The sequence below is a fragment of the Pseudomonas syringae KCTC 12500 genome, from assembly GCF_000507185.2.
GTDB lineage: Bacteria > Pseudomonadota > Gammaproteobacteria > Pseudomonadales > Pseudomonadaceae > Aquipseudomonas > Aquipseudomonas syringae.
Genome location: NZ_AYTM02000002.1, coordinates 3,428,187 through 3,485,857, shown reverse-complemented (window position 1 = coordinate 3,485,857; position 57,671 = coordinate 3,428,187). Strand labels below are relative to the sequence as shown.

At 59.7% G+C, this 57,671-nt stretch carries 50 protein-coding genes and 2 pseudogenes (2 of these 52 cut by a window edge); 30 read left to right on the top strand and 22 right to left on the bottom strand.

Going from position 1 to position 57,671, the window contains the following annotated elements:
- The 9 genes and pseudogenes from V476_RS15855 to V476_RS15815 all read left to right on the top strand — a co-directional run.
- On the top strand, positions 1–2,426 hold the 3' portion of the coding sequence (locus tag V476_RS15855; RefSeq protein WP_024961449.1) for a sensor histidine kinase. Its footprint begins 529 nt before the window's first position; only the last 2,426 of its 2,955 coding nucleotides appear in the window; the start codon falls outside the window, past its left edge; it ends in the stop codon at positions 2,424–2,426.
- A gap of 22 nt (positions 2,427–2,448) precedes the next feature.
- A complete protein-coding gene (locus V476_RS15850; protein ID WP_024961450.1) occupies positions 2,449–3,882 on the top strand; it encodes a sigma-54-dependent transcriptional regulator in 1,434 nt (477 codons plus the stop codon).
- 698 nt (positions 3,883–4,580) lie between these two features.
- Positions 4,581–5,984 (top strand): polynucleotide adenylyltransferase PcnB, encoded by a 1,404-nt coding sequence (locus V476_RS15845; protein WP_003345072.1) that lies wholly within the window; start codon positions 4,581–4,583, stop codon positions 5,982–5,984.
- A complete protein-coding gene (gene folK / locus V476_RS15840) occupies positions 5,977–6,483 on the top strand; it encodes a 2-amino-4-hydroxy-6-hydroxymethyldihydropteridine diphosphokinase (protein WP_024961451.1) in 507 nt (168 codons plus the stop codon). The genes V476_RS15845 and folK overlap by 8 nt, the downstream gene beginning before the upstream one ends.
- 228 nt (positions 6,484–6,711) lie before the next feature.
- Positions 6,712–7,512, top strand: coding sequence for a 3-methyl-2-oxobutanoate hydroxymethyltransferase (gene panB, locus V476_RS15835; protein WP_003423024.1), 801 nt, complete (start codon positions 6,712–6,714; stop codon positions 7,510–7,512).
- On the top strand, positions 7,509–8,360 hold the full coding sequence (gene panC, locus V476_RS15830) for a pantoate--beta-alanine ligase (RefSeq protein ID WP_024961452.1): 852 nt from the start codon (positions 7,509–7,511) through the stop codon (positions 8,358–8,360). The genes panB and panC overlap by 4 nt, the downstream gene beginning before the upstream one ends.
- A gap of 253 nt (positions 8,361–8,613) precedes the next feature.
- Positions 8,614–10,278 (top strand): glucose-6-phosphate isomerase, encoded by a 1,665-nt coding sequence (gene pgi, locus V476_RS15825; protein ID WP_024961453.1) that lies wholly within the window; start codon positions 8,614–8,616, stop codon positions 10,276–10,278.
- A 1,505-nt stretch (positions 10,279–11,783) separates the two neighbouring features.
- Positions 11,784–12,650, top strand: a pseudogene (locus V476_RS15820) (oxygenase MpaB family protein).
- A 107-nt stretch (positions 12,651–12,757) separates the two neighbouring features.
- Positions 12,758–13,936, top strand: coding sequence for an acetyl-CoA C-acetyltransferase (locus V476_RS15815; protein ID WP_024960634.1), 1,179 nt, complete (start codon positions 12,758–12,760; stop codon positions 13,934–13,936).
- A 39-nt stretch (positions 13,937–13,975) separates the two neighbouring features.
- Here V476_RS15815 and V476_RS15810 read toward each other — a convergent pair whose 3' ends face one another.
- The 3 genes from V476_RS15810 to ptsP are packed head-to-tail and all read right to left on the bottom strand — an operon-like array spanning position 13,976 to position 19,542.
- Positions 13,976–15,718 carry a PTS fructose-like transporter subunit IIB gene (locus V476_RS15810; protein ID WP_024960633.1) on the bottom strand — a complete coding sequence of 581 codons (1,743 nt, stop codon included), beginning with the start codon at positions 15,716–15,718 and terminating at the stop codon, positions 13,976–13,978.
- Positions 15,719–15,730: 12 nt separating this feature from the next.
- A complete protein-coding gene (gene pfkB / locus V476_RS15805) occupies positions 15,731–16,672 on the bottom strand; it encodes a 1-phosphofructokinase (RefSeq protein ID WP_003392655.1) in 942 nt (313 codons plus the stop codon).
- The gene (gene ptsP / locus V476_RS15800) at positions 16,672–19,542 is read right to left on the bottom strand and encodes a phosphoenolpyruvate--protein phosphotransferase (protein ID WP_024960632.1); all 2,871 of its coding nucleotides are present in this window, start codon (positions 19,540–19,542) and stop codon (positions 16,672–16,674) included. Before ptsP ends, pfkB begins: the two co-directional genes overlap by 1 nt.
- A 354-nt stretch (positions 19,543–19,896) precedes the next feature.
- Here ptsP and cra point away from each other — a divergent pair, with 354 nt between their 5' ends.
- Both cra and V476_RS15790 read left to right on the top strand, forming a co-directional pair.
- Positions 19,897–20,892, top strand: coding sequence for a catabolite repressor/activator (cra, locus tag V476_RS15795; protein ID WP_004415136.1), 996 nt, complete (start codon positions 19,897–19,899; stop codon positions 20,890–20,892).
- Positions 20,889–21,689 (top strand): TatD family hydrolase, encoded by an 801-nt coding sequence (locus V476_RS15790; RefSeq protein ID WP_024960631.1) that lies wholly within the window; start codon positions 20,889–20,891, stop codon positions 21,687–21,689. Before cra ends, V476_RS15790 begins: the two co-directional genes overlap by 4 nt.
- A 35-nt stretch (positions 21,690–21,724) precedes the next feature.
- On the opposite strand, the gene ampE is transcribed toward V476_RS15790, so the two are convergent.
- The 3 genes from ampE to V476_RS15775 form a co-directional block, all read right to left on the bottom strand.
- Positions 21,725–22,561 carry a regulatory signaling modulator protein AmpE gene (ampE, locus tag V476_RS15785; RefSeq protein WP_003345100.1) on the bottom strand — a complete coding sequence of 279 codons (837 nt, stop codon included), beginning with the start codon at positions 22,559–22,561 and terminating at the stop codon, positions 21,725–21,727.
- 15 nt (positions 22,562–22,576) lie between these two features.
- A complete protein-coding gene (ampD, locus tag V476_RS15780) occupies positions 22,577–23,125 on the bottom strand; it encodes a 1,6-anhydro-N-acetylmuramyl-L-alanine amidase AmpD (protein WP_003317752.1) in 549 nt (182 codons plus the stop codon).
- A gap of 206 nt (positions 23,126–23,331) precedes the next feature.
- On the bottom strand, positions 23,332–25,587 hold the full coding sequence (locus V476_RS15775) for a DUF1631 domain-containing protein (RefSeq protein WP_024960630.1): 2,256 nt from the start codon (positions 25,585–25,587) through the stop codon (positions 23,332–23,334).
- Positions 25,588–25,941: 354 nt separating this feature from the next.
- Here V476_RS15775 and nadC point away from each other — a divergent pair, with 354 nt between their 5' ends.
- Together nadC and V476_RS15765 are read left to right on the top strand one after the other, a co-directional pair.
- A complete protein-coding gene (nadC, locus tag V476_RS15770; RefSeq protein WP_016567171.1) occupies positions 25,942–26,790 on the top strand; it encodes a carboxylating nicotinate-nucleotide diphosphorylase in 849 nt (282 codons plus the stop codon).
- 47 nt (positions 26,791–26,837) lie between these two features.
- Positions 26,838–27,914 (top strand): TIGR00266 family protein, encoded by a 1,077-nt coding sequence (locus V476_RS15765; protein WP_024960629.1) that lies wholly within the window; start codon positions 26,838–26,840, stop codon positions 27,912–27,914.
- 225 nt (positions 27,915–28,139) lie between these two features.
- On the opposite strand, the gene V476_RS15760 is transcribed toward V476_RS15765, so the two are convergent.
- From V476_RS15760 to V476_RS15700, 13 genes are all read right to left on the bottom strand, one after another.
- On the bottom strand, positions 28,140–28,718 hold the full coding sequence (locus V476_RS15760) for a TerD family protein (RefSeq protein ID WP_003317757.1): 579 nt from the start codon (positions 28,716–28,718) through the stop codon (positions 28,140–28,142).
- A gap of 37 nt (positions 28,719–28,755) precedes the next feature.
- Complete coding sequence (locus V476_RS15755; RefSeq protein ID WP_024960628.1) at positions 28,756–29,331, bottom strand: TerD family protein; 576 nt, start codon at positions 29,329–29,331, stop codon at positions 28,756–28,758.
- Between the two features lie 27 nt (positions 29,332–29,358).
- Entirely contained in the window at positions 29,359–30,393 is a 1,035-nt protein-coding gene (locus V476_RS15750; RefSeq protein WP_003345106.1) for a TerC/Alx family metal homeostasis membrane protein, read from the bottom strand.
- A 26-nt stretch (positions 30,394–30,419) separates the two neighbouring features.
- Positions 30,420–30,869 carry a tellurite resistance TerB family protein gene (locus V476_RS15745; RefSeq protein ID WP_003317761.1) on the bottom strand — a complete coding sequence of 150 codons (450 nt, stop codon included), beginning with the start codon at positions 30,867–30,869 and terminating at the stop codon, positions 30,420–30,422.
- A 51-nt stretch (positions 30,870–30,920) separates the two neighbouring features.
- Positions 30,921–32,114 (bottom strand): TerD family protein, encoded by a 1,194-nt coding sequence (locus V476_RS15740; RefSeq protein WP_024960627.1) that lies wholly within the window; start codon positions 32,112–32,114, stop codon positions 30,921–30,923.
- Positions 32,111–32,704, bottom strand: coding sequence for a TerD family protein (locus V476_RS15735; RefSeq protein ID WP_003317764.1), 594 nt, complete (start codon positions 32,702–32,704; stop codon positions 32,111–32,113). Before V476_RS15735 ends, V476_RS15740 begins: the two co-directional genes overlap by 4 nt.
- A gap of 46 nt (positions 32,705–32,750) precedes the next feature.
- Entirely contained in the window at positions 32,751–33,497 is a 747-nt protein-coding gene (locus tag V476_RS15730; RefSeq protein ID WP_003317765.1) for an HAD family hydrolase, read from the bottom strand.
- Positions 33,498–34,448 (bottom strand): HpcH/HpaI aldolase/citrate lyase family protein, encoded by a 951-nt coding sequence (locus tag V476_RS15725; protein ID WP_024960626.1) that lies wholly within the window; start codon positions 34,446–34,448, stop codon positions 33,498–33,500. It lies immediately after the preceding gene.
- Positions 34,448–35,542 (bottom strand): cysteine protease StiP family protein, encoded by a 1,095-nt coding sequence (locus V476_RS15720; protein ID WP_024960625.1) that lies wholly within the window; start codon positions 35,540–35,542, stop codon positions 34,448–34,450. Before V476_RS15720 ends, V476_RS15725 begins: the two co-directional genes overlap by 1 nt.
- Positions 35,535–36,293, bottom strand: a complete 759-nt coding sequence (locus V476_RS15715) for an HAD family hydrolase (RefSeq protein WP_016567164.1) — start codon at positions 36,291–36,293, stop codon at positions 35,535–35,537. The genes V476_RS15720 and V476_RS15715 overlap by 8 nt, the downstream gene beginning before the upstream one ends.
- Positions 36,286–37,419: a phosphoribosyltransferase domain-containing protein gene (locus tag V476_RS15710; protein ID WP_024960624.1), complete on the bottom strand. Its 1,134-nt coding sequence runs from the start codon at positions 37,417–37,419 to the stop codon at positions 36,286–36,288. The genes V476_RS15715 and V476_RS15710 overlap by 8 nt, the downstream gene beginning before the upstream one ends.
- A gap of 66 nt (positions 37,420–37,485) precedes the next feature.
- Positions 37,486–38,625 (bottom strand): trypsin-like peptidase domain-containing protein, encoded by a 1,140-nt coding sequence (locus tag V476_RS15705; protein WP_004409944.1) that lies wholly within the window; start codon positions 38,623–38,625, stop codon positions 37,486–37,488.
- Positions 38,626–38,679: 54 nt separating this feature from the next.
- Positions 38,680–39,678, bottom strand: coding sequence for an ATP-grasp domain-containing protein (locus tag V476_RS15700; RefSeq protein ID WP_024960623.1), 999 nt, complete (start codon positions 39,676–39,678; stop codon positions 38,680–38,682).
- A gap of 119 nt (positions 39,679–39,797) precedes the next feature.
- Here V476_RS15700 and V476_RS15695 point away from each other — a divergent pair, with 119 nt between their 5' ends.
- Positions 39,798–40,343 carry a DUF1523 family protein gene (locus V476_RS15695; protein ID WP_004415097.1) on the top strand — a complete coding sequence of 182 codons (546 nt, stop codon included), beginning with the start codon at positions 39,798–39,800 and terminating at the stop codon, positions 40,341–40,343.
- A 47-nt stretch (positions 40,344–40,390) separates the two neighbouring features.
- On the opposite strand, the gene V476_RS15690 is transcribed toward V476_RS15695, so the two are convergent.
- On the bottom strand, positions 40,391–40,978 hold the full coding sequence (locus tag V476_RS15690; protein WP_024960622.1) for a hypothetical protein: 588 nt from the start codon (positions 40,976–40,978) through the stop codon (positions 40,391–40,393).
- A gap of 331 nt (positions 40,979–41,309) precedes the next feature.
- Between V476_RS15690 and V476_RS29350 the strand changes: the two are divergent.
- Positions 41,310–41,444 (top strand): annotated as a pseudogene (locus V476_RS29350) (winged helix-turn-helix transcriptional regulator); the annotation flags it as partial.
- A 300-nt stretch (positions 41,445–41,744) separates the two neighbouring features.
- Here V476_RS29350 and V476_RS27360 read toward each other — a convergent pair.
- Positions 41,745–42,179 carry a pilin gene (locus V476_RS27360; RefSeq protein WP_024960621.1) on the bottom strand — a complete coding sequence of 145 codons (435 nt, stop codon included), beginning with the start codon at positions 42,177–42,179 and terminating at the stop codon, positions 41,745–41,747.
- Positions 42,180–42,404: 225 nt separating this feature from the next.
- Here V476_RS27360 and pilB point away from each other — a divergent pair, with 225 nt between their 5' ends.
- Genes pilB through yacG form a run of 5 tightly spaced genes read left to right on the top strand, consistent with a single transcriptional unit; the run spans position 42,405 to position 47,019 of the window.
- A complete protein-coding gene (pilB, locus tag V476_RS15685) occupies positions 42,405–44,099 on the top strand; it encodes a type IV-A pilus assembly ATPase PilB (protein WP_017278649.1) in 1,695 nt (564 codons plus the stop codon).
- Positions 44,100–44,101: 2 nt separating this feature from the next.
- Complete coding sequence (locus tag V476_RS15680) at positions 44,102–45,319, top strand: type II secretion system F family protein (RefSeq protein WP_024960620.1); 1,218 nt, start codon at positions 44,102–44,104, stop codon at positions 45,317–45,319.
- A 1-nt stretch (position 45,320) separates the two neighbouring features.
- Complete coding sequence (locus V476_RS15675; RefSeq protein WP_024960619.1) at positions 45,321–46,193, top strand: prepilin peptidase; 873 nt, start codon at positions 45,321–45,323, stop codon at positions 46,191–46,193.
- Positions 46,190–46,813: a dephospho-CoA kinase gene (coaE, locus tag V476_RS15670; protein WP_004415092.1), complete on the top strand. Its 624-nt coding sequence runs from the start codon at positions 46,190–46,192 to the stop codon at positions 46,811–46,813. The genes V476_RS15675 and coaE overlap by 4 nt, the downstream gene beginning before the upstream one ends.
- On the top strand, positions 46,810–47,019 hold the full coding sequence (gene yacG, locus V476_RS15665; protein WP_024960618.1) for a DNA gyrase inhibitor YacG: 210 nt from the start codon (positions 46,810–46,812) through the stop codon (positions 47,017–47,019). The genes coaE and yacG overlap by 4 nt, the downstream gene beginning before the upstream one ends.
- Positions 47,020–47,145: 126 nt before the next feature.
- Here the strand turns inward: yacG and V476_RS15660 are convergent, their stop codons facing one another.
- On the bottom strand, positions 47,146–47,607 hold the full coding sequence (locus V476_RS15660; protein WP_024960617.1) for a hypothetical protein: 462 nt from the start codon (positions 47,605–47,607) through the stop codon (positions 47,146–47,148).
- A 125-nt stretch (positions 47,608–47,732) separates the two neighbouring features.
- Here V476_RS15660 and V476_RS15655 point away from each other — a divergent pair, with 125 nt between their 5' ends.
- The 10 genes from V476_RS15655 to V476_RS15610 form a co-directional block, all read left to right on the top strand.
- Positions 47,733–48,362 carry a DUF1780 domain-containing protein gene (locus V476_RS15655; RefSeq protein ID WP_003406555.1) on the top strand — a complete coding sequence of 210 codons (630 nt, stop codon included), beginning with the start codon at positions 47,733–47,735 and terminating at the stop codon, positions 48,360–48,362.
- Positions 48,359–48,892: an MOSC domain-containing protein gene (locus V476_RS15650; protein WP_003317783.1), complete on the top strand. Its 534-nt coding sequence runs from the start codon at positions 48,359–48,361 to the stop codon at positions 48,890–48,892. Before V476_RS15655 ends, V476_RS15650 begins: the two co-directional genes overlap by 4 nt.
- 216 nt (positions 48,893–49,108) lie before the next feature.
- Complete coding sequence (locus V476_RS15645; RefSeq protein ID WP_003392712.1) at positions 49,109–50,407, top strand: NAD(P)/FAD-dependent oxidoreductase; 1,299 nt, start codon at positions 49,109–49,111, stop codon at positions 50,405–50,407.
- Between the two features lie 407 nt (positions 50,408–50,814).
- A complete protein-coding gene (locus tag V476_RS15640) occupies positions 50,815–52,032 on the top strand; it encodes a methyl-accepting chemotaxis protein (RefSeq protein WP_004415087.1) in 1,218 nt (405 codons plus the stop codon).
- 9 nt (positions 52,033–52,041) lie between these two features.
- The gene (locus V476_RS15635; protein ID WP_002553206.1) at positions 52,042–52,410 is read left to right on the top strand and encodes a response regulator; all 369 of its coding nucleotides are present in this window, start codon (positions 52,042–52,044) and stop codon (positions 52,408–52,410) included.
- 23 nt (positions 52,411–52,433) lie between these two features.
- Positions 52,434–52,724, top strand: a complete 291-nt coding sequence (locus V476_RS15630; RefSeq protein WP_003347075.1) for an STAS domain-containing protein — start codon at positions 52,434–52,436, stop codon at positions 52,722–52,724.
- A 46-nt stretch (positions 52,725–52,770) separates the two neighbouring features.
- Positions 52,771–54,888: a chemotaxis protein CheA gene (locus V476_RS15625; protein WP_024960615.1), complete on the top strand. Its 2,118-nt coding sequence runs from the start codon at positions 52,771–52,773 to the stop codon at positions 54,886–54,888.
- A gap of 30 nt (positions 54,889–54,918) precedes the next feature.
- Positions 54,919–56,574, top strand: coding sequence for a methyl-accepting chemotaxis protein (locus tag V476_RS15620; protein WP_024960614.1), 1,656 nt, complete (start codon positions 54,919–54,921; stop codon positions 56,572–56,574).
- A 36-nt stretch (positions 56,575–56,610) separates the two neighbouring features.
- Positions 56,611–57,150, top strand: a complete 540-nt coding sequence (locus tag V476_RS15615; RefSeq protein WP_024960613.1) for a chemotaxis protein CheW — start codon at positions 56,611–56,613, stop codon at positions 57,148–57,150.
- Positions 57,151–57,159: 9 nt separating this feature from the next.
- Positions 57,160–57,671, top strand: partial view of a CheR family methyltransferase gene (locus tag V476_RS15610; RefSeq protein WP_024960612.1) — the 5' portion only. The gene runs 298 nt beyond the window's last position; the window shows 512 of its 810 coding nt (coding positions 1–512); its start codon is at positions 57,160–57,162; its stop codon lies off the right edge, out of view.

The window sequence follows — 57,671 nt, the reverse complement described above, 5'->3', positions numbered from 1 at the left end:
CGACCCGTGAGAAACACGAGGGCCTGGTGTTCGCCATCGCCTTTGAATCGCTGATCAAGCTGATCGCCCTGGGCGGCGTCGGGCTGTACGCCTTGTATGGCGTGTTCGACGGCCCGCAACAACTGGAACTGTGGCTGCTGCAGAACCAGACCGCCCTCGCCTCGCTGCATACGCCTTTGCAGGAAGGCCCGTGGCGCACGTTGCTGCTGGTGTTCTTCGCCTCGGCCATCGTCATGCCGCACATGTATCACATGACCTTCACGGAAAACCTCAACCCGCGCTCGCTGGTCAGCGCCAGCTGGGGTCTGCCGCTGTTTCTGCTGTTGATCAGCCTGGCAGTACCTTTGATCCTCTGGGCCGGGCTCAAGCTCGGCGCCACCACCAGCCCGGAATATTTCACGCTCGGCATCGGCATCGCCGCCAACAGCAAGTCTCTGGCCCTGCTCGCCTATATCGGCGGGCTGTCGGCGGCCAGCGGGCTGATCATCGTCACCACACTGGCGTTGTCCGGCATGGCACTCAATCACCTGGTGCTGCCGCTGTATCAGCCACCCGCCGAGGGCAATATCTATCGCTGGCTGAAGTGGACACGACGCGGACTGATCGTGGCGATCATCGCGCTGGGTTACGGCTTCTACCTGATGCTCGGCGCTCAGCAGGACCTGGCCAATCTGGGCATCGTCGCCTTCGTTGCGACCCTGCAATTCCTGCCGGGCGTGCTGTCGGTACTGTACTGGCCGACCGCGAACCGACGCGGCTTCATCGCCGGGCTGCTGGCCGGCATTTCGGTCTGGGCAGTCAGCATGCTGTTGCCGCTGATCGGCAACCTGCAGGGCTTCTATATTCCCTGGCTGAACATGATTTATGTGCTGGACGACACCAGTTGGCACATGGCAGCCATCGCCTCGCTGGCCGCAAACGTCTTGCTGTTCACCCTGATCTCGCTGTTCACCAATGCCAGCCCTGAAGAAGCCGGGGCCGCCGAGGCCTGCGCAGTCGACAACGTGCGCCGCCCGCAACGCCGGGAACTGCACGCGGTGTCGCCGCAGGAGTTCGCCACCCAACTGGCCAAGCCGCTGGGCGCGAAAGCCGCGCAGAAGGAGGTCGAGCAAGCGCTGCGCGATCTTTATCTGCCGTTCGACGAGCGCCGCCCTTATGCCCTGCGCCGCCTGCGCGACCGCATCGAGGCCAACCTGTCCGGGCTGATGGGGCCGAGCGTTGCGCAGGACATGGTGGAAACCTTTCTGCCGTACAAATCAGGCAGCGAAAAATACGTCACCGAAGACATACATTTTATTGAAAGCCGGCTTGAGGACTACCACTCGCGCCTTACCGGCCTTGCCGCCGAACTCGATGCCTTGCGCCGCTACCACCGCCAGACCCTTCAGGAACTGCCGATGGGCGTCTGCTCGCTGGCCGAAGATCAGGAGATCCTGATGTGGAACAGGGCCATGGAAGAATTGACCGGAATCGTCGCCCAGCGCGTAGTGGGTTCACGACTGGAAACCATTGCCGAGCCGTGGAAGGGCCTGCTGACCGGTTTTACCAGCCTGCCCGATGAGCGTTTACATAAGCAGAAGCTCGGTCTGGACGGCCAGACACGCTGGCTCAATCTGCACAAGGCGGCCATCAACGAGCCTCTGGCGCCGGGCAACAGCGGCCTGGTGGTGCTGGTCGAAGACCTGACCGACACGCAGATGCTCGAAGACAAACTGGTGCATTCAGAACGTCTGGCAAGTATCGGCCGACTGGCCGCCGGCGTGGCGCACGAGATCGGCAATCCGATTACCGGTATTGCCTGTCTCGCCCAGAACCTGCGCGAGGAACGCGAAGAAGACGGCGAACTCAAGGAAATCAGCAGCCAGATCCTCGAACAGACCAAACGCGTCTCGCGCATCGTCCAGTCATTGATGAGTTTTGCCCACGCGGGCGCTCATCAGCATAGCGACGAAGCCGTTTGTCTGGCCGTGGTGGCCCAGGATGCTATTGGTCTGCTGGCGCTGAACCGGCGCAATTTCGAAGTACACTTCTACAACCTGTGCAACCCCGAGCATTGGGCTGTCGGCGACTCGCAGCGGCTGGCGCAGGTGTTGATCAATCTGCTCTCCAACGCCCGTGATGCCTCCCCGGCAGGCAGCGCAGTCAGGGTCAGAAGCGAAGTATCCGAGCACACTGTGAACTTGATCGTCGAAGACGAAGGCAGTGGGATTTCAAAGGCAATCATGGACCGATTGTTCGAGCCGTTCTTCACCACCAAGGATCCTGGCGAGGGAACCGGACTTGGCCTGGCGCTGGTCTATTCCATCGTTGAAGAGCATTATGGACAGATCACCATCGACAGCCCGGCCGATCCCGAGCAGCAGCGTGGAACCCGTATTCGGGTGACCTTGCCACGCCATGTCGACGCGACGTCCACCGCGAACTGAGACCGTCGAGAGAACTGAATCAATGCCGCATATTTTGATCGTCGAAGACGAAACGATTATCCGCTCAGCCCTGCGTCGCCTGCTTGAACGCAACCAGTATGAAGTCAGTGAAGCCGGCTCCGTTCAAGAGGCTCAGGAACGCTTCAGCATCCCGTCGTTCGATCTGATCGTCAGCGACCTGCGCCTGCCCGGCGCGCCCGGCACCGAACTGATCAAGCTCGGCGAAGGCAAACCGGTGCTGATCATGACCAGCTACGCGAGCCTGCGCTCGGCAGTCGATTCGATGAAGTTGGGCGCGGTGGACTACATCGCCAAACCCTTCGATCACGATGAAATGCTGCAGGCGGTCTCGCGGATCCTGCGTGATCGGCAGACGGTCAAGCACCTTCAGGACGAACGCAGCGCCACCGCCCGGACCAGCAGTGCTGAAAAAGGCCCGGCTCAGAACCATAACGGCGAGATCGGCATCATCGGCTCATGCCCGCCCATGCTGGATCTCTACAGCAAGATCCGCAAAGTCGCCCCGACTGATTCCAACGTACTGATTCAAGGAGAGTCAGGCACCGGTAAAGAACTGGTCGCCCGCGCCCTGCACAACCTCTCACGCCGCGCCAAGGCACCGATGATTTCCGTCAACTGTGCGGCCATTCCCGAATCGCTGATCGAGTCCGAACTGTTCGGTCACGAGAAAGGCGCGTTTACCGGGGCCAGCGCAGGCCGCGCGGGTCTGGTCGAGGCCGCTGACGGTGGCACGCTGTTTCTCGATGAAATCGGCGAACTGCCCCTGGAAGCCCAGGCTCGCCTGCTGCGCGTATTGCAGGAAGGCGAGATTCGTCGCGTCGGTTCGGTGCAATCACAAAAGGTCGACGTACGCCTGATTGCCGCGACCCACCGGGACCTGAAAACACTGGCCAAAAATGGCGAGTTTCGTGAAGACCTGTTCTATCGCCTGCACGTTATCGCCCTGAAACTGCCGGCGCTGCGCGAACGTGGCAACGACATCCTGGAAATCGCTCGTGCGTTCCTGGTCCGCCAGAGCAGCAAGGTCGGACGCGACGACCTCAAATTTGCACACGACGCCGAACAGGCGATCCGCCATTACAGCTGGCCGGGTAACGTGCGCGAGCTGGAAAACGCGGTGGAGCGCGCGGTGATTCTCTGCGAGAACCCGGAAATCACCGCTGACCTGCTGGGCATCGACATTGAGCTCGACGGGCTGGATGACGACGAGTACATGGGCATGGCACCGTTACCGGGCTCTTCCGGTTCGTCGGGCAACGAGCCCGCCGAAGACCTGTCGCTCGAAGACTATTTTCAGCACTTCGTTCTGGAGCATCAGGACCACATGACTGAAACCGAGCTGGCACGCAAACTGGGCGTCAGTCGCAAATGTCTGTGGGAACGCCGTCAACGTCTGGGTATCCCACGGCGCAAGGGCGTGGCCAGCGAGACATAAAACCAGCCCAAGGCTCTGGCACGCGGTGCGCAGGGCGGGTACAAACTGTTACCTCAAGCGTTTCACGTAACAAAAGCCGGGTCTTACGGTAACGCAGGCCCGGCTTTTTTGTGTGCGCAAAACCGGCCTGTTGCCCGAAAAGCCCCGGTTTACGGGGCTTGGCAAAAGTTGGCACAGCTTCTGCTATATGCTTAGTACAAGAAGAACAACAAGCAGTACGACACCCACAATAAAAACAATACGAATCGACTCACGCATAACAAGAACAACACGGCGGAGGCGCAGCTAACTGATTCTTTTGGAGAGGAGTTGTATTTGGGGCTTGCCCCGCAACCAGGCCGAGAACAACAAAAACTACCCTTAGGTAGCGCCTGAACTGGTTGGATCGAATGATCATTGCAACGCAGCGACCAAAACAATCCGTTTGCTCTTGACTCCCGACTGGGAGGTTTCACAGACGAAAGTCTCGTGAATGGGCACTCAACAAAAACAAGAAGCCCAGGCAGAAAACAATAATAAAGAGCACACACTTTGGGGGAGCTTCGGCTCCCCCAGTAGCTTCCCCGCCTTGATCCGCGCCATCGTTTACCCTTGCGCGACAGCTTCCTACACCATCACTCGACTAAATGCTAGAATCCCCGCCCATCATGCGGTCATTCCACGTTTTTGGCCGAATATTCCTTCAAACAGTGCATCCCATGCTGAAGAAGTTGTTCCAGTCATTTCGTTCCCCACTGCGCAAACCGCAGCAACATACGCGCACCACGCCTGAAGTGCTCAACAGCAGCCAACATTCGCTGCAACGCAGTCAGTTCAGCCGCTATGCCGTGAATATCGTCGAGCGCCTGCAGAATGCCGGCTACCAGGCCTATCTGGTCGGTGGTTGCGTACGCGACATGATGCTCAACATAACGCCCAAGGATTTCGACGTCGCCACCAGTGCCACGCCCGAACAGGTGCGTGCCGAATTCCGCAACGCGCGGATCATCGGCCGCCGGTTCAAGCTGGTGCACATCCATTTCGGTCGCGAAATCATCGAAGTGGCGACGTTCCGCGCCAATCATCCTCAGGATGACGAAGAAGAGGACAGCAACCAGTCCTCGCGCAATGAAAGCGGACGCATCCTGCGTGACAACGTATACGGCACGCTTGAAGAAGACGCCCAGCGTCGTGACTTCACGATCAACGCGCTTTACTACGACCCGGTCAGCGAGCGCGTTCTGGATTACGCCAACGGCGTCCATGACATCCGTAACCGCCTGATCCGCCTGATCGGCGATCCGGAACAGCGTTATAAAGAAGACCCGGTGCGCATGCTGCGTGCCGTGCGTTTCGCGGCCAAGCTGGACTTCGGCATCGAGAAGCACAGCGCTCAACCGATCCGCGCACTGGCGCCGATGCTGCGTGACATTCCATCGGCACGCTTGTTCGAGGAAGTGCTCAAACTGTTCCTCTCCGGGCACGCCGCCCCCACCTTTGAAATGCTGGTGGACCTGGAACTGTTCGAACCGTTGTTCCCAGCCAGCTCCAAGGCCCTGGAATACAACCCGACCTACACCCATACGCTGATCAGCAATGCGTTGATCAATACCGACCTGCGCATCAAGCAGAACAAACCGGTCACACCGGCGTTCCTATTCGCTGCCCTGCTCTGGCCTGCGCTGCCGGCCAAGGTGCTGCGTGCTCAGGAACGCGGCATGCCGCCGATCGCAGCCATGCAGGAAGCCGCTCACGAACTGATCATCGAGCAGTGCCAGCGCATCGCCATTCCCAAGCGCTTCACGCTGCCGATCCGCGAGATCTGGGACATGCAGGAGCGCCTGCCGCGCCGTTCGGGCAAGCGCGCCGACCTGCTGCTCGACAACTCGCGGTTCCGCGCCGGCTACGACTTCCTGCTGTTGCGTGAAACTGCGGGCGAGCAGACCGATGGTCTGGGCCAGTGGTGGACCGATTATCAGGACTGCAACGACAGCGAACGCCGCGACATGATTCGCGACCTGAGCAACAAGCCTGAAGCGGCGGGCACAGCCCCGCGCAAGCGTCGTCGTAACAGCGGTGCCAAACGCAAGCGCACCACGGGCGAGGCGCAAAGCGGTGAATGAACCGCTGTTGGCCACTGAACGCGTGTACATCGGTCTGGGCAGCAACCTGGCTGACCCGGCCGAGCAATTGCGCAGCGCCCTCAAGGCCATTGCGCAATTGCCCGATTGTCAGTTGAGCGGCGTATCGTCGTTCTATATCAGCGACTCGCTACTGCCCGGTCAACCGCGCTTCACCAATGCCGTCGCGGCAGTCGACACCTGCATGGCGCCGCTGACACTGCTTGATGCGCTACAGGTCATCGAGCTGGATCAAGGCCGCGAACGGCACGAACGCTGGGGGCCGCGCACGCTGGACCTCGATATCCTGCTGTTCGGCGACCGCCTGATCGACGAGCCACGCCTCAAAGTGCCGCATTACCACATGCAGGCCAGGGCCTTCGTGCTGTACCCGCTGGCAGAGCTGGCTCCAGGGCTGACACTGGCCGACGGCCGCCTACTGAATCGTCTGCTCGATGATTGCCCGTTCACAGGCCTTGAACGTCTGCCCGCCGAGGCATGAAGCCTGTCTGTTACCGCGCCGTTGTAACCGGTCGGACGCACAGGTAACACCTTCAATTGACTTCACGCCCCCTCCTCACGAAGATAGGCCTCCCGCCGCCACACCACAGGCGAACGGGTGCGAAACAGGCCTTTGCAAAACACCGCGACACGACGGTGTGCCTGCTTTTCCAGGATGACTCTCACGCGCTGAGCACCCGTCTTCACAGCGCCTGATGGAGGACTTTACATGCCGAACATAACCGTTACGTCGCTGCTGGCCATGAAGCAGAAAGGTGAAAAAATCACCATGCTGACCTGCTACGACGCAACCTTCGCCCACACGGCCTCTCAAGCGGGTGTCGAAGTGCTGCTGATAGGCGACTCGCTGGGCATGGTCCTGCAGGGGCACGACAGCACCCTGCCTGTTACCACGGCTGAAACGGCGTACCACGTTGCGTGTGTGAAACGCGGCAACCAGGGCGCGATGATTCTCGCCGACCTGCCGTTCATGGCCAACGCGACGCTGGAGCAGACCCTGATCAACAGCGCGACGCTGATGCAGGCAGGCGCACACATGATCAAGGTCGAAGGCGCTGCCTGGCTGGCCGAGTCGATCCGTTTGCTTGCCGAGCGCGGCATTCCGGTGTGCGCGCACATGGGTCTGACCCCACAGGCAGTCAACGTGTTGGGTGGCTACAAGGTGCAGGGCCGGCTGGAGGCGCAGGCGCGGCAGATGCGCGCCGATGCAATCGCACTGGAACAGGCGGGCGCAGCGATGATTCTGCTGGAGTGCGTGCCCAGCGAACTGGCCGAGGAAATCACCCAGGCGGTGAAGGTCCCGGTCATCGGTATTGGCGCGGGCAGCGCCACCGACGGGCAGGTCCTGGTGCTGCACGACATGCTCGGCCTGTCCATCACCGGACGCGTGCCCAAGTTCGTGAAAAATTTCATGACCGGTCAGCCCGATATCCAGTCGGCTATACGGGCCTACGTAGCCGCAGTCAAAGACGTCAGCTTTCCGGCCACTGAACACGGATTCTCGGCATGAACACAGTAAAAACCGTACAGGACCTGCGCGCCGCTGTTGCGCGGGCACGCAGCGAAGGCAAGCGGATCGCGCTGACCCCGACGATGGGCAACCTGCACAGCGGCCACGCCGCGCTGGTCACCAAGGCGGCGCAGCGTGCCGATTTCGTGGTCGCCACTATTTTCGTCAATCCGCTGCAGTTCGGCCCCAACGAAGACCTGGCCACCTACCCTCGCACGCTGGCTGCCGATCAGGAAAAACTCCTGCAGGCCGGTTGCAACCTGCTGTTCACCCCAAGCGTCGAAGAAATCTACCCGCACGGCATGGCCGACCAGACACTGGTCAGCGTGCCGCACCTGTCGCAAGGCCTGTGTGGCGCCAGCCGTCCCGGCCATTTCGAAGGTGTCGCGACCGTGGTCAGCAAGCTGTTCAACATGGTGCAGCCTGACCTGGCGATCTTTGGTGAAAAAGACTTCCAGCAACTGGCCGTGATTCGGGCCATGGTCCGTGATCTGAACATGCCGATCCAGATTATCGGCGAACCGACGGTGCGCGCCGACGACGGCCTGGCGCTGTCCTCGCGCAACGGTTATCTGAGCGACGATCAGCGCGCCGCTGCACCCGCGCTGTATCAGGCGATCCGCCAGATCGCCGACGCGATCAAGGTCGGCGAGCAGGATTTCGACGCGCTGCTGGCGAGCAAGAAACAGCAACTGGAGGCTGCCGGTTTTCGCATCGACTACCTGGAGATACGCGATGCCACCAACCTGCGGGCGACGACTGCCGACAATCGCGACCTGGTCATCCTCGCAGCGGCGTTCATGGGCAAAACCCGCTTGATCGACAACCTGCACCTGACCAGAAGCTGACAGGATGTGCGCTGGCAATGAACTAAGACACACCGGTAATGCCATACCGGTACAGGTTGCCTGAACCACAACCGACAGTATTCGAGACCAAACCCCGGTTGCCTGTGTGCGAAAAAGTACCGGGGTCATGTAAGGCGAGGCGCAGACAAACAGGTACGCGAAGGGTAGTCTGCGATGTGTAGCCCGTGAGAAAGCTTGCGACCTCGCTCCAAGAATATCCAAAGACAGAACCAGTTAAAGGAAACCCGCAGCGATGGCGTACTACCGCACTCCTTCCGATGTGACCGCTCTGCCCGCCTGGCAAGCGTTGAACAAACACCGCCAGGCCATGCAGAACTTCAGCATGCGCGAAGCGTTCAACACCGACCCGCAGCGCTTCAGCCAATTCACTCTCAGCAGCGCTGGCCTGTTTCTCGATTACTCCAAAAACCTGATCACCACCGAGACCCGCGACCTGTTGGTCAGCCTGGCGGGCGAAGTGGGCCTCAAGGATGCGATCAATGCTCAGTATGATGGCGAGCTGGTCAACTCATCCGAAGGCCGCCCTGCCCTGCATACCGCTCTGCGCCGCCCGGTCGGCGACAAGTTGAAAGTCAACGGCGTCGATGTGATGCCGGACGTACACCGCGTACTCAATCAGATGACCGAACTGGTCGGCCGCATCCATGACGGCCTGTGGCGCGGTTACACCGAAAAACCGATCACCGACGTGGTGAACATCGGCATCGGCGGCTCGTTCCTCGGCCCGGAGCTGGTCTCCGAAGCGCTGGTGGCCTACGCGCACAAAGGTGTCCGCTGCCATTACCTGGCAAACATCGACGGCAGCGAATTCCATGAGCTGTCGATGAAGATTCGTGCCGAGACCACGCTGTTCATCGTCTCGTCGAAATCCTTCAACACGCTGGAAACCCTGAAAAACGCACAGGCGGCACGTGCCTGGTACTTGGCGCAAGGCGGCTCGGAAGTCGAACTGCATCGCCACTTCATCGCGGTGTCCAGCAACAACGCTGCGGCCGTGGCCTTCGGCATCCGTGAAGAAAACATCTTCCCGATGTGGGACTGGGTCGGCGGGCGCTATTCGCTGTGGTCGGCCATCGGTCTGCCTATCGCGCTGGCCATCGGCATGTCCAACTTCAAGGAACTGCTGTCCGGTGCCTACACCATGGACCAGCATTTCCAGAGCGCGCCGTTCGAGCAGAACATGCCGGTATTGCTGGGCTTGCTGGGCGTCTGGTACGGCAATTTCTGGGGCGCACAAAGCCACGCGATCCTGCCGTACGATCACTACCTGCGTAACATCACCAAGCACCTGCAACAACTGGACATGGAATCCAACGGCAAGAGCGTCCGTCAGGACGGTACGCCGACGTCGACCGACACCGGACCGGTGATCTGGGGCGGCGTGGGTGCCAACGGTCAGCACGCTTACCACCAGTTGCTGCACCAGGGCACGCAAATGATTCCGGCCGATTTCATTGTGCCGATCGTCAGCTTCAACCCGGTTGCCGACCACCACCAGTGGCTGTACGCCAACTGTCTGTCGCAGAGCCAGGCACTGATGATGGGCAAGACCCACGCAGAAGCCGAAGCAGAACTGCGCGAGAAGGGTATGGACGAACAAGAGGTGCAGAAGCTGGCACCGCACAAGGTCATCCCTGGCAACCGTCCGAGCAACACGCTGGTGGTCGAGCGCATCAGCCCGCGTCGTCTTGGCGCGCTGGTGGCCATGTATGAACACAAGGTGTTCGTGCAGAGCGTGATCTGGGGCACCAACGCCTTCGACCAATGGGGTGTGGAGCTGGGCAAGGAAATGGGCAAAGCGGTGTACCAGCGCCTGACCGGCGGCACCGAAGAGCCGGCTGACGATGCATCGACCCAAGGCCTGATCAACTACTTCCGCGGCCGTCACCGCGGCTGATTTGTCCCTCTCGTTCCCACGCTCTGCGCTCAGCGTTACGCAGAAGTCTTGATGAGTAGGGGAAACGGGGCTTTTGTAGGAGCGACCGGGGCGGCGATCCGCCTTGTTCGCGAAGGCGTTATGTCAGACGCAGAAACTTCTGCGGCTGCACAGGGCCCTTTCGCGAACAAGTTCGCTCCCACGCCCTGCGGGCAGAAGCCCTGTACATCTTCAGCGGATGTACACTCTCCTTGTGGGAGTCTAGATGAGTAGAGGAAACCGGGCTTTTGTAGGAGCGACCGGGGCGGCGATCCGCCTTGTTCGCGAAGGCGTTATGTCATACGCAGAAACTTCTGCGGCTGCACAGGGCCCTTTCGCGAACAAGTTCGCTCCCACGCCCTGCGGGCAGAAGCCCTGTACATCATCAGCGGATGTACGCTCTCCTTGTAGGAGTCTTGATGAGTAGAGGAAACCGGGCTTTTGTAGGAGCGAACCTGTTCGCGAAGGCGTTATGTCAGACGCAGAAACTTCTGCGACTGCACAGGCACTTTCGCGAACAAGTTCGCTCCCACGCCCTGCGGGCAGAAGCCCTGTACATCTTCAGCGGATGTACGCTCTCCTTGTGGGAGTCTTGATGAGTAGGGGAAACGGGGCTTTTGTAGGAGCGACCGGGGCGGCGATCCGCCTTGTTCGCGAAGGCGTTATGTCAGACGCAGAAACTTCTGCGGCTGCACAGGGCCCTTTCGCGAACAAGTTCGCTCCCACGCCCTGCGGGCAGAAGCCCTGTACATCTTCAGCGGATGTACACTCTCCTTGTGGGAGTCTAGATGAGTAGAGGAAACCGGGCTTTTGTAGGAGCGACCGGGGCGGCGATCCGCCTTGTTCGCGAAGGCGTTATGTCATACGCAGAAACTTCTGCGGCTGCACAGGGCCCTTTCGCGAACAAGTTCGCTCCCACGCCCTGCGGGCAGAAGCCCTGTACATCATCAGCGGATGTACGCTCTCCTTGTAGGAGTCTTGATGAGTAGAGGAAACCGGGCTTTTGTAGGAGCGAACCTGTTCGCGAAGGCGTTATGTCAGACGCAGAAACTTCTGCGACTGCACAGGCACTTTCGCGAACAAGTTCGCTCCCACGCCCTGCGGGCAGAAGCCCTGTACATCTTCAGCGGATGTACGCTCTCCTTGTGGGAGTCTTGATGAGTAGGGGAAACGGGGCTTTTGTAGGAGCGACCGGGGCGGCGATCCGCCTTGTTCGCGAAGGCGTTATGTCAGACGCAGAAACTTCTGCGGCTGCACAGGGCCCTTTCGCGAACAAGTTCGCTCCCACGCCCTGCGGGCAGAAGCCCTGTACATCTTCAGCGGATGTACGCTCTCCTTGTAGGAGCGAACTTGTTCGCGAAAGCTTTATTTCGAGTGATACATCTTTAGCGGATGTACCGGCCCTTTCGCAAGCAAGCGAAGGGTCGCACGGTCCGTTACCACAAAGTCTCTTTGCCGTACTTCCCTCCCCGATGCCCGAGCACGACATGGAATTCATCCGCACCCGCATCGAAAACCAGGTCATCAGCCTTACCGGCCTGGCGCTGGGTCAACTGGATCTGGAAAACCCCAAGGGCGACCCGGGTCTGTTTGGCCCTCAGGCGGTGTGCTGGGAAGTGCATGGCGATTTCACCAGCATGCTGGTCGGCGGCATCAGCGCATTGATGCTGCAGACTCTGCACCCGCTGGCACTGGCGGGCATCTGGGACCACTCCAACTTTCGTCAGGACATGCTTGGCCGCCTGCGGCGTACCGGGCAGTTTCTGTCCGGCACCACCTAAGGCTCCACGCGAGATGCCAACTGGCTGATCGACAAGGTCCGCAACATTCACCTGAACATCGTCGGCACCGCGCCCGATGGCCGGCCATATGCCGCCAGCGATCCGGATTTGCTGACCTGGGTGCATGTGGCCGAAGTCAGCAGCTTTCTCGCAGCGCATGTGCGCTATCTGAACCCGGACATGTCGCTCGCCGAACAGGACGCTTACTGCGCTGAAACGGCGCTGGTTGCCGAGCGACTCGGCGCACGCAATGTTCCGCGCTCGCGTCAGGCCATTGCTGACTATCTGGCAGACATTCGTGGCCAACTGGTCTGTGACCAGCGCAGCCGCGAAGTAATGCGCCTGCTGCTCGATGCGCCTGCACCCAACTGGCTGGCCAAGCCGTTTGGCGTATTGATGATGCGCGCCGGTATCGATCTGCTGCCGGACTGGGCCAGCGACATGCTCGACGTCACGCAAAGCCCCTGCAAACGCCGAATGATCCGCCTGGGCGTCAACAGTACTGCGCCCATTCTGCGCTGGGCTGTGCGCGACGGATCGGCGCAACGTGCCAGACGCCGCATGGACATTTGAACGAGGCATGACGGTTTTCGGCAAACCGTGACCGGGCGGTTCACGGTTGGAACCTGCCTGCCTATCTGTGCCACCATGAGCGCTCAATAACAATGAGGATCAGCACCATGCACGACGTCGTTATCGTCGCCGCCACCCGTACCGCCGTGGGCAGTTTTCAGGGCTCACTGGCCTCTGTCGCCGCAGTCGATCTCGGCGCAGCGGTCATTCGTCAACTGCTTGCCCGCACCGGCGTGGACGGCGCGCAGGTCGATGAAGTCATCATGGGTCAGGTGCTGACCGCGGGCGCTGGTCAGAACCCCGCGCGGCAGGCAGCCATCAAGGCCGGCCTGCCCTTCTCGGTACCAGCCATGACCCTGAACAAGGTCTGCGGCTCTGGCCTCAAGGCCCTGCACCTGGCGACCCAGGCGATTCGTTGCGGCGACGCCGAGATCATCATCGCCGGCGGTCAGGAAAACATGAGCCTGTCCAACTACGTGCTGCCGGGCGCACGCACCGGATTGCGCATGGGCCACGCCAGCGTGGTCGATACGATGATCACTGACGGCCTGTGGGATGCATTCAATGATTACCACATGGGCATCACTGCCGAGAACCTCGCGCAGCAGTACGACATCAGCCGTGAAGCCCAGGATGAGTTCGCCGCCTTGTCTCAGCAGAAGGCGCTGGCTGCGATTGAAGCCGGACGCTTCGTCGATGAGATCACCCCGATCCTGATCCCGCAGCGCAAGGGTGATCCGCTGTCCTTTGCAACAGACGAGCAGCCCCGCGCCGGCACCACCGCCGAGACCCTGGCCAAGCTCAAGCCTGCCTTCAAAAAGGACGGCACGGTCACTGCCGGCAATGCTTCATCGCTGAACGATGGAGCTGCCGCCGTGATGCTGATGAGTGCTGCCAGGGCCGAGCAACTGGGCCTGCCGGTGCTGGCGCGCATCGCCGCCTATGCCAACGCCGGTGTCGACCCGGCCATCATGGGCATCGGACCGGTCAGTGCCACGCGTCGCTGCCTGGACAAGGCTGGCTGGTCGCTGGCCGAACTGGACCTGATCGAAGCCAACGAAGCCTTCGCCGCACAGTCCCTGTCGGTGGGCAAGGAGTTGGGGCTGGATCCGCAAAAGCTCAACGTGAATGGTGGCGCTATCGCCCTTGGTCACCCGATTGGCGCGTCGGGCTGCCGCGTGCTGGTGACACTGCTGCACGAAATGATCAGGCGCGATGTGAAGAAGGGTCTGGCCACGCTGTGCATCGGTGGTGGTCAGGGGGTTGCTCTGGCGCTCGAACGCTAGAGCAGGAAGAAGGCGCGGGACAGCCCGCGCCTTGCGTCATCAGGCGGCTGCGGGCGCCACTTCCATGTCAGCGGGCTCCGGACGCTTGATCAGCGCGTAGATCACACCGGTCAGCACGCTGCCGGCGATGATCGCCAGCAGATAAAGCAGCGCATGGTTGATGGCGTTGGGGATGAGCATCACGAACAGGCCGCCATGCGGTGCCATCAGCTTGCAGCCGAAGTACATCGACAACGCACCGGTCAGCGCGCCACCCACAACACTGGCCGGAATCACCCGCAACGGGTCCTTGGCAGCGAAGGGAATGGCACCTTCCGAGATGAAGCACAGCCCCAGCACGAACGCCGCCTTGCCTGCCTCACGCTCGCTCTGGGCGAACTTGCGGCGAGCCAGGATCGTGGCGATGCCCATACCGATGGGCGGCACCATACCGGCAGCCATGGCAGTGGCCATCGGCGCGTAGCTCTGGGATGCTAGCAAACCGACCGAGAACGCATAGGACGCCTTGTTGATCGGCCCACCGAGGTCGACGCACATCATTGCGCCCAGCACCACGCCCAACAGGATCGCGTTGGTGGTGCCCATGCTGTCGAGGAAGTGCGTCAACGCTTCGAGCATCCCGGCAACCGGCTTGCCGACCACGTAGATCATCACCAGACCGGTGAACAGGCTCGACAGCAACGGGATGATCAGAATCGGCTTGAGCGCTTCGACGCTGGCCGGCAGACGTGCGTAGCGGTTAATCGCGGCAGCACTGTAACCGGCCAGGAAGCCTGCAACGATACCGCCAATGAACCCGGCACCCAGCGTACTCGCCAACAGGCCACCGATCATGCCGGGTGCCAGCCCCGGACGGTCAGCAATCGAATAGGCGATGTAACCGGCCAGCAACGGCACCATCAGTTTGAACGCCGCTTCCCCACCGATCTGCATCAGTGCCGCAGCCAGCGTGCCCGGCTCTTTGAACGCAGTGATACCGAACACGAAGGAAAGAGCGATCAACAGCCCGCCCGCCACGACCATCGGCAGCATGAACGACACGCCGGTCAGCAGGTGCTTGTAGACGCCCGCCTTCTCTTGTCTGGCCGGCGACTTGGCGGCGGCCTCATCGGACTCCACCTGCCCTTCCGCCAGGGCTTTTTTCAGGGTCGCTTCGGACTGCTTGAGCGCGATCCCGGTGCCGCAACGGTAGATCTTCTTGCCGGCAAAGCGGTCGGTGTTGACCTCGATATCCGCCGCCAGCAGCACCACGTCGGCATCGGCGATGGCCTTGGCGCTGAGCGGGTTGCGCGCGCCTACCGAGCCCTGGGTTTCGACTTGCAGGTCGTAATTCAGACGCTTGGCAGCCTGCTGGATCGCTTCGGCCGCCATGAACGTGTGCGCTACGCCGGTCGGACAGGCCGTGATCGCAACGATGCGCGGTTGCGCGCCGGTGCCGCCGCTTGCCTGGGGCGCCGCTGCTTCGGACGCCACATGCACCTGGGCTTCTCGCTCGGCGCGCTGCAGAAAGCTGTCCACATCCTGCAAGGCATGCGCAGGCGAATCCTGAAACAGGCGCTTGCCGACAAAGCGGCTCAAGTCCACAGGACCGGTATTGACCACCAGAACGAGATCGGCGGCTTCGATGTCCTGGGCGGACAACTGTTGATCGGCCTTGTTGTGATCGATGATTTCGACGCTGGTTTCCCAGCCTTGGCGCAGGGCCGCCGCTTCGAGCAATCGTGCGCTGAGTACGCTGCTGACCTTACCGCTCGGGCAGGCCGTAACTATGGCTAACTTCATGACGATCCTCTCTTATTGTTCTGAAAGGCTGCGTACAGTGACGCCGCCTTCAAGCCGTTTGAGTTGCGCGGCATCGGTGATGCCGAAACCGATCTGGGTCACCGCCATGGCGGCAATCGCTGTGGCAGTGCGCAGGGTCTTGTGCGGCTCTTGACCGGTGATCAAGCCGTGCACCATGCCTGCCAGCAGCGAGTCACCCGCACCGACCGTACTGGCCACGGTCACCTTGGGCGGCAGCGAATGCAGCGCCACGCTCGGGCTGAACCAGTGCACGCCTTCGGAGCCTTGAGAGATCACCACATGCTCGATGCCCTGCGCCTGCAAACGCGCAGCCGCCTCGGCTTGCGCAGCGATGGAGATGATCGGTGCGTCGAGCGCATCAGCCAGCTCTTCGGTGTTGGGTTTGATCAGCCAGGGCCCGGCCTTAAGACCGGCGCGCAAGGCCAGACCACTGCTGTCCAGCGCCACTTTCAGACCGAGGTCCTTGAGCATCACCAGCAGTTTTTGCAGCCACTCCGGGGTGACACCGCGCGGCAGGCTGCCCGCCACGACCACCACGTCGAAACCCTGTGCGATCTGTTCGACGCGGGTGAACAGCGCGTGCTGCGCCTCTTCACTGACCTGCGGCCCGGGGCCGTTCAGGTCGGTGATACGGCCACTGCCTTCGGCCAGCTTGATATTGCTGCGCGTTTCGCCCGGCACCCGGACAAATTCGTCGACGAACTGACGACGCTCGAACAACGCTTCGAACGCTTGCTGATTGTCGACGCCGAGAAAGCCGGCAACGGTCAGGTCATGGCCCAGATCAGCCAGCACCTGCGCCACATTCAGGCCTTTGCCGGCAGCGTGAGTGAGCATCGCCGTGCTGCGGTTGACCTGGCCCAGCTCCAACTGCCCCAACTGCACAGTCAGATCCAGCGCCGGGTTCATAGTCAGGGTAAGAATCTTCGCCATTACACAGCCTCCACAAGCGCGCGGACTTCGGCGGCGCTGCCCGCCGTCAGCGCATTTTGCGCCAGTTGCTGAGCGCTGCTCAGGGTCAGTTCACGTACGCAGGCCTTGACCTCGCCAATGCTGCGCGCCGAGACACTCAATTCATCCACGCCCAGGCCGACCAAGATCGGCACGGCCAGCGGGTCTGCAGCCAGTTCGCCGCACACGCCCACCCATTTGCCGTTGGCATGCGCAGCACGCACGGTCATGTCGATCAGTTGCAGCACCGACGGGTGCAGGCCGTCAGCCTGGGCCGACAGCGTCGGGTGGCCGCGGTCGATGGCCATGGTGTATTGCGTCAGGTCATTGGTGCCGATGCTGAAGAAGTCCACTTCCTTCGCCAGCACCGGAGCGATCAGCGCCGCCGATGGCACTTCGATCATGATCCCCAGTTGCAGGTCGCTGACCGGAATTTCCTCGCGCAGACGCTGGGTCATGTCCCGCGCCTGACGCCACTCTTCAAGCGTGCCGATCATCGGGAACATGATGCGCAGCGGGCCGCTGTCTGCCGAACGCAACAGGGCGCGAAGCTGGCTTTCCATGACATCCGGGCGCTGCAGGGTAAGACGGATACCGCGGACACCGAGGAACGGGTTTTCCTCTTTGGCGATCGGCCAGTAAGGCAGCGGCTTGTCGCCACCGACGTCCAGTGTACGTACCACCAGCGGACGCCCGCCCAGATCGGTCAGCACGCGGCGGTATTCCGCTTCCTGCGTGGCCTCATCCGGCGCCTGGGAATGCGCCATGAACAGCAATTCGGTGCGCAGCAGGCCGACGCCTTCCGCGCCCTGCTCCACGGCAGCCGGTGTGCCCGTACTGTCACCGATATTGGCGAAGACTTCGACGGCATGACCGTCACGCGTCACAGCAGGCTCCATGCGCGCTTCGGCGGCTGCCTTGAGACGCTGCTCACGCGCGTCACGGTCCTGAACTGCGCGCTGCAGGGTTGCCTCGTCAGGTGCGACGGTCAGCCGTCCGCGCTGGCTGTCGATCAACAGTACGGTGCCCGGCTTGAGCAGCAGCACTTCATCTCCGGCCCCCACCAGTGCGGGAATGCCCAGCGCACGCGCCACGATGGCACTGTGCGCGGTGGCACCGCCGCGTGCGGTAAGAATACCAGCGACCTGCGCCGGGTCGAGGCGGGCAACGTCGGATGGGCCGACTTCATCCATCACCAGAATGTAGGGTTCGTCCGGGGCCGCAACGGTTTCGACGCCACAGATCTGCGCCAGCACGCGGCGACCGACGTCACGCAGGTCTGCGGCGCGCTCGGCCAGCAGTGCGTCCTGCAGTTGTTCCTGTTGAACGGCAGCGGTCTCGATAACCGTGGCCCAGGCAGCAGCCGCGCTTTCATCGTTGTTGAGGCGCGCTTCGACTTCGCTGGTCAGTTCCGGGTCTTCGAGCATCTCCTGGTGAGTGATGAAGATTTCCCGGATGGCCTTGGACTTGCTGCGCTGAATGAGGTTTTCGATATCGCTGCGCACTTCGCCAATCGCCTTGTGCAAGCGCTCGCGCTCGGCAGCCACCGACTCGCCCCGCTGGGGATAATCGAAGCTTTGCAGCACTTGAATATGCGCCGGCCCCATGGCAATGCCCGGTGAAGCAGACACAGCCTGCAACACGCTACCGGCTGGCGGAGCACTGAGCGGTTTAGCAGCAGCCGGGGTCGGCGCTGGCGCAGCCTCGGCCTGCGAGACGGCGGGCAAGGGTTCGACCTCCTCGCCCAGACCTTGCTCCACGGCTGCGATCAGGGCGGGTAGCGCGTCGTTGGCGATGGTCGGTTCGGCAATGAATTCCAGCGTCTGACCACGACGGGCACCCAGGCTGAGCAGCTTGCTCAGGCTCTTGGCCGACACGGCGGCTTCGCCGGTTTCCAGCACGCGCATGCGGATCTCGCCGTCAAACTCCTTGGCCAACTGCGCCAGTATCTTCGCCGGGCGGGCATGCAAGCCATGGGCATTGGCCAGCTGAATCTGCCGGGTCGGCCACTCGGCTGGCAGTTCGCCGCCCAGCGCTTCGAGCACGGCGCGACTATTGGTGGCGTGCCCCAACTCGTGGCCACGGCCTTCGATCAGTAACAGGCACAGACGCTCGAGCAGCGCCTGATGCGCCTCACCGAGGCTGGCCAGGCAGAACAGACCGGTCAGCGGCTGGCCCAGATAGCGCATGGGTTTGTCGGGGGTGACGAACGCCAAGCCAGGACGATTGACGGTTTGCTCGCTGTGCAGCCACCAGAGGCCATCACCCAGCGACAACGCTTCCACTTGCTGGAGCACGGCGGCAAAGCCGTTACTCACGCAGTCGGCCTTGCGCAACAGGCGTGCGCCGCGCCAGACCAGTTCTTCGAAATCGTCGGCCGACACGCCGAGGCTGATCATCTGTGCGTCGAGCGCCAGTTCCTGCGGAGCGCCCTGCAATAGCTTGAGCAGGTCTTCCGGGGTCTTCGCTTCGCGCAGCGCCTGACCAAGATCCTCTTCACCCAATGCGCGAGTCAGCAGTTGCAGCAGGCGCAAGTGCTCGTCGGATTTGGCAGCGATACCAATCGCCAGGTAAACCATTTGTCCGTCGCCCCAGTCCACCCCTTCGGGGAACTGCATCAGACGCACACCGGTGGTAAACACCAGGTCGCGGGTTTCGGGTGTACCGTGTGGGATGGCGATGCCCTGACCGAGGAAGGTCGAGCCTTGCTGCTCACGGTTCATCAGCCCGGTGAGGTAGCCCTCGGCAACCAGACCATCAGCGACCAGGTGGTCGGCAATCAGCTTAAGTGCGGCAGTTTTATCCACAGCCGACTGGGCCATGGATATTTGCTCCAGAGTGAGTTCGAGCATTGCCTTGACTCCTGTGCAGCGCCGAGGCGCCACCTGATTCTTGTTTTAATGGCGATCGTGTGATCGACAGCTTGGGGGGATGAAGGTGATATTCGTCCGAGTATCGTATCGGACATCACTTTCATCTCGATTGCAGCAGACAACAGGCGTGCTGAATCGTTTAATCTAGAATTGTCCGGCACGTTACTCGATTCTGGGGATTCATTGAAGCCCGGACGGTGCGATCACTGTGGGACAATTCCCAAAATACGTGAAGTACTTGGGAGTTTCCTACGGTCTGGTGTAAAGATCAGCGCCATGAAAAAAATAATTCGATTGTCCTGAGCCGCGTACCTAATAAAAGGAAACTCCGGGGTGAAACTGAGCGATATCGCACGTCTGGCAGGTGTTTCTGTCACTACAGCCAGTTACGTCATCAATGGCAAGGCCGAAAAACAGCGTATCAGCCCGGCAACGGTCGAGCGTGTCAAAGCCGTGGTCGAGCAGCACGACTTCCGACCCAACCCGCAAGCGGCGGGCCTGCGCAGCCGCCATAGCAAGACACTGGGCTTCATCCTGCCCGACCTGGAAAACCCCAGCTATGCGCGCATCGCCAAATTGCTCGAGCAAGGCGCGCGCAGCCTCGGCTATCAACTGCTGATTGCCAGCTCCGACGACGACCCCGCCAGCGAGCTGCAGCTTTTGCAGCTGTTCCGCGCACGCCGTTGCGATGCATTGCTGGTCGCCAGCTGCCTGCCACCCGGTGACGACAGCTACCGCGAATTGCAGCTCAAGGGCATGCCGATCATCGCCATCGACCGGGAAATGAATCCCGAGTTTTTCTGCTCAGTGGTCAGCGACGACCATGACGCCTGCCTGCAACTGACCCACAGCCTCCTGCAAACCCGACCGCGCCACATCGCCCTGATCGGTGCACGCCCTGAACTGAGCATCAGTCGCGCGCGTGCCGCCGGCTTCGAACACGCACTCGACGGATTTACCGGAGCCACCATCGTCGAGCACGGCGAAGCGTTCAGTCGCCAGTGTGGTCAGCGTTTGATGACCGAGATGCTACAGCGCCAGGGACATTTTCCGGACGCGTTGATCACCACGTCCTACGTACTGCTGCAAGGCGTGTTCGATGTGCTGCAAAGTCAGGCACTGCAATCGACCCCACTGCATCTGGGTACCTTCGGCGATACGCAATTGCTGGATTTCCTGCCGCTGCCTGTCAACGCCATGGCCCAGCAACACCAGCTGATCGCCGACAAGGCCCTGCAACTGGCGCTGGCCGCTATCGAGAAGGATGATTACCAGCCGGGCGTGCACGCTATTGCCAGGGCCTTCAAGCAACGTATTCACGAGGCGTGAAGGTGACGCTGATCGATACCCATACCCACCTGGACTTTGCGGACTTCGATGCCGACCGCGCTCAAGTGCTGGACAACTGTCTGGCGCTCGGCGTGCAGCGCATGGTGGTGCTCGGGGTGTATCAGCGTAACTGGCAGCGGCTATGGGAGCTGACCGAAGCCAACCCATCCCTGTACGCGGCGTTCGGCATGCATCCGGTGTACATCGATGAGCACCGCACTGCACACCTGAACGAGTTGGGCGACTGGCTGACTCGCCTGAAAGGCCATCCGCAGCTGTGTGCGGTGGGTGAGATCGGTCTGGATTATTACGTCGAGCAGCCGGACAGGGCGCGTCAGCAGGCGCTCTTTGACGCGCAATTGCAGTTGGCTAACGACTTCAACCTGCCCGCCTTGCTGCACGTGCGCCGCAGCCATGCCGATGTGATCGCTACGCTCAAGCGCCACAGGCCAAAGCGCAGCGGCATCATTCACGCCTTTGCCGGCAGCCGCGAAGAAGCGCGCGAGTACATCAGGCTGGGGTTCAAACTGGGTCTGGGCGGAGCCGCAACCTGGCCGCAGGCGCTGCGCATGCATCGGGTCATCGCCGAACTGCCGCTGGACAGTGTGGTGCTTGAAACCGACTCACCGGACATGGCGCCGGCCATGCATCCCTATCAGCGCAACAGCCCGCAGCACTTGCCCGACATTTGCGAGGCCCTTGCGGGGCTGATGAAGATCAGCCCCGAGCGCCTGGCCGAGGTGAGCACGGACAATGCCTGCGAACTGTTCGACTGGCCTCGCCTGTCACACAGCTGATGGCACATGCTTGAGCCTGCGCAGCCAGGATCGGATCAGAGCAGAAGGGTCCACAGGGCGAACCCTGCGTACCAGACTACCGCGGCACGTACCAGCAGCTCCCAGAGCATGTCGAGGCCGGTAACGCCTTGCGCCCCCATCATCGGAGGCGGAACCTCGCTGGCGGCGCAGCCAACGCGCGTAATCAGTTGTGCAGCACTGATGTTCCAGTTCAGCAGTTCATGCAGCATCACCCGGGTGACCGCCACAAAATTGCCGACCAATGCGAAGCTGGCGGCGAGCAACCTGACCGGTACCCAGTCGAAGGCATGGCGCAACTGCCCTGCGCGCTCCACCAGTGCGGGTGTCTTGCCGTGCTCGGCGGCAAGTGCCAATAGCCTGTAGGCCAGCGCAGCCACCGGGCCGAGTACGAAGTACCAGAAAATCACGGCGAAGAAACTCTGAAACGCCTGCCAGAGCAGGTAGCCCTGCACACCCTGCAGCAATTGCTCGCTGTTGTCCGCCTGCACGCCCATGTCGCGCTCGGCCACGTGCACCGCAGCCTGCGCATCGCCACGTCGGCAGGCATCGCGAAACGGCCCGAGCACCGCAATCAGGTCAACCCGGCCAAGGCTGTAGATCAACACCAGCAGGTGAATGGGCAGAACCAGCCAGCCATAGGCCACCGAGCCGATGATGGTCAGCGCCAGTTGCAGGATCAGCACGGGCACAAGCACCAGCAGCGCCAGCATTACCCAGGGACGTGTCGAGGTCCGCGGGCTGGCCTCGAGTTTTGCCAGTTCTTTCAGCCACGGCCCGTCACGCTGAACGCGCTGACGCAGGGCAGAAAACTTTTCGATAAGAACGGCCAGCAGTAACACCAGAAAACTCATTGTTCGTCCCTCACATCAATCCAGCAAAGCCGCTCGAAACCTGGCCCAGTCAAAACAGGGCCCAGGATCAGTCTTGCGTCCCGGCGCCACGTCACTGTGGCCACAGATACGCTCGGGGGTGATCGCCTCGAACGCCTGACGCAACTGTCGCGCCAGGTCGATCAGCGTGTCGTATTGCGCATCGGTGAAAGGCTGGTCATCCGTCCCCTCCAGTTCGATGCCGACGGAAAAGTCATTGCACCCTTCCCGGCCCTGAAAACTGGAAACACCGGCGTGCCACGCACGATCAAGACAAGAGACGAACTGAACGACCTCGCCATCACGTTCAATCAGAAAATGCGCTGAAACGCGCAGATCGGCAATCCCCACAAAGTAGGGATGCTCGTCGATGTCGAGCTGGTTCTGAAAGAAAGCCTGCACCTTGCCGGTCTTGAACTGTGCTGGGGGCAGGCTGATGTTGTGAATCACCAGCAGCGAGATTTCGCCTTCGGGTCGCGCATTGAAGTTGGGCGAGGGGCAATGCTGCACGCCGTCGCACCAGCCGCTTGCGGAGTCCAGTTGCATGAATGCTCCTTGAACGGGGGAAAATAAGTAGCGCTGATTATGCCCGTGACAGAAGCTAATGTGGGGGCTTGGGTACGGATTCGCGATGTAGGAAACGCGCTGTAGACACCAAGGATCCGTGGCGGCGCGGCGTGGACTGCAGGCCGACGCGGGGCGTCGGCACCGCAGTCAAATGTGCGTCTGGCGACAGACAACATCGCCGCCAGTCAGGCGCCCTTGAGCTTGCGCAGGTTGCTGATGACGGACTCCAGGGCCCGATCGAAGAGCAGCGCATCATCGAGAATACGCACCGCGCCGCGGCGAAACTCTATGGCAAGACCGGTGCGGGTCTTTTCCAGAACCTTCATGCCGGTCCGATTGACGAACACATAACGCCCGGTCGGCTCGACAATCGCGGTCAACTTGCAACGCAGTTTGTGCTCTTCATCTTCCTGAATCTCGACCCAGCAACCGACCCGCAGCTTGTCGACCATCTGCAGGCCTGCGTCGTCATCAGGTAGCTGGACCACCGGCTCATTGAGCATCTGCTCTTCAGCGGTAATCAGAACGATTTCCTCGATCACCTCCATCATCGGCGGGCCCTCTACGGCCTGGCCGTCTGCCTGCGTGGCATCGCTTTGCGCAGTGTCGCCCTCACTTTCCTGCAAGCGCGAGAAGTGCTGGAACGCTTTCACGTGCAGCGACTCCAGCTGACTGAAAAATTCGCTGGTGGCAAACGGGTCGAAAGCGGCACTGGTCAAGCCGTCACGCAGCGACTTGAGCAGTCCCGGAACCAGCTCCAGCAGGCGCTGCAAGGCCTGCGGGTCGTCGTGCAGCTCGACGCTCCAGATCAACTCGTCCATGGTCTCCAGCCCGGCCTGCCACTCGCTGGACTCTTCGCCATGCTTGAGGCAAGTCAGCAGCAGTACCTTGCTCCAGGCCTCCTGCAGCAGCCGCACAACAACCTCGGGCAAGGTTTTGCCCAGCAGGCGCTGATTCAGCTCGTGCTGCACCTGCTGCCGAGCCAGTTCGGCACGGGCGCGCCCCTCTTCGGCATCGCGGGTACGCTGCTCAAGCAGCTCGCTGCGGCGACGCTCGTCACTGGTGAAGGCCAGAAAATCCGCCAGTAATTCGGAAAAGATTGCCGGGTCATCGACAAAATCATTGAGCAGGCGCTGCACGATCTGCTCGACGCGCTGATACAGCGAGTCGCGCTGATAGTCGTCACGGCCACCCCAGCCCAGCGCGGCAGTGGCAATTTCGTTGAGCAGGCGACGGGCAGGATGACTGCCGCGGCTAAAGAAACTTTTGTCGATGACCGCCACTTTGAGCATAGGAATCTGCAGGCGCCCGATCAGAGCACGCAATGAAGGCGTCAGGTTGCGGTCATCGAGGATGAACTCGAAGAGCATGGCGATCAGGTTGATGACATCTTCGTCACCGACACCGACGATTCTGGATTTTCCGGTCTTGACGTTGACGCGCGTCAGCAGTTGTTCCAGCTGATTGCGCAGGTCGAAATCGTCTGAAGTGTCCTGCGACGGCACATATTGCTGCAGGTGAGACAGCAGGCGCAGCAGGTCCCGGCTGGAAATCGGACGCACTTCGGCATTGGGCTCATGACGCGGCGCGAGGTGGCCGCGCACGTGCAGCAGCAGTTCCTGCAAAGCCGAGAACACCTCCTGCACACCCTTGTCGAGCTTGTCGGCGGCTTCGTTCAGGGCAGGGTCGGACATCTCGGCGGAGCGACTTCTGGGTGCCGCCCGGTCGGATGAGCGACGGGCCGGCAACGCTTTCATGTCCGGCAATACACCTGTGGCAATCAGCAACTGATTGGCTTCGCTGTACAGATCGTCCGTATTGGCCAGGACGTACTTCTCGAACAGTTTGAGAATGATCAGCTTGACCTTGATCTCGACGCCAAGGCTGCGCCCTGCCTCCAGAAAGAATCTGCAGAGCATCGCCGGCCCCAGAGGGTTGGAGTCTTCGGCAATGGCTTGAGGAATGAGGACGTTCAGGCGGGCAGTGAGCTGGCCCAGAGCGAGGGCGTCACGGCTCATGACTTTGCTGACCATGGCGTCCACGGCCACGGTCTTCTCGAGATCATCGTTGTGCACCAACGACAGCTTGTCGAAAGACACAGCGGCCGGAAGCACGGGTTCCTGAATCTGATACTGGCCCAGGACCAGGAAAGACTCGTAAAACTTGTCGAGAAAACCACGTTCTATGCTTTTGCGCTTGAGGCGCAGGTCACGCATGGCTTCAAAAAAGATGTTCTGCTCAGTGTTGCTGCGGGCGCGGTCAGCCATTTCGAACAGCGTATCGTCAGCGTTATCGAACAACGCCTGCAGTGCATCCTTGAGCTGCTGGGCCGCCTTGTCGCGAACCTGCAACAACACCACAGGTAATCGGGCCAAAGGAGTACCCGCCCCCTGCAAAGGGAACGATTTGCTCAACGGCACTACTTTTTCGTCGTTCGGCATTACACCCCCTGACAGGAAACAACCTGAACCCCATCACAAACGTGGCTTGCTACCCCCGCACTGTGAAGCGACCCTCTTGACCTTGCACAACGTCAAACCCATGGCGTCAATTACAAGTCGGATTATCTTTCAAAACTTGTCATCGACGCCAGTGAGACTTTTCTTTCACTCTCGCGAAAGAACCGGCAAGGCATTCGTGTGCAGCGATAGACCGCGATATTCGCGTTCCATCGCAAACGAATCTGCCAAACCGACCAACTGCACGTCTCCTGGGGTAACACCTTGGCAATGGCGCAGGTGGGTAAGCGGAATGCGGTGCCTTATACTCGAACGACTTTGCTACTGGAGCCCGCCATGCCGAATTTACGAATTGCCGACCTGACCGCCGAGATCGAGGCCAATGTGCGTCGCGCATTGCTGGAGGATGTCGGCAGCGGCGATATCACCGCCCAATTGATTCCGGCAGAGCGACTGGCCAAGGCCACCATCATTTCCCGCGATGCAGCGGTGATCGCGGGTACTGCCTGGGTCGATGCAGTCTTCCGGCAACTGGACCCGCGCGTCGCCGTGCACTGGCAAGTGACCGATGGCGACCGCGTCAGCCCCAATCAGGCGCTGTTTCACCTTGAGGGCCCGGCCCGCTCCCTATTGACCGGCGAACGCAGCGCGCTCAATTTTCTGCAGATGCTCTCGGGAGTGGCCACGCGTGCGCAGTACTTCGCGGACATGGTCGCGGGCACTCAGGTCAAACTGCTGGATACCCGCAAGACCCTGCCGGGCCTGCGCATGGCGCAGAAATATGCGGTCACCTGCGGCGGCTGTCATAACCACCGCATCGGGCTTTACGATGCGTTTCTGATCAAGGAAAACCACATCGCAGCCTGTGGTGGCATCGCCCAGGCAGTAGAAGCGGCGCACCGGATTGCACCCGGCAAGCCTGTGGAAGTCGAGGTGGAGAGTCTGGGTGAACTCCAGCAGGCGCTGGACGCAGGCACCGACATCATCATGCTCGATGAATTAAGCCTTGATGACATGCGCGAGGCCGTGCGCCTCACCGCAGGCCGTGCCAGTCTGGAAGCCAGCGGCGGCATCAACGACGATACCCTTCGAGTGATTGCCGAAACGGGTGTCGATTACATTTCCATCGGTGCGATGACCAAGGATGTGAAAGCCGTGGACCTGTCCATGCGCCTTAGCCTCTGACGCATCGCGCATAGCCAACTGTCACTATTCGCTCGGGAGTAGACGCCTTGGAACAATGGTTTGTGATGAACGCAGGCAAGCAACTCGGCCCGATGGACGCGGATGCTGCGCGGCTGATTGCCCGTGAGTCGCCCGGTGCCTGGTGCTGGAAGCAAGGCATGCCGGACTGGCAGCCGATCTATCAGGTTCCGCAGGTGCGCGCCATGAAGAAGGACGGTGTGACGCCTTTTCCTGATCCGACGCCGGACATGGTTCAGCCCAAGCCGTCCGCGCTGCCAGCGCAGGCAGCCCCGACACCCGCGCCGGCCTCGGTGCCCGCCAGACGCCCTTCGTTTACGCACGACCCGAACGCCTCGGGCGGCTATGGCCTGGCGCAGACCACCGACGGTGTGGACTTCAAGCTGTACGGCACGGAAACCCAGTTCATCGAACTGGAGCTTGACCCTGGCGAAAGCGCCGTCGCCGAAGCCGGGGCGATGATGTACAAGACGTGCGACGTGCAGATGGAAACCATCTTCGGCGACGGCAGCAATCAATCGTCAGGGCTGCTGGGTTCGCTGTTCGGTGCAGGCAAGCGCATGCTGACCGGCGAGAGCCTGTTCACCACGGTGTTTTCGCAACAGGGTTCGGGCAAGGGCCGCGTGGCGTTTGCAGCGCCCTACCCGGGCACGATACTGCCGCTCAACCTGCGTGATTTCGGCGGCAAGCTGATCTGTCAGAAAGACAGTTTCCTGGCCGGCGCCAAAGGCGTCTCCATCGGTATCCAGTTCCAGAAGAAAATCCTCACCGGCCTGTTCGGGGGCGAAGGTTTCATCCTGCAAAAGCTGGAAGGCGACGGCTGGGTATTCGTACACATGGGCGGCACGGTGCGCAAGATCGAACTGGCGGCGGGCGAAGCGCTGGATGTGGACACCGGCTGCCTGGCAGCCATGACCCAGACAGTCGATTACGATATCCGAATGGTCGGTGGCGGCATCAAGTCGATGCTGTTCGGCGGCGAAGGGGTGTTCTTCGCCAGACTGACCGGCCCTGGCACGGTATGGCTGCAAAGCCTGCCCTTCTCTCGACTGGCCGGGCGCATGCTGGCCGCAGGGCCATCGGGTGTGGGCAGAAGCGAACGCTGACTTCAGCACTACGTTATTAGACCGGAGACTGTGCTGCGCACTGGCGACTATCGTGCGGCGCTCTGCGTCGCATGCCTTTCTGGACGCTCAGCGTCCTCTGGCGACGCAGAGCGTCGTGAACTGCATTCCCACGCTGGAGAGCGTGAGGAACGATAGCTGTAATCAGCACCCAATAAAAAAACCCCGCCATCGCTGGCGGGGGTTTTTATTGGGCGCTGCTCGGGTTTAGCCGATTGCCACGCCGTGAGCTTCTGCCAACGGCTTCAGACCGCCGGCAAAGCCCTGGCCAATGGCCTTGAACTTGAACTCTTCGCCATTGCGATACAGCTCGCCGAAGATCATCGCGGTTTCGGTCGATGCATCTTCCGACAGGTCGTAACGAGCGATTTCCTTGCCGTCAGCCTTGTTCACAACGCGGATGTAAGCGTTGGAAACCTGGCCAAAGCTTTGCTTGCGCTCTTCGGCAGAATGGATGGTGACCGCGAAAACCAGCTTCTTCACTGCCGCTGCCAGGCCAGTGAGCTTAACCGTTACCGACTCGTCATCGCCTTCGCCAGCGCCTGAACGGTTATCGCCCAGGTGCTCGACCGAGCCATCAGCCGACTTCTTGTTGTTGTAGAAAATGAAGCTGTTATCGTCCAGCACTTTGCCATTTTCGCCAACGATGAAGATCGACGCATCCAGGTCGAACTCGGTGCCATCGGTCACACGCGGATCCCAGCCCAGGCCCACGGTGATTTCTGTCAGGCCAGGAGCCTCTTTGGACAGGGAAACGTTGCCGCCTTTACTCAGACTTACTGCCATGTTCTTGATCCTTTCCAGAAAAGTGGTTGGGCGTGAATCAGAAATTCATGCCGAAAGAGTTGGCCAATGCTTTTAGTCCCCCCTTGAAACCGCTACCAACGGCGCGGAATTTCCACTCGCCGTTATTGCGGTACAACTCAGCGAAGATCATTGCGGTTTCGGTAGAGGCGTCTTCAGCAAGATCGTAACGGACGACTTCCGCGCCCGACTCTTCATTCACTACGCGAATGAAAGAGCGGCTCACCTGGCCAAAGTTCTGGCCACGACTTTCTGCGTCATGAATGGTCACCACGAATGCGATCTTGTCGACATCAGCAGGCACACGGGTCAGATCGACCTTGACCACTTCGTCATCGCCGTCGCCAGCACCGGTACGGTTGTCACCGGTGTGCTCGACAGAACCGTCGGCGCTCTTGAGCTGGTTGTAGAAAATGAAGTCAGCTTCACTGCGGACCTTGCCATTGGCGGCCAACAGGAATGCGCTGGCGTCCAGGTCGAAACCCTGTCCGTCAGTGGCTCGCGGATCCCAGCCCAGACCGATCAATACTTTGGTCAGGGTAGGGTCGGTTTTCGACAGCGAAAGGTTGCCACCTTTTTGCAGAGTCAAAGCCATGATTCGTTTATCTCCTTTATCCAGTGTTTACGCTTTTTCTTCCGCGGATTCGTCTTTGCCCGGGAAGAGCAGGCTTGCAACGATACCGATGATCAATACGACGACTACCACCAGCAGGCTGGCATTGGCGCTGATCTCGTAACCGTGATGGAACAGGTGGTTGGTAGCATTCAGGCCCAATTTCAAGGCAATGAAGAACAGCAAGGCGATAACCGCTTTCTCCAGGTGCACCAGATAGCGCTTGAGGGCTTCCAGAACGAAGTACAGGGTACGCAGACCAAGAATCGCGAACAGCATCGCCGAGAACACAATCAGCGGCTCGCGGCTCACGGCAATGATTGCAGGCACGGAGTCGAATGCGAACAGAACGTCGGAGATTTCCGCCACAACCAGACACAGGAACAACGGGGTCGCGAACAAAGCGCCTTTTGCCGCCAGCGTGATACCGGCGTTTTCAGGCTTTTTGACTTCCTGCTCCAGAACCGAGCGGCTGACGAAGAAGTTGCTGCCGTGCAGTTTTGGCCACACCGGGAACAGCTTCTTGGCGAAGCGATAAGCCATGTGTTGCGAGTAGTCGACTTCTTCGTCGTCGTCATCGCCCGCCCTGAGCATCATGATGGCTGTCCAGGCAACGATGACCGCAAACACCACTTCGACCCATGGACCCAGCGCCAGGAGGCCGGTACCGATGGCGACGAAGATGCCGCGGAAGACGATGGCGCCGATGATGCCCCAGTACAGAACGCGGTGGCGCAGGCCATCCGGAATCTTGAACCAGGAGAACAACGCCATGAACACGAACAGGTTGTCGACGCTCAGCACTTTTTCCAGCGCGTAACCGGTCACGAACAGCGTGGCGACTTCAGAGCCGTGCTGGACATACAGAAAACCCGCGAAGGCCAGCGAAATGGCGACCCAGAAAATCGACCACGCCGAGGCTTGCGCGAGGGTGATTGGCTTGTTTCCCCGGTGGGAGAACATGTCGATAGCCATGGCCGTAACGGCCAGACCGACGAAAACCGCCATCGTGAGTGGAGGGAAGCCTAGAGAGGTGCTTTCCATTTAACTGCGTTCCTTAGGGTAAAAAATTACAGGTCGAAATCGGACGGGTTGAGGCCAAGCTCTCGACAGATCGTGCGGCAGACTTCCCGCTCTTTCTCATCGAAGCTGCCATCGGCGCCACCGATAGCACAGCAGACGCGCACCAGCAAACGGGCTGCATCTTCTTTCTTTTTGATCTTGCCGATGGTTTTCAAGGCCTCGGCGCGACCAATTTCAAAATCGAACTCGAACTTGGAGCAGGCTTCCTGGAAGCCCTGGATGACGTCCTTCATGTCGAAAACTTTCAGTTCCTGAGAGTTCTGAATGAAGCCGGCCATTTTCTGCTTTTCACTGGAGCTGATATCACCGTCAGCGGCCGATACCAGAGCACAGCCGGAAACCACAGCCTCCATGAATTCGCGATTCTTGAACTTCGAGACTTCCGAAGCCAGCTTTTCGCGAGCAGCTGTTGCGTTTGTTTTCAACCAGTCCAGCATGTCTATCTCCCATGAGGCGGCACAGCCAGCCCAGAAATACCACGGTATTGTTTACTTGGAACCGGCAGCCCAGCGCATGCCCCAGCCGTAGGCTTTGTCCATGTTGCTGTGGCCGTTGTGGAAATCCACACGACGCGTCACCTTGACCGCACCGTTGTCATTTTCCAGCAGGGCAATGGCACACATGCCCTGACGACCGCCCTCTTCATTGAGGCGAACCTCGATGGGCGGCTGGCCAGGCGCGTGAATGGTGACGACCCCGTCGGTTTCCTTCCAGTTCGGCGCACCTTCATAGATGAACGCGTAGACCAGAATGCGACGGATCTTGCTCCAGTGTGCGCCATTGATATGCAGCCACTCACCGTCGCTGATCGAGCCGGTACGGTCATCGCCCATCAACTTGATGAACGGCTCGGTGTTGAGTGAACCGAACGAGTTGCCCAGCGCCTGAACAGCGCCTTTGAGACCGTCCTGCATTTCGAAGAGGCAGCCTACATCAAGGTCAATGGCATTGCTCTTCTTCATAGAGAAGAAGCCGCCGCCCTTGCTGTCGTTACGACGGTTCCAGTTCAGGTTGACCCGAATCTCACCGAAACCGGCACTGGATTTTTCCAGGCTGATCGAAGCACGGGTCTTGTCGAGCGTAATCTTGCTCAGACTGACGGTCGACTTCGGTGCAGGCGCTGGAACAGGTGCAGGTGCAGGTGCAGGTGCAGGTGCAGGTGCAGGCTCATCCTGAGGCGCGGCGACTTCAACGCCGAAGTTTTTCGCCAATGGCTCAAGGCCGCCGGCAAAACCCTGGGCCACGCAACGGAATTTCCATGCACCCTGACGCAGGTAGAACTCGCCCAGAATCAGCGCGGTTTCTTTCATGCCACTGGTCGGGATATCGGCTTCGATACCGCCGGTGATGTTCAAGGCCAAGCGTGACACGCTGCCAAAACTGGCCTTGTTCTCATAGATGGTCGCCGTCAGGGCAACCTTCTCGATGACCGAGTCCAGGCGGCTCGGGTCAAGACTGAACACCGCGCGTCCGGCCGACGCTTCCGTCTGCTGCAGCGCACCGCCGTTCACGCTTTTCTGGCCGTAGAAACACATGTCCTGATCGCCACGGACCTTGCCGGACGCGGTCAGCAGAAAAGCGGAGACGTCGATATCCGCATCCGCGATCGGAGAGTAGATGATTTCCACCGTCAGCGGGCCGGCAGCGACCGGCGCGTTGGCGCCCGGGACGAGTTGGGTCATACCCGTACAGCCCCGATCGCCAGCTCGACCAGATCATCAGCAGTGCGACCGTTGGTGACCTGGCCTACTGCAGTGAAGTCCCAGCCCGACGGCGTGCGCGCCAGATAAGACATCACCACGCCGGTGTGCTGACCTTTTTCGGACAGATCAAAGCGACCCAGTTCGTTACGGCTGCCCAAGTCGACAATACGGCAGTAGGCGTTGGCGACTTTTTCGAAATTCTGACCGGTGAACGAATTGACGGTGAACACCAGGTATTTGACGGCGGCAGGCAGTTTTTCCAGATCGACGCTGATGGTTTCATCGTCGCCCGCGCCTTCGCCGGTACGGTTGTCACCCGAATGCTGAATGGCACCGTCACGCGATTGCAACTGGCGGAACCAGACCAGGTCGAGGGGCTTTTTATCGGCGTCGAGCATGATGCACGAGGCATCCAGGTCGATATCGCCGCCGCCACCACCGAGCAATTTACCGAAGAAACCACTGGCTTTTTCAGGGTCCCATCCAAGTCCCATGCTGACTTTCTTGAGGCCTGTACCAGCAGTTTTCTCGAGTGAGATCGTCTGGTTCTTTGCCAAAGTGAGTGCCATTTTTCGCTCCATGTGACGTTGGATTTCGGATAAAAGTGTTACAGCCTTACCGTGTTGGCCCGTCTTTGCCATCAGGATTGTGTAACTTGGCGTTAACGGGGCCTTTATAACGGCCTCGACGCCACGTCGGATGGAACAAACGCCAGTGCGCATCCTGAGCAGCGGCGAGCAATTCGTGGTCGCCTCGGGTGTCGCCCCATGCGCGAACCCGGAACTGGGTCAGCGGCCCATAGACGCTCTCCAGCCGTGCAACTTTCGAGTCGCAGCGGCAGTTGCTGCCTTCGATCAAGCCGGTCAACTTGCCGTCGATCACTTCCAGATTCGTACCGATCAGCTCTACTTTCAGGCGATCAGCGAAAGGTTGCAGGACCATAGCAGGCGATGCTGAACAAAGCGTGACAATGGCGCCCTTCTCGATTTCAGCGGCGATGGACTCCAGCGCAGCAGGACGCATCAGGCGTTTCCAGTGCGACTGGCAGAACGCTTCAGCCTTCTGCTGCAGCCATTGCACTTCGACGCCACTGAGGAAGGCCTTGATCAGGCGGCCCTTGAGTTCGTCGCGGGTCAGGCGCTTGGCCAGGTAGCCGATGCTGGGCAGCACCAGCCGCGCCATGCGCACCGAAAAGGCACGTTGCCCGAAGGCGAATTTGAGAAACGGGACAAAACTGTCGTGGCGGGTAATGGTGCCGTCGAAATCGAAAACCGCCAGCAGGCGCTGTTCCACTTCGATTTCAAGGTCGGGCCCTACAGGCTCAAGATCAGGTCCTGCGGTTTCAAGGTCAGGTTCTATCATCTAGCTAACTGCCTCAGCGAGTCGAATGCTGGCATCCATGATCGAAGCGGGTGCGGATAACACTCCATGCCATTTGGCGCGCTCCATGATGTGGGCTGCCCATTTGTAGTGGGTAGCCGGTTCACACATCGCGTCGTTGTACTTGAACACTGCGGGGGCCACAGAGTTCAAAATCATCCGGGCGGAGTTCATGTCCTCCAGACTGACGCGTAGCGCATTCTGAATGATATTGACCTGCGAGGGGTGAATTGCCGTTTTACCGACCAATCCATTGGTAATATCCAGCGCCAGTTCATGCTGCAGAATGTCCGGAGTGGCCAGTTGCTCGAACACCGGTGCGGTGAGCGAAAAGCCCTGCGCACCCATGACCCCCGCCAGCATGGGGATGACATACCCCATCGGCGTCGAATACAGGGTCATGGCCGGATTGCGGCGCAGCCCCAGGCAGCCCATCAGGTCATTACCCCCGATGCGCAGCGCAATGATCCGCTCGTACAGACTGGCCTTCAAGGCTTCCCCCAACTCGACCATCGCGGTCGGATTGAACACCTCGGGGGTTTCCAGTGTAGGCATCAACGCCAGCGAAGGATTGGTGACGGCCTGCTCCCAACTCGTCAGACTTTTCAGCGAGAGCTTGGGCACAACGAAACCGTCGACGTGCGCCATCAGCGGCCAGTCGTTGAGAATGCGCGCCATCGCTGCGTCCCTCGGACGCACGAACAGCAGCGGACCGTTGGCCGGACGACCGCCACGATCGCGGATTCGGGTGAGTACCTGACGAAGATTGAGCAACGCCGTGTCGACATCGGTCAGCGCCACGGCGTCTTCCAGACAGACAACCAGCGAACGCAGCTCGGGAATCTTTTCACCGAACACCACATCGACGATGTCGTCCCGGGTCGCGGGCATATACAGCGTTGCCCCCAGCGCATAAGGCGAGAATAAGGCCATTAGCTCAGACTCCGAATGATGGTCACGGCCCGATAGGGCCCCAGGAGATCGCCCACTTCTTCGACGGGAATCCCCGCTTTTTCGGTCAGGTGCAACAGCAATTGCACGTCGCTGTCAGCCAGGTTGCGCACCAGTACGTGATCCGGCACGCGGCGCATGACCGCTCTGGTGGCTTCGGCAATGCCCGGCTTGATGCGATTGAAGTTATTGATCCTGAAGCGCTCGGCCAGACGGTCGACCACCTGTGATGCGGCGGCCTTGAGTTCGGTTCGCTGAGCCAGCGTCCAGGGTGTCAGTGTGAGCGTAGAACTGTTTTGACGACGCTGGCTGTCGATCTGTTCAATAAAAGACTGCGTGACGTCGTGGTCCCGCAACTGCTCGTACACCACGCAACCGTGCAGCCCGCCGTCCGCCGGCCAGATAGAGCGCGACACCAGACCGGACACCGTGGCACCGAGAATGCCGGACGGAATCACCCAGTCTTCTGCCGACGCTGCCAGCCAGGCACTGCCGCACGGATCGGCCAGCACCACCAGCCGTGGCTGATCCGGAAAGCGCGTATCGCCCGCCAGGCTGCGACGGATCTCCCCCGAAATCGCGCCCTTGCCGGTCCAGCCGTCGACGAACACGATGCTCTGCGCGCCGTGGGCCTGAATGATGGCTTCAAGCGCCACCGTATCAATGCCGCGATCACGGACGATACTGATGCCGTAGTGGTGCGCTTCGCGGCCCAGATCGATCAGCGCCCGCCGCAACAACACGCCCAGCGGCAGACCGGCGCGCACGAACGACACCAGAATGATTTCAGCACCTGCGCACTCGCGGGCGAGCGCCTGGGCCAGGGCCTGTACATCGTCGGCCATGCGCGCGCCGTTCTGCTCGAGCGCCCGCTCATACAGCGCCTTGTGAGCGGCGCTAGGCGCTGACTCCTCGCTGATCATTTCCGAATAGTGCTTCTGTCGCGTCTGAATCAGGCGCTCCTTCTCCTCGACGCTGGTGGTCTGTAGCGCCACGCCGCGCAACAGAAAATGCACATCATCGTGCAGGTAACTGCCGCTGCCGACCGTATCGAGCCCGTGAACGGGATCACTCATGCGCTGCTCCGACAAACATTTTCGCCAACTGACTGCGGGCAGGTGTCGCCCACCAGTGGCACTCGTCCATGAAACCCAGATCGGTAATGCTGTCGCCAAAACCGAGCACCGGGCGTTCGCCATTGATCGCCTTGTCGCGCCGCAGCCACTCCTGGACCGCGTAACGCTTGGCCAGCCCTTCGGGCAGGAAAGCCAGATTGTTGCCGTTGCCGTGGATGTGCATGCCATCGAGCAAGCCCCGCGCCTGCACTTCGGCCAGCACTTTGCCGAGGATGCTGTCATCGCTCTCGTTATGCTTGGTCACCACGTAATGGAACAGCTGCGCCTCTTCGACCACCCAGCCGCGCAGTGAAAACCCCAGCTCCTGACCGATCGCCAGTGTCGTCGCCGACAGCTCATGCAGGCGCGACTGGTAGCTGGCCAGGGTCTGTTTCATCTGCTCGTTCCAGTCATGATCCAGTCGCCCCATGACATCGAGCATCACCCCACCATGGGAGCAGATCGCGCCTGCGGTGAACGGCAGTTTGACCCGGCTGTAGGCCTCGACACTGCGCGCCGTCACCGGCACCACATCGGAATGCGCCAGCAGCCAGTGCGCGAACGACTTCTGCACGTTGGTCATGTAACCGTTGGCATTACCCGTGATGTCCAGGGTTGCGACATGCTTTTCAATGCCAGCCGGGGTTTTGCGCGCGGTCTGGAACAGCGTGTCGTCCAGATCGACGAAGATCAACGGGCGGTCGTTACTCATCGCAGATGACCTCGGCATTCAGTGCTTCGATCAACTCGGCAGGCACGGCCTGCCTTGGGGTTTCGGTACAGATCAGCACCCGGTCGAACTGACCCGGCCGCACGTTGTAGAGGAAGTTGGGGATGCCCAGGCCATAGTTGTCGGAGAACGACAGCGCATGGTCGATGGCATGACCGAGTGCAATCGGTGAACGGCTGGTGGAACTGAAATGCACGTCGGCTCCGGCCTTCTCCAGACGCTCAGCGAGCAGGAACGGGCGCCAGACGAACTCACTGGTGCCAACCACCAGAATGCGTTCGCCCTTTTTGACGGTAATGCCGGGTGCCAGCGTATCGGCCACCGACAGCACACCCATGCGCCCCCAGTCGTTGGCAGTGACCAGCGGCCAGTCACCCATGGCAACGGTGCCGACTTCCGGCATCTCCGGCAGCGGCGCGCTTACGTCTTCATCAAAGGAGTACGAGCCTTGCAGCAGCGAGACCTGTTCTGCCACTGCGCCCATCGAGGTACTGACCGCGCCCGCCGACCAGTCGGTGAGCACGCAGGTCACCACCCGCTCGAGCTTGCTCAAGCCAGCGTCGACCAGCGCCTGATGCAGGTTGATGAAGGTCTTGCCCGTCGACGCCTCGTCATCGACCAGCACCAGCGAACGGGCACCGAGCATCATCTCGCGTAACGCCGGATCAACGGGCAGGTGGATCAGATGAGCGCTGGCGTGGCTGTGCTCTTCTTCAAAGCGGGCGAACAGCGCGCTGCCGGTCGGATGGCGCGTACTGACCATGTACAGGGCATCCGGGCGCGTTGCGCTGTAGGCACGGTGTACCCCGGCGCCGAGGCCCACGGCGGTTTCGGCCATGCCGATGACCAGCACCGGACCGGGCAGGTCTGCGGGGATCTTGTGCGCCAGGTCCTGAAAGCTTTTCAGCATCACGCTCGGGCGCGCAGGGATGTGGCGTCCCAACACTCGGGACACGAAGAGAAACGCGCGCTTGGGATTACGCCGCTCGGCGAAGCCGAACAGTGAATCCGGAGCGATGGTCGACGAATCGACGCTGACATCGAGGCGACCACGAAGCAGATCAGCACGAAGCTTTGTAGGGTTGGAAAAAGCTGCGCTGCTGTCCATCGATATATTCCTGATTAGCGGGGCCGCAGCCCCTGACGCCTGCAGACCAGCCAGGCAACACCGACTTCATTGGCGAGAGGCTTCAACGAGCCATAACGACGACTGAGCGGTGCGTGAGATTTCTGTGGTGGTGTACGACCTTTCCGGGCGGGCATGCGCAGCGTCGATGCGGCACGCCTGCAGAAAGGCCAGCAACAGTGCGGACTTCACGGCGAAGTTCATGTTTTGCCCGTCCGGTACGGTTGAGGTCACCATGCCAATCACCGCGCCCCCGTTGTCGAATAACGGGCTGCCACTGGACCCCGGCTGTATCGGTGCCGTGAACTGAAACAGGCTGGCATCGTTGTGCAGGCCGAACAGACCGGAGATCCCGCCCTGAGTCACCTGCAACCCGCCACCTGAAATGGACGCCAGTGGATAGCCCAAAACCGCTACGGTATCACCCGGCTCACAGCCCTGCCCGTCCCGGAATGTAACCGGAGACAACAGCGGTGCGCCCTGCACGCGCAGCAGCGCGATGTCGTTGCGACGGTCGATGACCACTGGCTCGGCCTTGTAACGGCCCTCCAGTGAAGTGATGTAGAACACGCCCATGTCTTCGATGACATGCGCACAGGTCATGACGTGCGCCGGGCCGACCACGAACGCCGTGCCGGTCGCCGACTCATGCCGTGGCCCGCCACCCGACCCCGCAGACGGGCGGCGCGGATGACGGTCGTCCACGTCCAGACCGATCTTGCGCCCGAACGCCGACAGTCCATACGCCGAGCCTTCGCTCAGCGCGCGGAATTTCCATTGCTCATTGCGTTTGTAGAACTCGCCGATGATGATCGCCGCTTCGCCGTTATCGCGCAGGTCCAGGCGGTGCTCGATATCACCATCCACTTTGAGGTGCAGGCTGGCAATATCGCGGATCGGCCCCATGGCTGCGTAGACGTAGACCATCAGCAGCACGCGATCACTGCCCGTCGGGAGCCTGTCCAGCCTTAACGTGCAGCCAACATCCTGAGGGCCGCCGCTCCACTCCATCCAGCCTTGTTCCTGTTGCAGCAGCGCTGGATCGCCCATCGGCTGGCGCTTGTCGTTGACCGCCAGCAAGGCGACCGCTGCGTACTCACCAAAAACCGAAGACTTACCGCTCTCCAGGTTCCAGGTGCAGTGGGCGTTAGCTAAAGCAGTGTTTGCACCTGGCGCAAGAAGCTTCATGCCCGATCCTCCCTGATAAGAGCGATTAGTGATAGCAAAAATCTATTATCACGATCAAACCGAGGCCCGTACAGCGACCGTGATGGCCTTGACGCGGATATCTTCGAGCCAATGTGTTTCCGGTTCTTTCAAGCCGAGACGCCTTGCCGCGAAAATACCCGGCAGGTTGATGCCGGTTTCACGGGTGTAGCCAATGCCGCCTGAATAACGCGGGTTGATCTCCAGCAAGCGCGGCTTGCCATCCGCGTCGTCGCGGGTCTGCACATTGATCAGCCCGTCGCAGGCAAAATGCTCCGCCGCACGTACCGCGAGCTGTACAGCTTCGCTGTCACGCTCGAAGGTCTGATTGAGCCCCACCTTGCGCCGCCCGACGACGGCAACCGCCTTGCCGTGCTCGCAGACCATGTCCACCGAACACTCACTGCCCGGCATATACGGCATGAGCAGCATGGCCGGCACGTCATCAGCCTGACGATAAGCATTAAGGTACGCCTGAAAGGTCGTTTCACGCGCATCGGGGTTGGCGAAACAACGAAAATCGTCAACGTCGGTCTTGAAGCGCCAAAAGCCGCGCCCGTAAATCCCGACCACCGGCTTGATGCACACCTCGCCAGACACCGCCAACGCATCGTAAGCCGCCTGCAACTCCTCGGCATTGCTGACGGCAATCCCCGGAATACATGCCAGCCCCGCCGCCTCGGCCGCTGCCGTGAAACGACTCTTGTCATCGACATCCATGAAGGTCTGCAGGGACGTTCCGCCGGTGACGAGGTCCAACCCTTCAGCGACAAAACGCGCACGCTGCGCTTCGTAAAAGCTGCCTATCCGGCCGGCGACAATAATCTTGACGCCCAGCGAGCGAGCGGTGTGCAGCACCCAGTCGATACGCTCGTCGTTATCGACCGGCTCTTGCAGCGCCACATCGGCCTGCCCGGTGATTTCGGAGCGCTGCTGGCGATGCGAAGCGATGATCTGCACCGACGCAGGTAGCGCATCGCGCGCCCCCATGATCACTTCACGCTGGCTGGATTGCCCTTCAAGGAACCAAATCATGTCAATCTCCGGGAGACAACGCCGTCAGCAACGGCCTTGTCGAATTTTGTAATAACTGTTTTGCTTCGAAATGTTCGGATTAGGGCAAAGTCACGCAATTTTAAACAGAGGACGCTGGTATGAAGTGGCTGAGAAGGTCGATTTGGCTTGTGGTATTCGTTGCACTGGGGATCGGCGCATTAAGCCTCTACTACGTCCTGCCGCGCCATGATGTCGTGATGATCACCGGCGTGGAAGTCAAAAGAATGGACGCCGACGGCGTCATCAACGCCGAAAACCCGGCAGACGGCCCGACCCGCGACGTGTACTTCATCAACACCGAAGACCCGGACAGCAAGAAAGTCGTGGTCTACCGCAACGAAGACACCGGCTGGAGCTTCCCGTGGTACTTCAAATTCGACTCCGCCGACATCCAGGCCAAAGCCCAAGGCTACTCGCGTGATTCCCAGCAACTGGCTTTGATCCGTTACTACGGTTGGCGGATAACCATCCTGTCGATGTTTCCCAACGTGACCGAAGTTGAAGCGGTGACGAGTCGTGATCAGCCGTTTCCGGTTTTTAACACGATCTTTTTTGTGGTGGTGGGGTTGTTGGTGGTGATGGTTGTGGTTGGGGTTAGGAGGAGGTTTAAGGGGCGGGCGCGGGTTGATGGGGTGGTGAGGTAGAAGCCAATCCCTGACCTGAGCAGTCAGTAACTGCCTGGCCACGTATCTTAAGCTGCGTGGCTACGCTCATAGTTAACGGCTGCTTTCACTGCGACAGGCGCAATCTCATAGAGTAAAGCCACACGCTTCGCGTTCTGGCCTTCAGCTAGATAAGAATGATAGGTCGTTGCTGTGTCGATTCCCGTTGTTGCCAACACCGGTTTGCCAAAATTCCTTGCGGGGTCCAAAACGACTGCCTTGCTTCGCTTGACCGGATACCAGCGCTTTGCCGACTCTTCACCTGCGTAATCAATGCCCTCGTACAGAGAGGGCGTAATGACCTGCTTGAACGCGTATTGCCGCTTCACCAGATCCAGCAGAGCCTCATCACCCGTTTCATCCAGGACGGTCGCGAAAATATCCCGACCGTCGGTTTGAAAGCGTCTGCACGTAAACGGGTAGAGCTGACCGAACATTTCTCTGGCTTGCAACGAGGCGCTGCGGATCGCTTGGAAGCTGACGCCGTGCTGGCGAAATGCATGAACAAAACGAATTTCCAGCAGGTCGTGGAAGCCGAGCAGCTTGTCGTCGAGAAATGCAACCTCTGGCGTCCAGAGGCCGGGGTGATCGACGCCTGCCGCGCTATAGCCAAACATCCATCTACGAATGTCCTTTGCTGGAATGCCAGTGTATGAGGACGCTTCTGCTGGGGTGTATAGGCCCACACCGAGGAGGCGACTGGGTAATGCGGTGGTGTTCATAGCCCCTCTCTTCTCATGTGTGGAGTAATCGGGTGGGTAATTCTGGGCTTGATTCGGATATCAATCAACGAACGTTTCGGTAACCGAAGTGAATCAGGAAGTGACCTAATGCAAAAGCTGAAATGTCCTACAATGCCATCGCATAACACCAAGCAATCGAATCAAAGCGCCCCCAACGAAGCACATCCGCCGGGGGCGTTATCGTTTCAACAGGTGAGTCTAACATGTGATTAGGACGGTGCTTGCGACTTCGCCGCCTTCTGCGGAGTACAGTCTTTCGGAGTTGGGGCTGGAGTTGCTGCCTGCGATTGCGGAGATTGGGTATAGGCTTAGGTTGGAGCGGAGGGATGAAATAGGTTGAATTGGCAGGAGGTAAACCACAGTTGACACAGTGACTGGCGTTAGTGTGACATATGCATTAAGAAGACCATTACACTAGCTGAAAACGCCAACAGCAAAACCAAGGTACCGCAAATAGCCATTTACAACATTTAATACCACCTCAGAAAACCTTTATAACCAACCGAAATACAGTAAGCCATCACGGATAGCTTTAGCAAGACGGAGCACTTAAAAACTCACAGCACACAAACGGAACATAAAGAATAGCCCAGTCGACGACCGGGCTAACTCTACCCCCTTTAAAAAGAGGATTCAACCATTAGGTTTTAGGAAGATAAGCGGCTGTAACCGTCCCACCAACAGTCCATGTGCACTGAGCACTCGCAACACATGTCATTGTATATACAACGTTTTTTGTATCTACATCAGCGCTACCGGTACCTTGCATTACAACTGTAACAGTACCTGCGGTTGCCGAGGTGCCAACAGCAGTGACAGAAGTAACATACTTACTAGTTATGCTAGCAGCAGCCGGCAAACCTAAAGATGCATTTGTTGTTGCAGCCGATAGACTACCGTCATTGAAAGCCAGCGCAAGTGCTTGCTGCGCCGGAGCAGAAATTGCAGAGGCCTCAGAAACCTTAGCCTTTAGTGTGTAAGTATTATATGAAGGGATTGCGACGGCAGCCAGGATACCGATGATCGCAACTACGATCATGAGTTCGATTAACGTAAAACCTTTTTGTGCTTTCATTGTTACTTCTCCGAGGCGTCAATTATGTGGTGCCTTAAAAACGAGCAAGCATAGGTCGTGCCAACAATACCACCACCCTAATCGCAGCAAAAATATGCGAATACACGACTCTGAAAGGCTCAGAAATCAGCAGAAACTGACAATTTTCGTCACATGTCTCTCTGCCATTTGGCAGCACCGCCCGACTGCGCTATAACCCACCCATTGTCCGTGTCTGGTGGTTTTATGACTGATGCTGTCCTCACTGGCTTGGCCAAACAATTGGTCCTAGCCGAGCTACTTACTGAACCTGTTGCGCAGCAAGCGTACCAGCAGGCGCGCCGCGACAAGATTTCGTTGGTGAGCTATCTAGTTCAGCACAAACTGGTCAAAAGCCTGACGCTGGCAGAATTGGCCTCCGATCAGTTCGGCGTGCCGTTCATGGACCTCGCCAGCTTGGACAAGGAAAGCCAGCCTAAGGGGCTGGTCAGTGAAAAGCTGGTTAGACAGCATCATGCGCTGCCGCTTTGGCGACGCGGCAATAAGCTTTTCATTGCAATCTCGGACCCGACTAATCATCAGGCAGTGACAGATATTCAGTTCAGCACAGGTCTGAACACCGAAGCGATTCTGGTTGAAGATGACAAGCTGACTGTTGCGATAGACCGGTTTTTTGACAGCGATAGCGGTCTGGGCAATCTGGAGGATGTCGATCTGGGCCTGGATATCGAACCGGCGGATGGCAAGGAAACCACTCTAGCTACACAGAATGACGCTGACGATGCCCCGGTGGTGCGCTTCGTCAACAAGATGCTTATGGATGCCATCCGACTAGGATCATCCGACTTGCACTTCGAGCCCTATGAAAAGATCTTCCGCGTACGTTTGCGTACCGATGGCATCCTGCACGAAGTCGCCAGACCGCCGATCCATTTGGCAAACCGTATTGCTGCGCGTCTGAAGGTCATGGCCAGCCTCGATATTTCGGAACGACGCAAACCGCAGGACGGAAGGGTCAAGTTGCGGGTGTCCAAAACAAAGGCCATCGATTTTCGCATGAATACCTTGCCCACACTGTGGGGCGAAAAGATCGTGATGCGGATCCTCGACCCGACCAGCGCTCAGATGGGTATCGATGCGCTGGGCTATGAGCCAGAACAAAAGGCTTTGTATCTGGAGGCGTTGAAACAGCCGCAAGGCATGATTCTTGTGACCGGCCCCACGGGTTCCGGCAAGACAGTTTCGCTGTATACGGGCCTGAATATTCTCAATACCGTGGACATCAACATATCCACAGCCGAAGACCCGGTAGAGATCAACCTGGAAGGTATCAATCAGGTCAACGTCAACCCGCGCCAAGGGTTGGACTTTTCTCAGGCACTGCGCGCCTTCCTGCGTCAAGATCCCGACGTAATCATGGTCGGCGAGATTCGCGACCTGGAAACCGCCGAAATCGCTATTAAGGCGTCGCAAACCGGCCACATGGTGCTCTCAACTCTGCACACCAACAGCGCAGCAGAAACATTGACTCGACTGCATCATATGGGCGTTGCAGCGTTCAACATTGCCACCGCAATAAACCTGATTATTGCGCAGCGACTGGCGCGCAAGCTGTGTAGCCATTGCAAGAAAGAACTCGATATTCCTCGCGAGACGTTGATTAAAGAAGGCTTTCCAGAGGCGAAGATCGGTACGTTCAAGATCTATGGGCCGATGGGCTGCGAGCATTGCAATGGTGGTTATAGAGGCCGAGTCGGCATTTATGAGGTGGTCAAGAAAACAGCGGAGCTGGAGCGCATTATCATGGAAGAAGGTAACTCACTTGAGATTTCCAGGCAGATGCGCAAGGACGGCTTCAATGACCTGCGAACCTCGGGCCTGTCAAAAGCCATGCAGGGCATCACCAGCCTTGAAGAAGTCAACCGCGTGACCAAGGATTAAGCATGGCCAGCAAGGCAGTCAAAGTCATCGTTTACACGTGGGAAGGTGTGGACAAGAAGGGCACTAAAGCCAGTGGCGAACTGAGCGGCCATAATATGGCACTCGTAAAAGCCCAATTGCGCAAACAAGGCATCAACCCCACCAAGGTACGCAAGAAGTCCGCATCGATCTTCGGCAAAGGCAAGAAGATCAAGCCATTGGACATCGCGTTTTTTTCTCGGCAGATGGCAACGATGATGAAGGCTGGCGTGCCGTTGCTGCAGTCGTTTGACATCATCAGCGAGGGCGCTGAAAACCCAAACATGCGTACACTTGTGAGCTCGTTAAAGCAGGAAGTGTCGGCAGGCAACAGCTTTGCGACGGCGTTGCGACAGAAACCGGAATATTTCGATGACCTGTTTTGCAATCTGGTAGATGCCGGCGAGCAAGCGGGGGCACTTGAAAGTCTTCTGGACCGGGTCGCTAGCTACAAGGAGAAGACCGAAAAGCTAAAAGCCAAAATTAAAAAAGCCATGACATACCCAATCGCCGTGTTGATCGTAGCGATTATTGTGTCAGGTATTTTGTTGATCAAGGTGGTACCGCAGTTCCAATCCGTATTTGCTGGCTTTGGTGCTGACTTACCTGCGTTTACTCTGATGGTTATTGGTCTATCAAACATTGTTCAGGAATGGTGGCTGATAATTGTCGGTTTATTGTTTGCAGGTTTTTTTTTATTTAAGCGGGCCTACAAAAAATCTCAAAAATTTCGCGACGGCCTTGATCGTCTTTTGCTAAAAGCCCCCCTCATCGGGCCTCTTATTTTCAAATCTTCGGTAGCTCGCTATGCGCGCACACTTGCTACGACTTTTGCCGCTGGCGTCCCGCTTGTGGAGGCTTTGGACTCAGTCGCCGGAGCGACTGGCAATGTAGTATTTAAAAATGCAGTCATCAAGGTAAAACAGGACGTCTCCACGGGCATGCAACTGAATTTTTCGATGCGTTCAACAGGAGTATTTCCGAGCCTTGCGATACAGATGACCGCGATTGGCGAAGAGTCCGGCGCCTTGGACACCATGCTCGACAAGGTCGCTACCTACTATGAGGACGAAGTCGATAACATGGTCGACAATCTGACCAGCCTTATGGAACCGATGATCATGGCCTTTTTGGGAGTGATCGTCGGCGGCCTTGTCATTGCCATGTACCTCCCCATCTTCAAACTTGGAAGCATTGTCTGACATGCCCCTCCTCGACCTCCTGGCCAGCTCCCCCCTGGCCTTCATCACCACCTGCTGCATCCTCGGCCTGATCATCGGAAGCTTCCTCAACGTGGTCGTCTACCGCCTCCCGAGAATGATGGAGCGCGACTGGAAAGCCCAATCCCGTGAAATGCTCGGCCTGCCCGCCGAACCCGATCAGCCCGTCTTCAACCTGAACCGCCCCCGTTCCAGCTGCCCGCATTGCGCGCACAAAATCCGCCCGTGGGAAAACCTGCCGGTGATCAGCTATCTGCTGCTGCGTGGCAAATGCTCGCAGTGCAAAGCGCCGATCAGCAAACGCTACCCGCTGGTCGAGCTGACCTGCGCAGTGTTGTCGACCTATGTGGCCTGGCATTTCGGCTTTGGCTGGCAGGCGGCGGCAATGCTGGTACTGAGCTGGGGGCTGCTGGCGATGAGTCTGATCGATGCTGATCACCAGCTGTTACCTGATTCTCTGGTGCTGCCACTGCTGTGGCTGGGCCTGATCGTCAACGCTTTCGGGCTGTTTACCTCGCTGAACGATGCGCTGTGGGGTGCAGTGGCCGGGTATCTGGCGCTGTGGTCGGTGTTCTGGCTGTTCAAGCTGGTGACCGGCAAGGAAGGCATGGGTTATGGCGACTTCAAGTTGCTGGCCATGCTGGGCGCGTGGGGCGGTTGGCAGATTTTGCCGTTGACCATCCTGTTATCGTCGCTGGTGGGCGCGGTGCTCGGGGTGATCATGATGCGCGTGCGTAGGGTCGAAAGCGGTACGCCGATCCCCTTTGGTCCTTATCTGGCCATTGCGGGGTGGATCGCTTTGCTCTGGGGTGGTCAAATAACCGACTCTTACATGCAGTTTGCCGGTTTCAGATGACTCACCCTGATGAAAAACCCTGGATTCTTGGCCTGACTGGCGGCATCGGTAGCGGTAAAAGTGCAGCGGCGAAGTGTTTTAGCGACCTTGGCGTCGACACTGTGGATGCCGACCATGCCGCCCGCTGGGTTGTCGAGCCCGGGCGCCCGGCGCTGGAGCAGATAGCGGCGCACTTCGGTAAAGGCGTGTTGCAGACCAGCGGCGAGCTGGATCGAGGCGCGCTGCGCAAGCTGATCTTCGAAAACCCCGAGCAGCGGCGCTGGCTGGAAGCGCTACTGCATCCGCTGATCAATCAGGAAATCGTCAGCCATCTGGCCAAGGCCAAATCGCCGTATGCCATTTTGGTCTCGCCATTGCTGGTCGAGTCCGGGCAATACCGCATGGTTCAGAGGCTGCTGGTGATCGATGCTCCGGCGCACCTGCAGATAGAACGCACCATGCTGCGCGACAGCTCCAGCCAGGAGCAGGTCGAAGCCATTCTCAAGGTGCAGATCCAGCGTGAAGACCGCCTGCGTCATGCCAACGATGTGCTGGTCAACGACCGCGATCACGCCTGGCTCAGCAGCGAAGTCGAGCGGCTGCACCACTTTTACCTTACTTTGCGTGGAGGCCAATCATGAGCCAACCAATGACCGTTCAATGCCCAACCTGCGACGCCCCGGTGGAATGGAGCACAGCCAGTCCGAGCCGCCCGTTCTGCTCCGAGCGCTGCAAACTGATCGACCTGGGAGCCTGGGCTTCTGAAGAGCATGCGATTCCGGTGAGCCCGGATGCTGAGGACGAGTTGTTCTCGGGTGATCTGGAGGCTCCGCACAGGGGGCATTGATAACAAGTCGATGCGAAGCAACTCGCTTATACGCAACTACGAGGGCTATCTTTCAGTCGCATCTCAGGACGCCTGTGATGGCCCTTTCGCGAGCAAGCTCGCTCCCACGACGCTCATGTCCCGCGATCATTTATGCTCCAGCGCAGCCCTCAACGCATCAGCACTGCCAAACTGCTGCTGACTGACCAACTGCCCGTCGCGCAACTGTAACCACAGCACTTTATCGTCATCGCCTGCGTACTGCGGCACGATGCGTGCCTCTCGATCAAGCATCACGCGATAGCTGTAATCCCGCATTTTGGGGATGGCGAACATTTTGGCGATGATGGTTGGCATTTTCTGGATGTCAGCGACAAACACCGTATGGCGTGATTCCAGAAAGCCTTTTGGCTTGTCCTGAAGGGCGGCATTCACCAGCTTGGCGGCGTCCATGCTGCGTGCGACCAGCAGGGTTTGCGTCTGGTTGTTCAGGGTGTAGGGCTGGTCGTATTGATCGAGCAGTGTCCAGGAAGACAGACGCTCGCCGACTTGCAGAGCGTTAGCGGTGAGGGGCAGCAAGGCCAGTAGCAGGATGGGCAGGAGCTTCACAGGTCGGTCCTCGATAAAGGCAGCGCCTGCGACATTTATCGCAAGCGATCAAAAAATGAATTGCCAGTCTACACCCCTGCATTCACTCTTCCAGTCATGGCAACTTGAACGCTAAGCTTGGCCCTATGGATGACTCAGACTACCTGCGCCTGTTGACGATCCAGGCCGAACAAGCCAACGCCTTTCTTTCCAATGCGCGGAAGTGGGAGCGTGAGCGCTGGGTTTGTCAGCGCCTGTTGCAGGGGCTGAACATTACGCATCGCAATGAGGACTTCACGCCTGCCAGTCAGGAGCCGCCGGATGTGCTGTTTCGTGACGGGCGCTTCGAGGTGTTTTTCGTGCTGGATGAGGGGCGGCGTCTCAATGACGAGTGGCGCGAGGAGCTGGCGCGACGACGAAGCGCGTTCTCGTTGAGCCAGTTGGTACGTCGGGAGGCCAAGCCCAAGCGGATTCCGGCCTCTGAACTGCTGCACCGACTCGCCCCTACCCTGCGCAAGAAATCCACCAACTATCGCGAACGCGGCATTGATCTGGGCGGGCTGGATATCATTGCCTTCGCCAGCCTCAAGCGCGAGGTGCTGGACCTCAACAGTCACTTTCCACCACCGACCGAGTACCTGCGTCAGGGCTGGCGCTCGTTGTCGCTGGTGGGGCCGACCTTCGCTCGGGTATTGTTCGCGCATCCCGGCGCTCCGGATTTTCTGCGTACCAATCTGGGGCGCAGTGTCGTTTTCGATGTTGGAATCAGTTTATGAGCCCCTTGCAGGAACTGCTGGCCGATGTGCCGCAACAAGGTCGTGTGCGCTGGATAGGCGTGCGTCCACAATCGCGGGTCGAGATGATCGAACTGGATGCCGTGGAAGCGCGTCGTGAAGCAGGTCTGACCGGCGATCACTCGCGGCCCGGCCCGCGCAATGCGCGGCAGGTGACGTTGATCCAGTGGGAGCATCTGGCGGTGGTTGGCTCGTTGCTGAACCGCGCGGCGGATAACCCCATCGTGCCGCAGGATTTGCGGCGCAATCTGGTGATCAGTGGCATTAACCTGTTCAGCCTGAAGAATCGACGTTTCCGGATCGGTCAGGCGATTTTCGAGACCACCGGCTGGTGTCAGCCGTGTGCGCGACTTGAGCAGCGCCTTGGTCACGGGACCTTCCAGGCGGTGCGCGGGCATGGTGGAATCACCGCGCGAGTGTTACAAAGCGGAATCATCCGCCTGGACGATACGCTGCAGGTCGAGCCGCTGGAAATCACCGATCCCTGGCCCCCTGCCCGACAGCACGCCTGAGACAACGGATAAATTGAGCAGACACCTGAACCCGGGACCGCAAAGGTGTGTCGAAGAGTACCTTCAGGCACACCGGCATCCAGTCGAGCGCAGGCCGCTCCTGACCCGGGCAGTGTCGTGACGAACCCTTTATTGAGCCTTCTGACGCTATGAGCTGCATTGCGCTCGCGAAGATCGAGCTCCCCCCGAATTCCTTAAACCTTCCGAGTAATCCTTATGACGCATCGTATTGTTATCGTTGGCGGAGGCGCTGGCGGTCTGGAGCTGGCTACCAGTCTGGGCAAGACCCTGGGCAAGAAAGGCACGGCCAGTGTCACGCTGGTTGATGCCAACCTGACGCATATCTGGAAACCGCTGTTGCACGAAGTGGCCGCCGGTTCGCTCAACTCGTATGAGGACGAGCTGAACTACGTGGCTCAGGCCAAGTGGAACAACTTTCAGTTTCAACTCGGGCGCATGACCGGTCTGGATCGCGCCAGCCGCCAGATTCATCTGGCCGAGACGCTGGATGAAAACGGTGCAGAACTGGTTCCGGCACGCAGCCTGGGTTACGACTCGCTGGTCATCGCGGTGGGCAGCACCACCAACGACTTCGGCACCAAGGGCGCGGCAGAGCACTGCCTGTTTCTCGACAGCCGCAAACAGGCCGAGCGCTTTCACCAGCAACTGCTCAACCACTATCTGCGCGCCCACGCCGGTCAGGCCGACAGCGCGCAGGAAATCACCGTGGCCATCGTGGGTGCCGGTGCAACCGGTGTCGAGCTGGCGGCAGAGCTGCACAACGCGGCGCATGAGCTGGCGGCTTACGGGCTGGGTCAGATCAAGCCGGAAAACCTGCGCATCACGGTGATCGAAGCCGGGCCACGGGTGTTGCCCGCGCTGCCTGAGCGCATCGGCGCGCCGGTGCACAAGACGCTGGAAAAACTCGGTGTGACAGTGCTGACCAATGCGGCAGTCAGTGAGGTGACGGCTGATGGCTTGATCACCGCTACCGGGCAGGTCATTCCGGCCAGCCTGAAGGTCTGGGCGGCAGGTATTCGTGCCCCGGCCTTCCTGCATGAACTGGATGGTCTGGAAAGCAACCGGATCAATCAGTTGCAAGTGCTGCCGACGCTGCAAACCACACGTGACGAAAATATCTTCGCGTTCGGTGACTGCGCGGCCTGCCCGCAAAAAGGCACCGACCGCAACGTCCCGCCGCGCGCTCAGGCCGCCCACCAGCAGGCATCCTTGCTGGTCAAATCGCTGCGCTTGCGGATCGAAGGCAAGACGTTGCCTGAGTACACCTACAAGGACTACGGCTCGCTGATCTCGCTGTCGAGCTTCTCGGCCGTCGGCAATCTGATGGGTAACCTGATGGGCAGCGTGATGCTCGAAGGCTGGCTGGCGCGGATGTTCTACGTGTCGCTGTACCGCATGCACCAGATGGCGCTGTACGGCACCTTCCGTACCCTGATGCTGATGCTGGGCAGCAAGATCGGCAAAGGCACCGAGCCGCGGATGAAGCTGCACTAAGGCACGCAAGACTCATCGTCATACACCGGTCCCCACCGACTCTCATGCCAATGCCCTGCATTGGCATGCAGCCTGAGACGCTTCTGCGTCCCTTCTTGAATTCACCTGTGCAGCGCAGACCTTGCGACGCAGAGCGTCGTGAAACGCATGCCCACGCTAGAGCGTGAGGAACGACCCCCCCCTCTATCGTGCGGCGCTCTGCGTCCTCTCCCAAGTGAATTCGGCTGTTCTGCCAACGCGTTTGCTGCGCCGACTTGCGGTGCCCCGAATACCCGCTATTTTTAACAGGATCGGGTTGTGCGCCAAGCAATCGGACGGAAGGCTCCCGTACGGGGATCAAGTTTGTCTGCGGCGCGCAGATAACCATTGAGTCGTGTACAACGCTGCACTGTTCAGGGATCGAACCCATGATGTCGAATCAATCCAGTAGTACTCCTGCACAAAATCATCCGCGTTTCGTCTGGTTCTCACTCATTCCCGTCATACCCGCCATTGCCTGGATTCTCACGCAGTTCGGCACGGGTACGGCCAATCTGGTGGCGTGCGCTGTACTGCTGGCGATCGGTCTAGGCGCGTGTGCCTGGGCTGCACGTTCACAGCAGATCGAAGTGCGCCGCGCAGTGGCTCAGGCGCTGGATCATCACCAGGCGCATAGCGCACAAAGCAGCGCCATGGCGTCCAACGCCCAGTTCAATGAGATCCTCCTAGGTGCCATGCCGATCTGGGCCAAGCAGGTCGAAAGCTCGCGCCAGCAGACCGAAACCGCGATTGTCGAGCTGAGCACGCGTTTCATGGGTATTTCCGAGCGCCTGCAGGAAACCGTGCAGGCGTCGCAGCACGCTGCCGGTGAACTTGACGGTCAGAATGCCGATGGTGCGCTGAAAGTGTTGTCGCAGAGTGACAGCGAACTAAGCCGGGTAATCGACTCGCTCAAATCCACTCAGGCCAGCCGCGACCAGACGCTCTCCCAGGTGCGCAGCCTCACCGCCTATACCGGCGAATTGCGCACCATGGCCGCCGACGTTGCAGCGATTGCCGCACAGACCAACCTGCTGGCCCTCAACGCGGCCATCGAGGCAGCGCGTGCAGGTGAGGCGGGCCGTGGCTTTGCCGTGGTGGCCGATGCAGTGCGCAGCCTGTCGAGCAAATCCAGCGAAACCGGTCAGCAGATGTCCGCCAAGGTCGACATCATCAACAACGCCATCACCCAGTTGGTGCAGGCCGCATCGAGCGGTGCCGATCAGGACAGCCATTCGGTGGCCGCTTCCGAACAAAGCATTCAGAACGTACTGGAGCGCTTCCAGAGCATCACCGGTCGCCTGGCCGAGTCCGCCGACCTGCTCAAGCAGGAGAGCTACGGGATTCGCGACGAAATGACTGAGGTCCTGGTGAACCTGCAGTTTCAGGACCGGGTCAGCCAGATTCTCGCCCACGTACGCGACAACATCGACTCGTTGCACGCGCACCTTCTGCAGGCTAGCCAATCCCCCGACGAGGCGGTCGCCATCGACGCCCGGCAATGGCTGGCGCGCATGGAGTCCACCTACGCGACCGACGAGCAACGTCGCACTCACCGAGGTGAATCGGCAGCACAGCAGGATTCGCAGGAAATCACGTTTTTCTAGGAGTAAATCATGGCTAAGAGTGTATTGGTGGTCGACGATTCAAGCAGCGTCCGGCAAGTCGTCGGTATCGCGCTGAAGAGTGCCGGATACGACGTTATCGAAGCCTGTGACGGGAAGGATGCACTGGGCAAGCTCACCGGGCAGAAGGTGCACCTGATCATCAGCGACGTGAACATGCCGAACATGGACGGCATCACTTTCGTCAAGGAAGTGAAGAAGCTGGCCAGCTACAAGTTCACGCCCATCATCATGCTGACCACCGAATCCCAGGAATCGAAAAAGGCCGAAGGTCAGGCCGCAGGCGCCAAGGCGTGGGTCGTCAAACCGTTTCAGCCAGCACAAATGCTCGCAGCGGTTTCCAAGCTCATCCTGCCCTGAGACCCAGGCCCATGGAGGCCAGCATGCCCACGCCAGACGAAAACGCTACCGACACTGCACGCGTGCAGATAGACGGCGAGTTGACGATCTACACCGTGACTGAACTGGCCGCCAGGCTACTGCCACAGATCGGCGCTGCGGCACGCCTGGAGGTTGATCTTTCACAGGTCACCGAGATGGACGGCGCCGGCCTGCAACTGCTGGCAGTGATTCAGCGCGAAGCCGGCAAGACCGGGACTTCGCTGCATTTGACCGGGCAAAGCAAGGCGGTCAGCGAAACCTTCGAGTTATGTAATCCGGGTGTGGTGCTGTAGCGCGTCCATTTGCAGTACTGCCCAGTGATCGATCAAGGAAGTCATCGTGAGTATTAATCTCGATCAGGCACAGCAGACGTTTATCGTTGAAGCGCGTGAGCTTTTGCAGGCGATGGAGGAATCCCTCCTGCAACTCGAAAGCGAGCCCGGCGACCAGGACGCGATCGGCGCGGTTTTCCGCGCAGCGCACACCATCAAAGGCTCGGCCGGACTGTTCGGGCTGACGCCTATCGTCAGTTTTACTCACATCGTCGAAGACGTGCTGGATCGTCTGCGTGAAGGCAGCGTTTCGGTAAACGCCGAGCTGATCGCCGTGCTGCTCAAATCCGGCGATCACATGCTTGAGTTGATCGACGTGGTCGCCAGCCGTGGCCAGCAGATGCAGCAACCTGCACTGGAGCGCGAGGCAGCGCTGCGTCAGGCGTTGCAGGTCTTCCAGGCACCGGCCAGCGCCGGGGCCGGGGCCGCTGACAGCGCGAGCGCGTCGGTCGTCAGTGATGATGAACCGTCAGCCGAAGTGCTCTGGCATATCTCGCTACGTTTTGGCGTGGATGTGTTTCGCAACGGCATGGACCCCCTGTCGTTCCTGCGCTATCTCAATACCCTGGGGCAGATGGTCCAGGTCACGACGGTAACCGACAGTATTCCAGCAGTTGAGGCGTGGGACCCGGAATCCTGCCACTTGGGTTTCGAGATCGATTTCCGCTCTGCTGCCGGGCACGCCGCGATCAACGAAGTCTTCGATTTCGTGCGTGAAGACTGCGCCGTGGAAATCACCCCGGTGAACGAGACGCCAGACCCCGTCGAGCCCACCGGCACCGAACTGGTCTCGCAGCCCGAGCACAGCCCTATGGTGGCCAGCGGCGAACTGCTGGGCGATCAGCGCGCAGTGCCACGTACGCCGGCAACGGCAACGGCAACCGCTGTAGAACGCCCGTCTTCGGGCAGCGAGCAGAAAAACAAGGATGGCCGCTATGTGCGCGTCAACGCCGACAAGCTCGACGAGCTGATCAATCTGGTCGGCGAGCTGGTCATTGCCAGCGCCGGCGCCAGCCTGCTGGCCAAATCGTGCGACAACGACCCGCTGCAGGAAGCCAGTTCCACCGTATCGGGGCTGGTCGAGCAGATCCTGGATGGCGCGCTGCACCTGCGCATGATCCCCATCGGCGACACCTTCAATCGCTTCCGCCGTGTGGTGCGCGATGTCAGCCAGGAACTGGGCAAGGACATCGACCTGATCATCAATGGTGCGGAGACCGAACTGGACAAGACCGTCGTCGAAAAGATCGGCGACCCGCTCATGCACCTGCTGCGCAATTCCATGGACCACGGCATCGAGAGCGCCGAAGCACGTCGCGCGGCAGGCAAACCGGCAAAAGGTCATTTGAGCCTCAACGCGTACCACGACTCGGGCAGCATCGTCATTGAAATCGCCGACGACGGGGCCGGACTCAACCGCGAGCGCATCCTCGACAAGGCCCAGCAACGCGGACTGGTGGCGGCCGGCGCAAGCCTCACCGATCAGGAAATCTACAACCTGATTTTCGAACCCGGCTTTTCCACTGCCGAGGCCGTCACCAACCTTTCGGGGCGCGGTGTCGGCATGGACGTGGTCAAGCGCAACATCACCTTGCTGCGCGGCACGGTGGATCTGGACAGTCAGCCCGGTCAGGGCACCATCGTGCGCATCCGCCTGCCGCTGACGCTGGCGATCATCAACGGTTTTCTGGTCGGTATCGATCAGTCGACTTACGTGATCCCGCTGGACATGGTGCAGGAATGCATCGAGCTGGACGAACACAACCGGCAGTTGACCCGCGACAGCGGCTACCTGGACCTGCGTGGCGAAGTGCTGCCGCTGGTCTACCTGCGTGACCACTTCAATCATGAAGGCCCCGCCGCCAGGCGCCAGAACGTGGTGGTAGTGCGTTACGCCGAGCACAAGGCCGGGCTGGTGGTCGACGACCTGCTTGGCGAGTTCCAAACCGTTATCAAACCTCTGGGCAAGCTGTTCGGCGCGCTGCGCGGCATCAGCGGCTCGACGATCCTGGGCAGTGGCGCGGTGGCGTTGATTCTCGACATCCCCGCCCTGCTCAACCAGATCGTACACATGGAGGCCCGCTCGACACAGGCGCCTCAATCCCTGTTGCCCACTTCTCGCTGACGGATTCGCAATTCCCAAGGAGTTACTTCAATGAAATGGTTCTACGATCTGAAGATTTCCACCAAGCTGATTACCTCGTTTCTGGTGGTTCTGGCGTTGACCGCTGCCATGGGAGTCTTTGCCATCCTCCAGCTCGGCCAGGTCAACCAGGCCGCTCAGGACATCAAGGAAAACTGGATGCCGTCGATGCGTGCGGCCGCGGGCATGCGCTTCTTCGCCGCCAACTACAGGCTTAAGGAAAACCGTCATATCGCCGCAGACGCTGCCCCGGAAAAAGCTCAGATGGAGCTTGAGGCTGCAGAAGCGCGCAAGCAGTTTGAAGCGCGACTGGCCATTTACGACAAGTTGATTTCCAGTGATGACGATCGTCAGTTGTTCAATAGTGTGAGCGCGTCATGGGCCGCCTACTTGAAGGTCAGCAACGACCTGTTCGATCAGTCACGCCAAAACCTGGAGGCTCAGGCGCGGGCGTTGCTCAAGGGCGAATCCAAGACGCATTTCGATGAAGTGACCACTCAATTGCAAAAAATGGTCGAGCTGAATGAAGCTGGCGCGACTATCGCTGGCAACAAAGGCACCAGCCTGTACGAAACCTCCCGTATCTCGATCATCGTGGTACTGGTTGTAGCTTTGTTGATTGGCCTGGGTCTGGCGCTGTTCATCGCCCGGATCATTTCCCGCCCGCTGAAAGAGGCCGCAACGGCCGCCGAGCAATTGGCAGAAGGCAATCTCAACGCCCACATCGGCCACGGCTCCAAGGACGAGACCGGCATGGTGCTCAACGCCATGCGCAACATGGTCGGCAAGCTGTCGCACATCATCGGCGAAGTGCGTAACGCCGCCGACAACCTGGCCAGCGCCTCGGAAGAAGTCAGTGCCACCGCGCAGTCGATGAGCCAGGCCACCAGCGAGCAGGCCGCCAGTGTCGAAGAGACCAGCGCATCGGTCGAGCAGATGAGCGCCAGCATCAACCAGAACACCGAGAACGCCAAAGTCACCGATGGCATGGCCAGCAAGGCCGCCAAAGAAGCCACCGATGGCGGCGAATCGGTGCAGCAGACCGTCGTGGCGATGAAGAAAATCGCCCAGCGCATCAGCATCATCGATGACATCGCTTACCAGACCAACCTGCTCGCCCTCAATGCCGCCATCGAAGCCGCCCGTGCCGGCGAACATGGTAAGGGTTTCGCAGTAGTGGCCGCCGAGGTGCGCAAGCTGGCCGAACGCAGCCAGGTGGCCGCGCAGGAAATCGGCGAGCTGTCGTCGAGCAGCGTGGACATGGCCGAGAAGGCCGGCAAGTTGCTGGACGAGATGGTGCCTTCGATCAACAAGACCTCCGACCTTGTGCAGGAAATCAGTGCCGCGTCGGAAGAGCAGGCAGCCGGTGTGGCGCAGATCAACACTGCCATGACCCAGCTCAACCAGGTCACCCAGCAAAACGCATCGAGCAGCGAAGAACTGGCGGCTACTGCGGAAGAAATGAGCAGCCAGGCCGAACAACTGCAACAGGCCATGAGTTTCTTCACCCTCGACGCATCGCCAAGGGCCGTCGCACAGAGCGCTACTTTCGACAACCGCAACAGCCCGAACCGTCAGCCTCCGCGGCCACCGCAACAGGCTCCGCGCAAGGCATTTGCGCAAAGCATGGCGGGCGCACCGGACGAATCGGAATTTACCCGTTTCTGATTGCCGGCTTCGATAGAGACTCCAGGGGAGAACGACATGGGCTCATTGGTCACGACTCGGCAGGCCGCAGCGACGGTCGAAGAAGAGGCGCAGTACCTGACTTTCATGCTCGGTGGCGAGATGTTCGCCATCGGCATTCTGGGCATCAAGGAAATCATCGAGTACGGCAGCCTGACAGTGGTGCCGATGATGCCCGCCTTCGTGCGCGGGGTGATCAACCTGCGCGGTGCGGTGGTGCCGGTGGTTGATCTGTCGGCGCGTTTCGGGCGGCAGAACTCGGCCATCACCCGGCGCTCGTGCGTGATCATCATCGAGGCCAACAGCGAGGACGGCCAGCCGCAGGACGTCGGCCTGCTGGTCGACAATGTCTCGGCGGTGCTGGAGATTCCGGCGTCGCAGATCGAGCCGCCGCCGAACTTCGGTGCGCGAATTCGCGCCGACTTCATCAGCGGCATGGCCAAGGTCGACGGCAAGTTCGTGATCGTTCTTGAGGTCGACCGCGTGTTGTCCATCGATGAAATGTCCAGCCTCGCCGAGGCAAGCCAGTCGCTGCCGACCGACGTCGACGCGACGTGAGGTCTGCACATGCCTGATACAGCGTCGCTCACCGATCGCGAATTCGGCCAGTTCCAGAACTGGCTGTACAACGCCGCGGGCATCAAACTGACGCTGGCCAAGAAAGCGCTGGTCGCCGGCCGCCTGTTCAAGCGTCTCAAGCATTACGAGCTGGACAGCTATGGCGAGTATTTCAAGCTGATCATGAACGATCAGCGCAACGGCGAGCTGCAAGTGGCGCTGGACCTGCTGACCACCAACGAAACGTACTTCTTCCGCGAACCCAAGCACTTCGATTTTCTGCGTCAGCAGGTGCTGCCTAAGGTGACACACGGCAAAATGTTCCGTATCTGGAGCGCCGCCAGTTCGTCTGGCGAAGAGCCCTACAGCCTGGCGATGACACTGGCCGAACAACTGGGCACCACGCCTTGGGAAGTGGTCGGTTCGGACATCAGCACGCGCGTGCTGAGCAAGGCGCGCAGCGGTCACTACCCTCTGGAGCGCACCGAAACGTTGCCGCAACCTTTGCTGTTCAAATACTG

What these genes read in the sequence shown, in the direction of transcription:
- V476_RS15850 (WP_024961450.1), top strand. Translation starts at nt 2,449, where the DNA reads ATGCCGCATATTTTGATCGTCGAAGACGAAACGATTATCCGCTCAGCC.
- V476_RS15845 (WP_003345072.1), top strand. Translation starts at nt 4,581, where the DNA reads ATGCTGAAGAAGTTGTTCCAGTCATTTCGTTCCCCACTGCGCAAACCG.
- panB (WP_003423024.1), top strand. Translation starts at nt 6,712, where the DNA reads ATGCCGAACATAACCGTTACGTCGCTGCTGGCCATGAAGCAGAAAGGT.
- panC (WP_024961452.1), top strand. Translation starts at nt 7,509, where the DNA reads ATGAACACAGTAAAAACCGTACAGGACCTGCGCGCCGCTGTTGCGCGG.
- pgi (WP_024961453.1), top strand. Translation starts at nt 8,614, where the DNA reads ATGGCGTACTACCGCACTCCTTCCGATGTGACCGCTCTGCCCGCCTGG.
- V476_RS15815 (WP_024960634.1), top strand. Translation starts at nt 12,758, where the DNA reads ATGCACGACGTCGTTATCGTCGCCGCCACCCGTACCGCCGTGGGCAGT.
- V476_RS15810 (WP_024960633.1), bottom strand. Translation starts at nt 15,718, where the DNA reads ATGAAGTTAGCCATAGTTACGGCCTGCCCGAGCGGTAAGGTCAGCAGC.
- pfkB (WP_003392655.1), bottom strand. Translation starts at nt 16,672, where the DNA reads ATGGCGAAGATTCTTACCCTGACTATGAACCCGGCGCTGGATCTGACT.
- ptsP (WP_024960632.1), bottom strand. Translation starts at nt 19,542, where the DNA reads ATGCTCGAACTCACTCTGGAGCAAATATCCATGGCCCAGTCGGCTGTG.
- ampE (WP_003345100.1), bottom strand. Translation starts at nt 22,561, where the DNA reads ATGAGTTTTCTGGTGTTACTGCTGGCCGTTCTTATCGAAAAGTTTTCT.
- ampD (WP_003317752.1), bottom strand. Translation starts at nt 23,125, where the DNA reads ATGCAACTGGACTCCGCAAGCGGCTGGTGCGACGGCGTGCAGCATTGC.
- V476_RS15775 (WP_024960630.1), bottom strand. Translation starts at nt 25,587, where the DNA reads ATGCCGAACGACGAAAAAGTAGTGCCGTTGAGCAAATCGTTCCCTTTG.
- nadC (WP_016567171.1), top strand. Translation starts at nt 25,942, where the DNA reads ATGCCGAATTTACGAATTGCCGACCTGACCGCCGAGATCGAGGCCAAT.
- V476_RS15760 (WP_003317757.1), bottom strand. Translation starts at nt 28,718, where the DNA reads ATGGCAGTAAGTCTGAGTAAAGGCGGCAACGTTTCCCTGTCCAAAGAG.
- V476_RS15755 (WP_024960628.1), bottom strand. Translation starts at nt 29,331, where the DNA reads ATGGCTTTGACTCTGCAAAAAGGTGGCAACCTTTCGCTGTCGAAAACC.
- V476_RS15750 (WP_003345106.1), bottom strand. Translation starts at nt 30,393, where the DNA reads ATGGAAAGCACCTCTCTAGGCTTCCCTCCACTCACGATGGCGGTTTTC.
- V476_RS15745 (WP_003317761.1), bottom strand. Translation starts at nt 30,869, where the DNA reads ATGCTGGACTGGTTGAAAACAAACGCAACAGCTGCTCGCGAAAAGCTG.
- V476_RS15740 (WP_024960627.1), bottom strand. Translation starts at nt 32,114, where the DNA reads ATGACCCAACTCGTCCCGGGCGCCAACGCGCCGGTCGCTGCCGGCCCG.
- V476_RS15735 (WP_003317764.1), bottom strand. Translation starts at nt 32,704, where the DNA reads ATGGCACTCACTTTGGCAAAGAACCAGACGATCTCACTCGAGAAAACT.
- V476_RS15730 (WP_003317765.1), bottom strand. Translation starts at nt 33,497, where the DNA reads ATGATAGAACCTGACCTTGAAACCGCAGGACCTGATCTTGAGCCTGTA.
- V476_RS15725 (WP_024960626.1), bottom strand. Translation starts at nt 34,448, where the DNA reads ATGGCCTTATTCTCGCCTTATGCGCTGGGGGCAACGCTGTATATGCCC.
- V476_RS15720 (WP_024960625.1), bottom strand. Translation starts at nt 35,542, where the DNA reads ATGAGTGATCCCGTTCACGGGCTCGATACGGTCGGCAGCGGCAGTTAC.
- V476_RS15715 (WP_016567164.1), bottom strand. Translation starts at nt 36,293, where the DNA reads ATGAGTAACGACCGCCCGTTGATCTTCGTCGATCTGGACGACACGCTG.
- V476_RS15710 (WP_024960624.1), bottom strand. Translation starts at nt 37,419, where the DNA reads ATGGACAGCAGCGCAGCTTTTTCCAACCCTACAAAGCTTCGTGCTGAT.
- V476_RS15705 (WP_004409944.1), bottom strand. Translation starts at nt 38,625, where the DNA reads ATGAAGCTTCTTGCGCCAGGTGCAAACACTGCTTTAGCTAACGCCCAC.
- V476_RS15700 (WP_024960623.1), bottom strand. Translation starts at nt 39,678, where the DNA reads ATGATTTGGTTCCTTGAAGGGCAATCCAGCCAGCGTGAAGTGATCATG.
- V476_RS15695 (WP_004415097.1), top strand. Translation starts at nt 39,798, where the DNA reads ATGAAGTGGCTGAGAAGGTCGATTTGGCTTGTGGTATTCGTTGCACTG.
- V476_RS15690 (WP_024960622.1), bottom strand. Translation starts at nt 40,978, where the DNA reads ATGTTTGGCTATAGCGCGGCAGGCGTCGATCACCCCGGCCTCTGGACG.
- V476_RS27360 (WP_024960621.1), bottom strand. Translation starts at nt 42,179, where the DNA reads ATGAAAGCACAAAAAGGTTTTACGTTAATCGAACTCATGATCGTAGTT.
- pilB (WP_017278649.1), top strand. Translation starts at nt 42,405, where the DNA reads ATGACTGATGCTGTCCTCACTGGCTTGGCCAAACAATTGGTCCTAGCC.
- V476_RS15680 (WP_024960620.1), top strand. Translation starts at nt 44,102, where the DNA reads ATGGCCAGCAAGGCAGTCAAAGTCATCGTTTACACGTGGGAAGGTGTG.
- V476_RS15675 (WP_024960619.1), top strand. Translation starts at nt 45,321, where the DNA reads ATGCCCCTCCTCGACCTCCTGGCCAGCTCCCCCCTGGCCTTCATCACC.
- coaE (WP_004415092.1), top strand. Translation starts at nt 46,190, where the DNA reads ATGACTCACCCTGATGAAAAACCCTGGATTCTTGGCCTGACTGGCGGC.
- yacG (WP_024960618.1), top strand. Translation starts at nt 46,810, where the DNA reads ATGAGCCAACCAATGACCGTTCAATGCCCAACCTGCGACGCCCCGGTG.
- V476_RS15655 (WP_003406555.1), top strand. Translation starts at nt 47,733, where the DNA reads ATGGATGACTCAGACTACCTGCGCCTGTTGACGATCCAGGCCGAACAA.
- V476_RS15650 (WP_003317783.1), top strand. Translation starts at nt 48,359, where the DNA reads ATGAGCCCCTTGCAGGAACTGCTGGCCGATGTGCCGCAACAAGGTCGT.
- V476_RS15645 (WP_003392712.1), top strand. Translation starts at nt 49,109, where the DNA reads ATGACGCATCGTATTGTTATCGTTGGCGGAGGCGCTGGCGGTCTGGAG.
- V476_RS15640 (WP_004415087.1), top strand. Translation starts at nt 50,815, where the DNA reads ATGATGTCGAATCAATCCAGTAGTACTCCTGCACAAAATCATCCGCGT.
- V476_RS15635 (WP_002553206.1), top strand. Translation starts at nt 52,042, where the DNA reads ATGGCTAAGAGTGTATTGGTGGTCGACGATTCAAGCAGCGTCCGGCAA.
- V476_RS15630 (WP_003347075.1), top strand. Translation starts at nt 52,434, where the DNA reads ATGCCCACGCCAGACGAAAACGCTACCGACACTGCACGCGTGCAGATA.
- V476_RS15620 (WP_024960614.1), top strand. Translation starts at nt 54,919, where the DNA reads ATGAAATGGTTCTACGATCTGAAGATTTCCACCAAGCTGATTACCTCG.
- V476_RS15615 (WP_024960613.1), top strand. Translation starts at nt 56,611, where the DNA reads ATGGGCTCATTGGTCACGACTCGGCAGGCCGCAGCGACGGTCGAAGAA.